General features: G+C 36.3%; 58 protein-coding genes, 2 pseudogenes and 2 riboswitches. Of the genes and pseudogenes, 41 read left to right on the top strand and 19 right to left on the bottom strand.

Annotated features, from left to right (window positions below; all coding sequences use genetic code 11):
• Nucleotides 1-22: 22 nt before the first annotated feature.
• Complete coding sequence (locus tag N178_RS20625) at nt 23-1,462, bottom strand: amino acid permease (RefSeq protein WP_029714962.1); 1,440 nt, start codon at nt 1,460-1,462, stop codon at nt 23-25.
• A 103-nt stretch (nt 1,463-1,565) separates the two neighbouring features.
• Nucleotides 1,566-1,750: riboswitch (Lysine riboswitch) on the bottom strand.
• 173 nt (nt 1,751-1,923) lie between these two features.
• A riboswitch (TPP riboswitch) is annotated at nt 1,924-2,024 on the top strand.
• A 32-nt stretch (nt 2,025-2,056) separates the two neighbouring features.
• On the opposite strand from N178_RS20625, the gene thiT reads away from it, so the two are divergent.
• From thiT to N178_RS20580, 9 genes are all read left to right on the top strand, one after another.
• The gene (gene thiT, locus N178_RS20620; protein ID WP_045294515.1) at nt 2,057-2,662 is read left to right on the top strand and encodes an energy-coupled thiamine transporter ThiT; all 606 of its coding nucleotides are present in this window, start codon (nt 2,057-2,059) and stop codon (nt 2,660-2,662) included.
• Nucleotides 2,663-2,819: 157 nt separating this feature from the next.
• Nucleotides 2,820-4,238, top strand: a complete 1,419-nt coding sequence (locus N178_RS20615; protein WP_045294511.1) for an ethanolamine ammonia-lyase reactivating factor EutA — start codon at nt 2,820-2,822, stop codon at nt 4,236-4,238.
• A gap of 26 nt (nt 4,239-4,264) precedes the next feature.
• Nucleotides 4,265-5,635, top strand: coding sequence for an ethanolamine ammonia-lyase subunit EutB (locus N178_RS20610; protein ID WP_045294510.1), 1,371 nt, complete (start codon nt 4,265-4,267; stop codon nt 5,633-5,635).
• A gap of 14 nt (nt 5,636-5,649) precedes the next feature.
• Nucleotides 5,650-6,363: an ethanolamine ammonia-lyase subunit EutC gene (eutC, locus tag N178_RS20605; RefSeq protein ID WP_045294508.1), complete on the top strand. Its 714-nt coding sequence runs from the start codon at nt 5,650-5,652 to the stop codon at nt 6,361-6,363.
• A 21-nt stretch (nt 6,364-6,384) separates the two neighbouring features.
• Entirely contained in the window at nt 6,385-7,734 is a 1,350-nt protein-coding gene (gene eat, locus N178_RS20600) for an ethanolamine permease (protein WP_045294506.1), read from the top strand.
• A gap of 139 nt (nt 7,735-7,873) precedes the next feature.
• Complete coding sequence (locus N178_RS20595; RefSeq protein ID WP_045294504.1) at nt 7,874-8,806, top strand: TcaA NTF2-like domain-containing protein; 933 nt, start codon at nt 7,874-7,876, stop codon at nt 8,804-8,806.
• Nucleotides 8,807-8,853: 47 nt separating this feature from the next.
• Nucleotides 8,854-10,044 (top strand): TcaA NTF2-like domain-containing protein, encoded by a 1,191-nt coding sequence (locus N178_RS20590; RefSeq protein ID WP_045294502.1) that lies wholly within the window; start codon nt 8,854-8,856, stop codon nt 10,042-10,044.
• 426 nt (nt 10,045-10,470) lie between these two features.
• Nucleotides 10,471-11,553, top strand: a complete 1,083-nt coding sequence (locus tag N178_RS20585) for a tyrosine-type recombinase/integrase (protein WP_045294501.1) — start codon at nt 10,471-10,473, stop codon at nt 11,551-11,553.
• Between the two features lie 142 nt (nt 11,554-11,695).
• Complete coding sequence (locus N178_RS20580; protein WP_013083346.1) at nt 11,696-12,130, top strand: hypothetical protein; 435 nt, start codon at nt 11,696-11,698, stop codon at nt 12,128-12,130.
• A gap of 36 nt (nt 12,131-12,166) precedes the next feature.
• On the opposite strand, the gene N178_RS20575 is transcribed toward N178_RS20580, so the two are convergent.
• Entirely contained in the window at nt 12,167-12,619 is a 453-nt protein-coding gene (locus N178_RS20575; protein ID WP_045294500.1) for a MarR family winged helix-turn-helix transcriptional regulator, read from the bottom strand.
• Between the two features lie 198 nt (nt 12,620-12,817).
• Here N178_RS20575 and N178_RS20570 point away from each other — a divergent pair, with 198 nt between their 5' ends.
• Together N178_RS20570 and N178_RS20565 are read left to right on the top strand one after the other, a co-directional pair.
• On the top strand, nt 12,818-13,606 hold the full coding sequence (locus N178_RS20570) for an HAD family hydrolase (protein WP_013057222.1): 789 nt from the start codon (nt 12,818-12,820) through the stop codon (nt 13,604-13,606).
• Nucleotides 13,607-14,032: 426 nt separating this feature from the next.
• Nucleotides 14,033-14,542 (top strand): hypothetical protein, encoded by a 510-nt coding sequence (locus N178_RS20565; protein ID WP_045294499.1) that lies wholly within the window; start codon nt 14,033-14,035, stop codon nt 14,540-14,542.
• 114 nt (nt 14,543-14,656) lie between these two features.
• Here N178_RS20565 and N178_RS20560 read toward each other — a convergent pair whose 3' ends face one another.
• The 3 genes from N178_RS20560 to N178_RS20550 form a co-directional block, all read right to left on the bottom strand.
• Nucleotides 14,657-15,937 carry an Nramp family divalent metal transporter gene (locus N178_RS20560; protein ID WP_045294498.1) on the bottom strand — a complete coding sequence of 427 codons (1,281 nt, stop codon included), beginning with the start codon at nt 15,935-15,937 and terminating at the stop codon, nt 14,657-14,659.
• A 156-nt stretch (nt 15,938-16,093) separates the two neighbouring features.
• Entirely contained in the window at nt 16,094-17,032 is a 939-nt protein-coding gene (locus tag N178_RS20555; protein WP_237758558.1) for a PD-(D/E)XK nuclease family protein, read from the bottom strand.
• A gap of 392 nt (nt 17,033-17,424) precedes the next feature.
• Complete coding sequence (locus N178_RS20550; RefSeq protein WP_045294495.1) at nt 17,425-17,919, bottom strand: hypothetical protein; 495 nt, start codon at nt 17,917-17,919, stop codon at nt 17,425-17,427.
• A 416-nt stretch (nt 17,920-18,335) separates the two neighbouring features.
• Here N178_RS20550 and N178_RS20545 point away from each other — a divergent pair, with 416 nt between their 5' ends.
• Nucleotides 18,336-18,836 carry a GNAT family N-acetyltransferase gene (locus N178_RS20545; protein ID WP_045294494.1) on the top strand — a complete coding sequence of 167 codons (501 nt, stop codon included), beginning with the start codon at nt 18,336-18,338 and terminating at the stop codon, nt 18,834-18,836.
• A 35-nt stretch (nt 18,837-18,871) separates the two neighbouring features.
• Here N178_RS20545 and uraH read toward each other — a convergent pair whose 3' ends face one another.
• The 3 genes from uraH to N178_RS20530 are packed head-to-tail and all read right to left on the bottom strand — an operon-like array spanning nt 18,872 to nt 21,091.
• Nucleotides 18,872-19,228 carry a hydroxyisourate hydrolase gene (gene uraH, locus N178_RS20540; protein WP_045294492.1) on the bottom strand — a complete coding sequence of 119 codons (357 nt, stop codon included), beginning with the start codon at nt 19,226-19,228 and terminating at the stop codon, nt 18,872-18,874.
• Complete coding sequence (gene uraD / locus N178_RS20535; RefSeq protein ID WP_045294490.1) at nt 19,225-19,752, bottom strand: 2-oxo-4-hydroxy-4-carboxy-5-ureidoimidazoline decarboxylase; 528 nt, start codon at nt 19,750-19,752, stop codon at nt 19,225-19,227. The genes uraH and uraD overlap by 4 nt, the downstream gene beginning before the upstream one ends.
• A gap of 16 nt (nt 19,753-19,768) precedes the next feature.
• On the bottom strand, nt 19,769-21,091 hold the full coding sequence (locus N178_RS20530) for a nucleobase:cation symporter-2 family protein (protein WP_028413186.1): 1,323 nt from the start codon (nt 21,089-21,091) through the stop codon (nt 19,769-19,771).
• Between the two features lie 271 nt (nt 21,092-21,362).
• Between N178_RS20530 and N178_RS20525 the strand changes: the two genes are divergently transcribed.
• The 6 genes and pseudogenes from N178_RS20525 (at nt 21,363) to N178_RS20500 (ending at nt 25,961) form a co-directional block, all read left to right on the top strand.
• Complete coding sequence (locus N178_RS20525) at nt 21,363-21,950, top strand: lysophospholipid acyltransferase family protein (RefSeq protein WP_045294487.1); 588 nt, start codon at nt 21,363-21,365, stop codon at nt 21,948-21,950.
• A 20-nt stretch (nt 21,951-21,970) separates the two neighbouring features.
• On the top strand, nt 21,971-22,456 hold the full coding sequence (locus N178_RS20520) for a hypothetical protein (RefSeq protein ID WP_028413188.1): 486 nt from the start codon (nt 21,971-21,973) through the stop codon (nt 22,454-22,456).
• Nucleotides 22,457-22,675: 219 nt separating this feature from the next.
• A pseudogene (locus tag N178_RS20515) lies at nt 22,676-23,750 on the top strand (branched-chain amino acid aminotransferase).
• Between the two features lie 224 nt (nt 23,751-23,974).
• Nucleotides 23,975-24,202: a hypothetical protein gene (locus tag N178_RS20510; protein WP_014459922.1), complete on the top strand. Its 228-nt coding sequence runs from the start codon at nt 23,975-23,977 to the stop codon at nt 24,200-24,202.
• Nucleotides 24,203-24,424: 222 nt separating this feature from the next.
• A complete protein-coding gene (locus tag N178_RS20505; RefSeq protein ID WP_237758555.1) occupies nt 24,425-24,622 on the top strand; it encodes a hypothetical protein in 198 nt (65 codons plus the stop codon).
• A 412-nt stretch (nt 24,623-25,034) separates the two neighbouring features.
• Nucleotides 25,035-25,961: a manganese-dependent inorganic pyrophosphatase gene (locus tag N178_RS20500; protein WP_013057209.1), complete on the top strand. Its 927-nt coding sequence runs from the start codon at nt 25,035-25,037 to the stop codon at nt 25,959-25,961.
• An 18-nt stretch (nt 25,962-25,979) separates the two neighbouring features.
• Here the strand turns inward: N178_RS20500 and N178_RS20495 are convergent, their stop codons facing one another.
• The gene (locus N178_RS20495; RefSeq protein WP_045294485.1) at nt 25,980-26,924 is read right to left on the bottom strand and encodes an alpha/beta hydrolase; all 945 of its coding nucleotides are present in this window, start codon (nt 26,922-26,924) and stop codon (nt 25,980-25,982) included.
• 236 nt (nt 26,925-27,160) lie between these two features.
• Here N178_RS20495 and ilvD point away from each other — a divergent pair, with 236 nt between their 5' ends.
• A complete protein-coding gene (gene ilvD / locus N178_RS20490) occupies nt 27,161-28,837 on the top strand; it encodes a dihydroxy-acid dehydratase (RefSeq protein ID WP_045294483.1) in 1,677 nt (558 codons plus the stop codon).
• A gap of 65 nt (nt 28,838-28,902) precedes the next feature.
• On the opposite strand, the gene N178_RS20485 is transcribed toward ilvD, so the two are convergent.
• Entirely contained in the window at nt 28,903-29,331 is a 429-nt protein-coding gene (locus N178_RS20485; RefSeq protein WP_045294481.1) for a GNAT family N-acetyltransferase, read from the bottom strand.
• A gap of 362 nt (nt 29,332-29,693) precedes the next feature.
• On the opposite strand from N178_RS20485, the gene N178_RS20480 reads away from it, so the two are divergent.
• Nucleotides 29,694-30,482 (top strand): DUF4240 domain-containing protein, encoded by a 789-nt coding sequence (locus N178_RS20480; RefSeq protein ID WP_045294480.1) that lies wholly within the window; start codon nt 29,694-29,696, stop codon nt 30,480-30,482.
• 45 nt (nt 30,483-30,527) lie between these two features.
• On the opposite strand, the gene N178_RS20475 is transcribed toward N178_RS20480, so the two are convergent.
• Complete coding sequence (locus tag N178_RS20475) at nt 30,528-31,505, bottom strand: DMT family transporter (RefSeq protein ID WP_045294479.1); 978 nt, start codon at nt 31,503-31,505, stop codon at nt 30,528-30,530.
• Nucleotides 31,506-31,590: 85 nt separating this feature from the next.
• Here N178_RS20475 and N178_RS20470 point away from each other — a divergent pair, with 85 nt between their 5' ends.
• Nucleotides 31,591-32,148, top strand: a complete 558-nt coding sequence (locus N178_RS20470; protein WP_045294477.1) for a helix-turn-helix domain-containing protein — start codon at nt 31,591-31,593, stop codon at nt 32,146-32,148.
• Nucleotides 32,149-32,192: 44 nt separating this feature from the next.
• Here N178_RS20470 and N178_RS20465 read toward each other — a convergent pair whose 3' ends face one another.
• Both N178_RS20465 and N178_RS20460 read right to left on the bottom strand, forming a co-directional pair.
• On the bottom strand, nt 32,193-32,477 hold the full coding sequence (locus N178_RS20465) for a hypothetical protein (RefSeq protein WP_028408390.1): 285 nt from the start codon (nt 32,475-32,477) through the stop codon (nt 32,193-32,195).
• A 95-nt stretch (nt 32,478-32,572) separates the two neighbouring features.
• Nucleotides 32,573-32,911 carry a hypothetical protein gene (locus N178_RS20460; RefSeq protein ID WP_045294475.1) on the bottom strand — a complete coding sequence of 113 codons (339 nt, stop codon included), beginning with the start codon at nt 32,909-32,911 and terminating at the stop codon, nt 32,573-32,575.
• Between the two features lie 336 nt (nt 32,912-33,247).
• On the opposite strand from N178_RS20460, the gene N178_RS20455 reads away from it, so the two are divergent.
• The 6 genes from N178_RS20455 (at nt 33,248) to N178_RS20430 (ending at nt 40,929) form a co-directional block, all read left to right on the top strand.
• Entirely contained in the window at nt 33,248-34,366 is a 1,119-nt protein-coding gene (locus tag N178_RS20455) for a GAF domain-containing sensor histidine kinase (RefSeq protein WP_045294473.1), read from the top strand.
• A 15-nt stretch (nt 34,367-34,381) separates the two neighbouring features.
• Nucleotides 34,382-35,020: a response regulator gene (locus tag N178_RS20450; RefSeq protein WP_045294471.1), complete on the top strand. Its 639-nt coding sequence runs from the start codon at nt 34,382-34,384 to the stop codon at nt 35,018-35,020.
• A 139-nt stretch (nt 35,021-35,159) separates the two neighbouring features.
• A complete protein-coding gene (locus N178_RS20445) occupies nt 35,160-35,699 on the top strand; it encodes an NADPH-dependent FMN reductase (RefSeq protein WP_045294469.1) in 540 nt (179 codons plus the stop codon).
• Nucleotides 35,699-36,916: an MFS transporter gene (locus N178_RS20440; protein WP_045294467.1), complete on the top strand. Its 1,218-nt coding sequence runs from the start codon at nt 35,699-35,701 to the stop codon at nt 36,914-36,916. Before N178_RS20445 ends, N178_RS20440 begins: the two co-directional genes overlap by 1 nt.
• 132 nt (nt 36,917-37,048) lie before the next feature.
• A complete protein-coding gene (locus N178_RS20435; RefSeq protein WP_045294465.1) occupies nt 37,049-40,255 on the top strand; it encodes a DEAD/DEAH box helicase in 3,207 nt (1,068 codons plus the stop codon).
• Nucleotides 40,256-40,272: 17 nt separating this feature from the next.
• Entirely contained in the window at nt 40,273-40,929 is a 657-nt protein-coding gene (locus N178_RS20430; protein ID WP_045294463.1) for an MtnX-like HAD-IB family phosphatase, read from the top strand.
• A gap of 11 nt (nt 40,930-40,940) precedes the next feature.
• Here the strand turns inward: N178_RS20430 and N178_RS20425 are convergent, their stop codons facing one another.
• Nucleotides 40,941-42,035: an acetyl-CoA C-acyltransferase gene (locus N178_RS20425; RefSeq protein ID WP_193377166.1), complete on the bottom strand. Its 1,095-nt coding sequence runs from the start codon at nt 42,033-42,035 to the stop codon at nt 40,941-40,943.
• Between the two features lie 13 nt (nt 42,036-42,048).
• Nucleotides 42,049-42,606 (bottom strand): biotin transporter BioY, encoded by a 558-nt coding sequence (locus N178_RS20420; protein ID WP_045294461.1) that lies wholly within the window; start codon nt 42,604-42,606, stop codon nt 42,049-42,051.
• Between the two features lie 154 nt (nt 42,607-42,760).
• Between N178_RS20420 and N178_RS20415 the strand changes: the two genes are divergently transcribed.
• The 3 genes from N178_RS20415 (at nt 42,761) to N178_RS20405 (ending at nt 45,299) form a co-directional block, all read left to right on the top strand.
• A complete protein-coding gene (locus tag N178_RS20415) occupies nt 42,761-44,194 on the top strand; it encodes a class I adenylate-forming enzyme family protein (protein WP_045294460.1) in 1,434 nt (477 codons plus the stop codon).
• Entirely contained in the window at nt 44,181-44,639 is a 459-nt protein-coding gene (locus N178_RS20410; RefSeq protein ID WP_045294458.1) for a GNAT family N-acetyltransferase, read from the top strand. The genes N178_RS20415 and N178_RS20410 overlap by 14 nt, the downstream gene beginning before the upstream one ends.
• 114 nt (nt 44,640-44,753) lie before the next feature.
• Nucleotides 44,754-45,299 (top strand): YxiF family protein, encoded by a 546-nt coding sequence (locus tag N178_RS20405; protein ID WP_045294456.1) that lies wholly within the window; start codon nt 44,754-44,756, stop codon nt 45,297-45,299.
• 481 nt (nt 45,300-45,780) lie between these two features.
• Here N178_RS20405 and N178_RS20400 read toward each other — a convergent pair whose 3' ends face one another.
• Nucleotides 45,781-46,206 (bottom strand): hypothetical protein, encoded by a 426-nt coding sequence (locus tag N178_RS20400; protein ID WP_045294453.1) that lies wholly within the window; start codon nt 46,204-46,206, stop codon nt 45,781-45,783.
• Between the two features lie 285 nt (nt 46,207-46,491).
• On the opposite strand from N178_RS20400, the gene N178_RS20395 reads away from it, so the two are divergent.
• From N178_RS20395 to N178_RS20360, 8 genes and pseudogenes are all read left to right on the top strand, one after another.
• On the top strand, nt 46,492-47,163 hold the full coding sequence (locus N178_RS20395; protein ID WP_045294451.1) for a DUF3885 domain-containing protein: 672 nt from the start codon (nt 46,492-46,494) through the stop codon (nt 47,161-47,163).
• Nucleotides 47,164-47,259: 96 nt separating this feature from the next.
• Nucleotides 47,260-47,565: a hypothetical protein gene (locus N178_RS20390; protein ID WP_045294449.1), complete on the top strand. Its 306-nt coding sequence runs from the start codon at nt 47,260-47,262 to the stop codon at nt 47,563-47,565.
• Nucleotides 47,566-47,587: 22 nt separating this feature from the next.
• The gene (locus tag N178_RS20385) at nt 47,588-48,145 is read left to right on the top strand and encodes a hypothetical protein (protein ID WP_045294447.1); all 558 of its coding nucleotides are present in this window, start codon (nt 47,588-47,590) and stop codon (nt 48,143-48,145) included.
• Between the two features lie 20 nt (nt 48,146-48,165).
• Nucleotides 48,166-48,762 carry a hypothetical protein gene (locus N178_RS20380; RefSeq protein WP_045294445.1) on the top strand — a complete coding sequence of 199 codons (597 nt, stop codon included), beginning with the start codon at nt 48,166-48,168 and terminating at the stop codon, nt 48,760-48,762.
• A 277-nt stretch (nt 48,763-49,039) separates the two neighbouring features.
• A pseudogene (locus N178_RS28060) lies at nt 49,040-49,312 on the top strand (DUF5412 family protein); the annotation flags it as partial.
• Nucleotides 49,313-49,484: 172 nt separating this feature from the next.
• Nucleotides 49,485-49,853, top strand: a complete 369-nt coding sequence (locus tag N178_RS20370; protein ID WP_045294444.1) for a hypothetical protein — start codon at nt 49,485-49,487, stop codon at nt 49,851-49,853.
• Between the two features lie 80 nt (nt 49,854-49,933).
• Nucleotides 49,934-50,416 (top strand): hypothetical protein, encoded by a 483-nt coding sequence (locus N178_RS20365; RefSeq protein ID WP_045294443.1) that lies wholly within the window; start codon nt 49,934-49,936, stop codon nt 50,414-50,416.
• A gap of 87 nt (nt 50,417-50,503) precedes the next feature.
• Nucleotides 50,504-50,908, top strand: a complete 405-nt coding sequence (locus N178_RS20360; protein ID WP_045294442.1) for a hypothetical protein — start codon at nt 50,504-50,506, stop codon at nt 50,906-50,908.
• Between the two features lie 150 nt (nt 50,909-51,058).
• Here N178_RS20360 and N178_RS20355 read toward each other — a convergent pair whose 3' ends face one another.
• From N178_RS20355 to N178_RS20345, 3 genes are all read right to left on the bottom strand, one after another.
• Nucleotides 51,059-51,277, bottom strand: coding sequence for a hypothetical protein (locus tag N178_RS20355; protein ID WP_045294441.1), 219 nt, complete (start codon nt 51,275-51,277; stop codon nt 51,059-51,061).
• A 259-nt stretch (nt 51,278-51,536) separates the two neighbouring features.
• Nucleotides 51,537-51,959 carry a hypothetical protein gene (locus tag N178_RS20350; protein WP_045294439.1) on the bottom strand — a complete coding sequence of 141 codons (423 nt, stop codon included), beginning with the start codon at nt 51,957-51,959 and terminating at the stop codon, nt 51,537-51,539.
• Nucleotides 51,952-52,395, bottom strand: coding sequence for a thiol-disulfide oxidoreductase DCC family protein (locus N178_RS20345; RefSeq protein ID WP_045294437.1), 444 nt, complete (start codon nt 52,393-52,395; stop codon nt 51,952-51,954). The genes N178_RS20350 and N178_RS20345 overlap by 8 nt, the downstream gene beginning before the upstream one ends.
• Nucleotides 52,396-52,671: 276 nt before the next feature.
• Here N178_RS20345 and N178_RS20340 point away from each other — a divergent pair, with 276 nt between their 5' ends.
• The 3 genes from N178_RS20340 (at nt 52,672) to N178_RS25540 (ending at nt 54,419) form a co-directional block, all read left to right on the top strand.
• Entirely contained in the window at nt 52,672-53,229 is a 558-nt protein-coding gene (locus N178_RS20340; RefSeq protein WP_045294436.1) for a hypothetical protein, read from the top strand.
• Between the two features lie 138 nt (nt 53,230-53,367).
• Nucleotides 53,368-53,508, top strand: a complete 141-nt coding sequence (locus N178_RS26790; protein ID WP_160297364.1) for a hypothetical protein — start codon at nt 53,368-53,370, stop codon at nt 53,506-53,508.
• A 230-nt stretch (nt 53,509-53,738) separates the two neighbouring features.
• Nucleotides 53,739-54,419: a hypothetical protein gene (locus tag N178_RS25540; RefSeq protein WP_052942417.1), complete on the top strand. Its 681-nt coding sequence runs from the start codon at nt 53,739-53,741 to the stop codon at nt 54,417-54,419.
• Nucleotides 54,420-54,679: the final 260 nt, after the last annotated feature.

Genomic DNA, 54,679 nt, shown 5'->3' with positions numbered 1-54,679 from the left:
TCAAAAGAATAGAGAGCTTTTTTTATTCGTATTTTTTCACTGTTACTTGACACTCTTTTAACGGGATAAGTTTTGACTTTTTCGTCCATTTGTATCCTAACCAAACAATTAAGAATAAAGGCAGTCCGATATAAGAAACAAGTACACCGTACCAGTCAATCGAGTCACCCATAAACGCCGAATAGTTTTGGCCTAAAATAACAACGGCACATAAAATAAAGGCAAAGATAGGGCCAAATGGGAAAAGTTTTGCATGATATGGAAGTTCACTCAAATCATGACCTTGAGCAACAAATGCTCTTCTAAAACGATAGTGGCTAATCGCGATTCCTAACCAAGCAATAAAACCAGACATACCAGAAGCGTTAAGTAACCATGTGTATACCGCACCATCTCCAAAGAATGAAGCACCAAATGCAAGTGTACCGACAAGCGCCGTTGCGATTAAGGCATTAACCGGAACGCCTCGTTTATTCACTTTTGCTAAGAACCTCGGTGCTTTTCCATCTTTCGCTAAGTTCCACAGCATACGTGTAGAAGCATACATACCTGAGTTACCAGCAGATAAAACAGCTGTTAAAATAACGGCATTGATAGCTGATGCAGCAAACGCTAGACCTGCTCGTTCGAATATTAAAGTAAAGGGACTTACTCGCACATCATCACTTGCTAAGGAATCCGCTGTGTATGGAATAAGCATCCCGATAACAAAAATAGCTAAAATATAAAATAACAAGATGCGCCAGAAGACTTGTTTAACTGCGCGAGGAACCGTTTTTTCTGGATCTTCACTTTCTCCAGCTGCGACTCCAAGCAACTCTGTTCCTTGGAATGAAAAACCTGCAGCCATAAAAATACCTAGGACAGTAAAGAATCCACCATGAATAGGTCCATCACCAAGCGTGAAATTTTTAAAACCTGGTGCTTCATTGTTAAAGATACCAAAAATCATCATAATACCAATAACTAAAAAGATGATAACCGTTATTACTTTAATTAACGAAAACCAAAATTCTGATTCACCAAATCCTTTTACAGAAAGGTAGTTAAGCCCAAACATAATTAATAAAAAGAGGGCACTCCATAAAATAGAAGAAGAGTTCGGGAACCAAAATTTCATAATAAGGGCTCCAGCGGATAATTCAGCTGCAATCGTAATAGCCCAGTTATACCAGTAGTTCCAGCCGAGAGCGAAACCAAAGGATGGATCTACAAACCGAGACGCATACGTACTAAACGAACCAGCTTCAGGCATATAAGCTGCGAGCTCCGCCAGGCTGGTCATCAAAAAGTAAACCATGACGCCAATGATCGCGTAAGCTAAAAGCGCTCCCCCGGGTCCTGCTGTGTGAATTGCTCCACCACTTGCTAGGAATAAGCCGGTTCCGATGGCTCCTCCTAATGAAATCATCGTTAAGTGGCGAGATTTCAACCCACGTTTTAATTCTTGCTGCTCTTGCATAGATAAATACTCCTTTCGAATGTACGGAAAGAGACGGGATAACATAAAAAAAGACCCGCAGTATATGTGCGCGCTTTTAAATCTGAAAACCGCGTCAACCTTCCGTGAAGATAGCTCTTCACATCATTCGCATGATGTGACAGTTCTGTTCCTGTTCGGAGACAGCCCCAGCTTAAATCAACCGAGAAATGATCTAAACTTCGGCAATTTTTCCTTTCAAGCAACATCATAAATGTTCTCTGCATTTCCGTTACTTTACTATTAAAAACTGCGACCTCTACCTCATCGATTAGGATGAGGGTTTTTTATATTCAATTGACATAAAAGAAGTATATCAAATACTAAAACGATTGTCATTATAAAAATAGATTCAGAAAATAGAAACATCTTTGAAATCTCTCGAATCTATTTTGTGACATATGGTATAATAAATATTGTCTTCATAATACATAAATATCCGAACGTACCACAGGGGGAGCCGCCGTGCTGAGAGTGAACAAATTGTTCAGACCCTTCGAACCTGTTAGTTAACGCTAGCGCAGGAATGTGGGAATAGTAGCATATATTTGCTTACTCCTGTGTAAACCGTTTGATATGAATGATTCAAAAACAGGAGTGAGAAACGTGAATAAAGCATTACCTTTACAGGCTAAAATTGAAATAGCTATTTTTGCAGCATTGGCACTTTTACTTGATCTTTTGCCTTCCATTAAGATTGCAACGGCTGTGAGTATTTCGTTCTCCATGGTGCCCATTTTTATTATGTGCTTTCGCTGGGGAGTAAAAGGCGGAGCTCTATCTGGTCTATTATGGGGGCTTTTGCAGTTAGCAACAGGAACGGCTTATATTTTAACAGCGCTGCAAACATTTATTGAATATATTGTGGCTTTTGCTTTTATAGGTTTTGGGGGTGTTTTTTCACAATCTATCAAAACAAATTTAGTTAACAATAACAGATCAAAAGCTTTTGTTTTAATTGTTCTATCCCTTATTATCGGCAGCTTCGCGCGCTATTTCTGGCACTTTATTGCTGGTATTATTTTTTGGGGATCATATGCGCCAAAGGGAATGTCCGCTTTGTGGTATTCTTTTTCAATGAACGGTATTTCAATGGTAGGGTCATTAATAGCCTGCTTAATCATTCTTTCACTATTAATTCCATCGGCATCAAGAATGATTGTAACTAAATCACACTCATAATAAAAAAGACTAAATCTACCAAGATTTAGTCTTTTTTTGTCATTTGTCACCTTTGTTTACACGAAAGTGTGTCAGGTTTGATAACATAGTTAATGAAATATTCAAAAAACTGTTTTATGATAATCACCATATTCAAACGAGATAAGGGATTGATAGCATGCTACAGAAATGGATCACGAGCATAGGGTTAGATATTGGAACAAGCACAACAAAACTGATTGTAAGCAAGCTGTTAATAGCAAATCAACAAAACCAGTTTACGCTGCCAGGCTGTCAAATTATTGATCGTCGCGTAACGTATGCAAGTTCCATCTATACAACACCTATGGTAAACGAAGTTGAAATCGATGTTCGAAGGTTAACACTATTACTAGAAAAAGAGTACAAAAAAGCAGGGGTCTCCTTAGATCAAGTGGAGGCAGGCGCTGTGATTATTACAGGAGAAACTGCTCGGAAGCAAAATGCAGAGAGTATCGTTCACTATCTAGCTGAACACGCTGGGGATTTTGTTGTTGCAACAGCTGGTGCTGACTTAGAAGGAATGTTAGCGGCAAAAGGATCGGGAGCAATCGAACGTTCTGTTGAAACAAATCGAGTAATTGCTAATATCGATGCAGGGGGAGGCACCGCTAACATCGCTTTATGTCAAAATGGCAAAGTGATAGAGACGTTCACATTGCATGTAGGCGGAAGATTAATTCGTCTGAATTCAGATGGTTTTGTTACCTACGTTTCGCCTTATTTAACTGAATTTTTAAAAAATAATTCTTTGATGCTGTATGAAGATGAAAAAGCAACATTTGAAAAACTCTCTTCTATCTGTCAATTGCTAGCTGAAGAAACCGTGAATTATGTAAGAGCACTGACTCAAACCTCTTCGCTGCTCGTTTCTCCTCATATAAGGTCTTCTATACAGCCGGAAACAATCATGGTTTCAGGAGGAATAGGAGCAATGATGAAGAAACAAAAGCCAAAAACAGTGAAGGAAGTGGCCGTACACGGAGATATCGGTCCGCTGCTAGCGTATCACTTTCAATCCATACAGGTATCTCAAGCCGCTGAAACAACGCGCGCTACTGTCATTGGAGCCGGCATGCAAAATACAGAAGTTAGCGGGTCAACCGTATACATTGGGTCTAAACGGCTGCCGCTGAAAAATATTCCGATTATAGAGATACCCGTACAGCAAGAAGAGGAGTGGAATCCGCAGCTGTTTCAAGAAAGAGCTCGAACGGCATGTATGCAGGCTTCAATTGTTTTCAGTGCAGAAGATCCTCCCGCTGCTATTGCTTTATCTCATTTTCCTTACTGCAGCTATAAGATGCTTCAAGAATTAGCAAAAGTAATAAGCGTTGAATTCATTGCTTGTTTTAAGGGAGCTAAGTGCCTCGTTGTTTTATGCGAGCAAGATATTGCAAAAGCTTTGGGACAAGCACTAGCCAAACAGAAGAAAGAATTAGAAATTATTTGTTTAGATCAAATAGATTTTACACACGGAGATTACATTGATCTTGGATTACCAGTAGCTGGAGAAGCAATCTCTGTTTCCGTTAAAACGCTCGCTTTTTCATCCTAACCCACTAAATATACAAGGAGGAAACGATGTTTAAAACTACACGATTATTAGGAGAAACATTTTCATTTTATAGCTTAAAAGAAATCATGGCCAAAGCAAACGAAGAACGTTCTGGAGATCAGCTAGCAGGAGTCAGCGCTGAGTCAATGAAAGAAAGAATGGCAGCCAAACAAGTTCTAGCTGATATAACACTTGCTGATATTCGAAATTACCCTCTGCTCAGCGCAGATGAAGACAATGTCTCGGCGTTAATCGAAAGTCAAATTGATTCATCGATTTACGACATTATAAAAAATTGGACGGTAGGGGAGTTAAGAGAATACATCTTATCTGATGAGTATACGGGAGAAGACCTTCTTGCGCTTAGCAAAGGATTAAGCAGCGAAATGATTGCGGCAGCTACTAAAATTATGTCCAATTTAGATTTAATTCAAGGAGCAGCCAAAATAGAAGTGCAAACCACTTGTCAAACGACTATCGGCCAAAAGGGCGTATTGGCTTCCAGAGCTCAGCCTAATCATCCTTCAGATAACTTAAAAGGAATGAGAGCATCTCTCTACGAAGCGTTAAGCTATGGAATTGGGGATGCGGTTATTGGAATTAACCCCGTTATTGACACAACGGATAATATCTACGCGCTTTTAAATGAAACAAAAAATATAATCAATGAATGGTCCATCCCTACTCAAAACTGTGTGTTATCACATGTAACAAGTCAGATGAGAGCAATCGAAAAAGGAGCACCGGCGGACTTGATTTTTCAAAGTTTAGCAGGAACAGAAGCCGGTAATGACTCATTTGGGATTTCACTGCCTATGCTCGATGAAGCAACAGCGTTAATTCATGAAAAAGGTACAGCAAAAGGTCCGAACCGCTGGTATTTTGAAACAGGACAAGGTTCTGAACTGTCAGCAGAAGCTCACTATAATATTGATCAAGTAACGCTCGAAGCTAGATGCTACGGCTTAGCTCGCCACTACAAGCCTTTCTTAGTTAACACGGTTGTTGGATTTATTGGACCTGAATATTTATATAACAGCAAACAAGTCCTACGAGCTGGGCTAGAAGATCATTTTATGGGCAAAATGCACGGATTGCCTATGGGAGTAGACGTATGTTACACCAACCACATGGATGCTGATCAAAACGATATGGATAATTTAAGTATGCTTCTAGGAACAGCTGGAGTGAACTTTGTAATAGGAGTGCCCATGGCTGATGACTGCATGCTAAACTATCAGTCTCTTAGTTATCATGATATCGCAACCGTGCGCCATGTACATGGCCGTACCCCAACGCCTTTATTTCAAAAATGGCTAGAAGATCAGCGTATTATGGAAAACGGACGCTTTACATCAAGAGCTGGAGACCCAACTATTTTTATGAATTTGATTTAAGGAAGGTGCTTACTATGATACCAAAGTCAAATCGCGATCCGCTTGAAACACTTAAACAATTTACCCCTGCCCGCATAGGTGTCGGTCGTACGGGAACAAGGCCGCTAACAAAAAACGTTTTATCTTTTCGTACGGATCACGCCGCAGCTGTAGACTCTGTATATGGAGTAGTTTCAGAAAATCTTCTATCTGAATTTAATCTTTTTTCTGTGAATACACGCGTGGAGTCAAAAGAACATTATTTAAAACGACCGGATCAAGGAAGATTATTAGCAGATGACGCTAAGAAAGAGATTTTAAAAAACTGCGTGCAGCAGCCTGATGTACAAGTAGTGGTATCAGATGGACTGAGCGCTAAGGCAATCGAAGAAAACATGAGCGACGTGTATCCTGCTTTAATTGATTCCCTGCAGTCATATGGACTTCGTGTCGGGACTTCATTTTTTGTAAAAGGAGGACGAGTTGCATGTATGGATGAAATTGGCGAGATTATAAAACCAAAAGCACTTGTACTATTGATTGGAGAGCGACCCGGACTGGTCAGTGCTGAATCAATGAGTGCTTACATGTGCTATGAACCTAGCAAAGGGAAAAAAGAGTCTGATCGTATGGTTATTTCTAATATTCATAGAAGAGGAACGCCTCCTATTGAGGCAGCCGCACATATCGGTACCATGATTAAAAAAATGATCAAGCAGCAAACAAGCGGTGTACATCTTATTGTCTAAACATCAAAAGGAGGAAAAGGTATGGCGTTACAAAAACAATTAAAACCTATTCATTTATGGGCTATTTCAGTCGGCATGGTTATTTCGGGGCAATACTTTGGGTGGAATTACGGGTTTGAACAAGGCGGGATTATCGGACTTGCAATTGCAACCTTGATTGTAACCGTGTTTTATACGACGTTTATGTTCAGCTATGCAGAGCTTTCAACATCTATCCCGCAAGCCGGTGGACCTTCAGCTTATGCAAGAAGAGCACTTGGACCTTTTGGCGGATATATCGCCGGAATTGCATGCTTGCTCGAATTTATTTTTGCTCCTCCTGCTATTGCGGTATCAACAGGAGCATACCTGCACTTTCTTATCCCAGCAGTTAACCCTGTATATGCAACGGTAGGTGCCTTTATTTTCTTTGTTTTACTAAATTTAATCGGGGTAAAAGAAGTAGCGGTGATTGAGCTTACAGCTACCATTGTTGCACTAATTGGTTTATCTATTTTTTATGTAGCTGGTCTGCCTCATGTACAAACATCAAATATCTTTAACGATCATTCATTTATTAATGGTCCAACAGGAGTACTGGCAGCTATTCCATTCGCTGTTTGGTTTTATCTAGCAATAGAAGGCGGAGCGATGGCTGCGGAAGAAGTGGAAAATCCTAAGAAAAACATCCCTAAAGGGTTTATTGGAGCAATTATTACTCTAGCAACCGCAACGTTGTTTACACTATTTGTAACAGCAGGACTTGGCGGAGGAAGCGGGAAGCTAGCCGATTATCCACTTCCACAGGCACTGTCTTCTGTATACGGAAACGGTATTTCAACGGTTGTTGCTATTATTGGATTATTCGGATTGATTGCTAGTTTAAATGGAATCATCATGGGGTTTTCAAGACAGACCTATGCACTTGCACGAGATGGTTACTTTCCTAAATTTCTTGCTAAAACGAATAAAAAAGGAGTTCCTGTCGGCGGTTTGTTGATTCCAGGAGCAATCGGTGTGATTTGTGCTGGATCTGCCACGTTTGCCAATGCCCTTATTATCTTATCTGTATTCGGAGCAATGATGATGTACTGCATCAGTTTAGTTTCTCTTTTTATTTTACGCAAAAAAGAACCTAACCTGTCTCGTCCTTTTAAAGTGAATTACCCGGTAGTGCCAAGCATTGCCTTAGTATTAGGGATTCTGTGCTTATACAGCATTATAAAATACAGTGTTCTTACAACAAATTTAATGCTGTTTGGTGTTTCTTTACCTTTAATGTATGTGATTCTTGGAATTTTCCTTCTTTCAATTATTTACTATGTTTTTTATGGTTCAAGACAGCTTAAAAAAGAGGCATCCAATTCATATCAAGAAGCATCTATTAAATAAGAAGAAAAACGGCTTGCTTTTACAGCAGCCGTTTTTCTTGTGAAATTAAAGGGTTGAGCGTTTTTTTGTAGAATGATATACTAGGTCTGTTTGTTGGAAGAATATACATACATTTATATTAGATAAAGAAGGGGCAATTATGATGAACAAACGTAATACAATCATTATCACGGTTGTTTCATCTATTCTGTTATCAGCCTGTCAACAAGAAGAAACAATAAAAGACGGAAATACAATGATAGTAGAAAAAGATGCAAAAAAAGTACTAAACGAACCAAAAACACAGGTAGAAAGCATTCAATCAATTGATTTGAATAAAGAAGCAATGAGCGGAAAATTTATCACAGCCTGGATGACTGATTACTTTTCAGCGTTCGGAAAAGCAATTGATGAAAACTCTTTTAATGATCTAAAAGCTTTTTTGAAAGCGGACAGTTCTTTTTATAAAGAGCAGAATCTTCTTGTTGAAAATTTCACACGACAAGGCATCGAGCAGAAGAAGCAAACGTTTCATATTGTCAATTGGTATGAAGAACCTAACCATGTATTTAAAATACAAACCCATGAGGAAAGCTTATTAAAACAGCCCGGTAAAGATCCTTACAGCAAAGTTTGTGACCGCCTTTATACAGCTGTTTACCAAAACGATACGTTAAAGTTATCGAGTGTAGAACCATTCGACTTTTCATCTAAACCAAATACAAACACTGAAAATCCCACTACACAAACAACAGATTTACACGACTACGATGGAAAATGGACCACTGGCAATGATAACGGATCTCCTATCATTCAATTTCTTGCTACATCAAACTCAGAAGCGACGATTAAAATAAATTCGTACCAGCCTCCTAGCAAAATCCGCGTGTCAACCGTTGAACAAAAAAATATTCGCTTTGAAAATAACCAAGCAGCCATTAAATATGAAAATGATGGACAAGGAAATAAAGGCACCATTGTCATTACGCTTAAAGAAAACTCCATTTCGTTACTTGCTAAAACAGATCAAAATAAAAAGGCAAAATGGGGAATTCCAAGCGGTGATTACGTGCTCGATACGTTTGAAAATTAAAGACCATTTTAAGAACAGACTAAATTCGGCGTTGAGGAGGACACCTTATGCATAAAAAATGGACGATTGCATTCGTTCTACTGCTGCTAATGGTTTTGGCGGCCTGTGAAGAAAAAGAAACAGTTAAGTTATCCAAACCAACCGAACCTTCCTCAGATGAAGTGATCCCAAAGGATCAAGCTAAGTCATCTATCAAGCCTGATCTTGTATCAGAAAAAAAAGCAGAAAAAACTGCAGTTGAGACGATGAATAAAATTTCAAGTACCTATAAAGAATTGGGCGAAGAGTATGAATGGGATAATGAATCTAACCCTGCTGATTATGAAACGCTAAAAAAAGCGCTAACGCCATATGCAACATCATCTTTAATTGCAACAAAGTTAAAAAGTATCTCCACTAACTACTACTGTAAAGAATGTAATATGAGCTTTTTCCCTGATGTTAATCATGTTATTCGATTTGAACTTATTAACAATCATGCTGGACAATTTTCGGTGTCAGCCATTGAGCCAATTAGTAAAGAAGGAAGCGGCGGGCTGACCATCTACATGAATTTCAAATACGTAAATAAGCAATGGAAGTTAAATGAATGGGATGAAGTTACCTATCACCAAAAATACCTCAACATTACGGCTGATGAATATAGGGAATACGTGAAGTCAATTAATCCTTCTAGCGACATTTCATACCAAGGTGAAACTACTCGCACAAATGAAAAAGGGGAAAAGGAAGAAATCTTGATTTTTAAAGAGAATAATAAAAAATATGCCATCAGCAAAATCAGTTCTCAGCGCATCGACGATTTTAAAGAAGATGAAAAAGAAAAAGAAGAGAAGGAAGAAAAAGAGTTTAATTTAAAAAATATCCAAAAGGTTGATCAAGAAACAGCAGATATTTTTATTGAACATTATTTACGAGATTTAACAAAGTCCATTAACACGAATAAATTTGAACACGTACAGCCTTATATCCAGCGAGACAGTGTTTTATGGAATGATCAAAAGCAGCTTGTGAAGATGCTTTATGAAAGAGACATCCGAGAAGAACTTGTTGACTATTCAGTATTAGACGTCGAAACCGCGAGTGAAGAAGAAGGTGAAACGGTCTATACAATCCGAACAAAAGAAGTCATTTCAATTACAACGAACGGTCAAAGTCAAGAAAAAGAGTACTATCGAACGTATACCGTTTCTTATAACGATAAACGGCTGCACTTGACTAAAATTGAATCCCTTTAAAAAACATCACGCTTTGCGTGATGTTTTTTATTTACAGATAGTATAAAAAGGTTTGAGGCTATTACGATAACTCTTTCCGATCATCTGCCTGGGGTAATTTTTCTATCCATCCTTTTTTAATCATTATTCGCCCAAAAGAAGAGATGGTTTTTAAATTCCTTATCCTTTACTTGACTAACGCAAGATAACTCTTCCTTATCAAGCGTTCATATGATAAAGTAGAGAAATAAGCGGAAAATAGAATTATTTTTACATATAATGGATATTTATATTAAAACCTTAAAAAAATAAGCTTTCTAAATTGAGTTTTGAGAGGTTTTTTGAAACTTTTAATGGTATTTATCCCGACCTTAAAAAAGTTCGTTATATTTAATTCTGGTTCATTTTAAAAGCATATCTTTATTTTCGATAATTAGGAGGGGTAAAATGGAAGAATTTGAATTGTCGCCTGTAAAAAATTCGTTTCGTCAGCTTAAAGAGCAGTGGGAAGAGGCAGAGCTGTTGGATGAAGATAACAACTTGAATTTAAAGCACGTTTCAGATGAAGAATTTATTCAGCTCTTTTTTTCGATGCGTATTATCAAAAAATCACTTTCTCCTCATACGATTAGATCTTACAATCAAGACATGAAAACAATTCTGTCTTTTTTCTATGAACGAGAGATTACATTAAAATCGATTGGGTTTATGGAAGTCAAATTATTTAATGAAGAAATGATGAATCAATATGCAAATCGCACCGCTGCAAGAAAACTAGAATTTTTTAGAAGAATGCTAGAGTTTGGACACGCTACTCATTTTTATCCTTCGCTGTATACGACGTGGATTGAAAAACCATCTATTGCAAAAGGACATTATAGCGACAAGGAAAAACAAAATCGCACTGAGTATCGAGAGCTAACTGATCGCGAAGCGCAGGTAATTGTAAATGCGTTAGAATCCGTCGTGCGCATTCGCCAGCATGAGAAGGAATTTAAAGCTCGCAACCGCTTAATGGGAATGCTTTTGTACATGAGTGGAATGCGTTCAAGTGAACTGCTGAGTTTAAATTGGGGAAGCTTCCGCGAAGAACGCCGGGGAAATTTGGTTGTAGATGTGATTGGTAAAGGAAAAAAAGAACGCACGATTCCCGTGTTTGATGATGTGAAAGAAACACTTTTCGCTTATCGGCACGCGTTAAATGAAAGCACTGAACTAAGTCCTTTTGATACCGAACCGCTTTTTTACTCCATTAAAGAATACTATCGTACCGGCGAAAAAAAACGATTATCCTATACAACTTTGTATCGAACGATTAAATCAGCTGTTTATAAAGTAAAAGGAAACGCATCTATTTCTCCTCATTGGTTTCGTCATACCTTTATTACAAACAGTTTAGCTAATGACGTTCCGCTTGCGGTTGTGAAGCAAGTAGTGGGGCATTCTTCTATTGCTACAACGAACGTTTATCTTGAAAAACTTCAAGAGGATACGGTATACGACGCTTTTCGGAAATCGGGCTATCGCTAATTACTTATAATATTTTTATGTAAACTAAAAGTAAATATATTTTCATTTTTACTGCTTATGCGTATGAAATAAGTTGGATAAATGAATAAGTTACTTTTCCTACAATATAATGGTAGAAAGTCGATAAAGGAGGGAGCTACCTATGACGGCTAAACATCCGCTTCACTACCATTTCGGAGAAGTAACGGAGCTTTTTCATTACATATATGAAGTTTGTGAAACAGCAGGTATTTATATTGACTGGAGCGGAACAGCCCAAACCGTTCAGCTATACCGAAGCAAAGAGTCTTTTTTATCGGGAGAACGCTATATCGGAGCGATTCAGTATGAAGGAAGCAATCAGTTTCAAAAAAGGTGGCCTTCTACTGTCAGCTTGAGATTTCGACGTGCGAACTTGTCGTTTATTTTAAAATATTGTTTAGAACAAATTGAAGACTACCGCAAAGATACGAACAAAGAACCCTTCATTAATCCAAACGCAGAATCCATCGCTTTTAAATTCACCTCTTTAACAGATGAAACCAAACAAGTGATTTCAAAAATTAAAGAAGTACTATGCATCGCCAACTACGTATAAAACCCCGCAGAATGTTAGCTGTGGGGTTTTGGGTGTTTAACGCAGGTCTTCTGCGTCTTGAAGCAATTGTTCGGCGCGGTATTCAAGTTTTTGTAAAGTGTCGGTATAAATCTTTACCTGCTGCTCGTTTAGCTGGGATGTTAATTCGGAAAATACCTGCTCTACAGCAGGCGTCACTTCTGTTTTTAAACGCAGGCCGTCTTCTGTTATTTGAATAAAAAACGAGCGGCGATCTTCTGGGTTTCTAACACGCTGAATCCAATTTTGTTTTTCTAGTAAATCTAAAATTTTAGTCAGCGTCGCTTGATCTTTATCTGCTCGCTCCGCTAATTGCTTCTGCGTACTATATTCAGCTTCTGATACGCGTTTTAAAACGGTCCACTGTTCTGGCGTAATTCCAAAAGGACGCAAGCGTGCGGCAACCACTCTGCTTAAGCGCTTACTTGTACGAACTGTGGGAATGCCGAATATTTCTTCTAACGATTCCATATAAAACCTCCTGCATACATACCTGCTGTGATTATATCAGCTCTTTTAATTTCTGTAAATTTGTTTGTAAAGGTGACGACTTATAAAAATAAATTTGTAGAATAAATTGCAAATACACTAGACTTATTGTGTGTATCCTTGTAATCTAGTGTAAGAATAGTTAAACTTTTTCAAAAACAGTAGGGGGTACACACATCCATGATTAAGGCGGTATTTTTCGACTTAGATGACACGCTGCTTTGGGATCAAAAAAGCGTAAAAGAAGCATTCGTTGCAACATGTACATATGCAAGTGAGAAATATAATCTGAAACCTGAAGAACTAGAAGAAGCGGTGCGTAAGGAAGCAAGAGAATTATATGCTTCGTATGAAACCTATGAATTTACGCAAATGATCGGCATTAATCCGTTTGAAGGATTATGGGGGAATTTTTTAGACGATCATGATGAATTCCGCAAAATGAAAGATATTGTTCCTACTTATCGCAAAGAAGCATGGACTCGAGGTCTTCGTGCCCTAGGAATTCACGATGATGCTTTTGGAGCGGAACTAGCCGAGCGTTTTCCGTTAGAGCGCCGCAAAACACCTTTTGTATACGAAGAAACGTTTGAAGTGCTTGATCAATTAAAAGGAAAGTACAAGCTGCTGCTGTTAACAAACGGTTCACCTGACTTACAAAATACCAAATTAGACATTACATCAGAACTGGTTCCATATTTTGATGAGATTGTGATTTCAGGGGCATTTGGTCGCGGTAAGCCGGATCCGTCTATTTTCGATCACGCTTTATCACTTATGGATTTAAAGAAAGATGAAGCAATTATGGTTGGAGATAATTTAATGACAGATATATTGGGTTCTTCTCGCGTTGGGATGAAATCTGTATGGATTAATCGTCACGATAAAGAGCGAAATGAAGTCATTCCTACTTACGAAATTACACATTTAAGTGAATTGCATTCAATTTTAGATGAACTAAATTCATAATACAAACAAACAAAAAAGAGGCGGAAATCGTCTCTTTTTTGTTATAAAAATAAGTACAGAAGTCTCTTCAGATTCTATATCCGTTCAAAATCCCCCTGACTTCAGTCAAGATTGTTAATTACATACAGAAAAAAACGCCTGTCTTTTGTTTTATAGAAAAAGAAGGCGTTTTTTTGTAAAACCATCTTGTTTGTCATAGAAAGAGCAAACCATACTACAATCCCTGAATAAAAAGAAGGAATATACAAGGGAAGCGGAGCAGACGATAGACATAAAAAGAAAAAGAGAATAGACATAAAGCGCGTTAGTGTAGTCAAGTTCAAAAAGAACGTGTATCATTGTAACTGCTGGTAACAAAAGATAGACATAGAATATAAATAAAAAGTTATGAGAAAGGAAAAGGTGCGTGCATCACGTTAAAGACATATGAACAATAAACATACAAAAACAACTACTGAATTTAGTAATAAAAAAATAAACATGCATTTAAATAGAAAGCTATCAGCCGCTATTATAGCTGCGTTTCTTTTTACTTTACTTTTTTGTTTTATGCCAGGTATAAAAGAGTCAATTCCTAATTTTTCTATTAAAAAAACCAGTCCGCATTTCATTAATTTATTTCCTTTATACCTTTTATTTTTTACACCCTTCTTTTTAATAATGGGGACGTTAGGCACGGTTATCGTTGATTTATTAGTCAGTGCTTTTGTTAAAGAACGCAGTAAAAAAATTGATTTTATCATGTCATTCATATTTCATGCTATTTTTGGATTTTTAATGTTTGAATTTGGAATGATGGGCGTCATTCTTATTTTTATTGTTGACCGTATTCTTTCAATCCGTAAAGAAAGCTACTCTTATTTATATCCACTGGGTTGCTTAGTGCTGTCGGCTATTATTGGAACTCTTATCTATTTCATTTCTACTATCGTTTAACAAAAGAATAATAAAAAAGAGACCTCAAAAGTTAGATATAGTCTAACAATCCGGGTCTCTTTTTTTGCTTCTTTCTTCTTCCAAAAACACTAATTGGGTAAGTTGTTTAGTTTGCTATGCTATCGTTTGATAAATCAAAAAGATATTTAAACAAATGACCAATGCAGCTATCACCCAAGCTACAGTAGTTGTTGCTTTATGATTAACCAACCCGCCCATGATTTTTTGATTACTTGTGAACATGATAAGAGGAACGAGCGCAAAGGCAATTCCGAACGATAAAATAACTTGACTGACAACTAGTGCACTTGTTGGATTTACGCCAAGTCCGATAATCAAAAGCGGCGGAATAATGGTAATGAAACGGCGAAGATATAAAGGAATTCTACGTTTAATAAATCCTTGCATGATGACATCTCCAGACATCGTTCCGACCGAAGAGCTTGAAAGTCCTGAAGATAATAATCCAACACCGAACGCAATAGCTGCAAAGGGACCAATTAAATGTTCAAATTGTGTAAAAGCCACGTCCAAATCTTGCACGTTTAGTCCGTTTTTAAAGAATAGAGCGGCTGCGACAATCAGCATGCTTGCATTAATTGCACCAGCAATAATCATGGCAATAACAATATCAATAAATTCAAAGCGGAAAATCGCTTTTTTCTCCGATTCTGTAGCTCCTACCACGCGGCGCTGCGTAAGAGCTGAGTGCAAATAAATCGCGTGTGGCATAACTGTAGCACCTAAAATTCCAGAAGCTAACAGCACGCTGTCCGTTCCATGAAATTGAGGGACAAATAAGCCGTGGACAACACTTGCGCCGTCTGGATGCGCAAGAAACATTTGAGTCCCAAAAGCTAATACCACAATAAAAACCATGGCCGCAATCGCTGCTTCTAGCAGTCGAACACCTCGTCTTTGTAACTCTAAAATAGCAAAAGAACCTACCGCTGCGATAAGTGCCGCTGGGAACAAAGGAATATGAAATAATAAATAAATTCCAAGAGCAGCCCCAATAAATTCTGCTAAATCCGTTGCCATAATGACCAATTCTCCTTGGATCCAAAGCCCAAAAGAAACGAAGGACGGGAAGTGTTCCTGTGCTATCTCGGGTAAATTCAAGCCCGTTGCAATCCCTAATTTAGCTGATAACGATTGAATTAAGACAGCCATTAAGTTAGAAATCAATACAACCCAAAGCAGCATGTATCCGTATTGAGAGCCCGCTGCAATATTAGTAGCAAAATTACCTGGGTCAATATAAGCAACCGCTGCGATAAAAGCAGGCCCTAAGAAAGGCAATAATCGCTTAATTCCTTTTGTTTTACCCGACAATACGTCTTGAGCACTTAGCTGCATAGCTGATAATGCTTTACTGCCGTTTTGATCTTTCATGTCTAGTGCTCCTTTCTTTGATGAACAATAAATAGCCCGAGCTAATTTTTTTATATGAAGTATAAAATGTTTCCTTAATGCAAATTATATGCTAGCAAAGGTTCTTTTGACAATAAAAAAGTTTAGCAAAAAATATAAAACATCTTCAGTTGTTTTTTATCCCGTTTGGCACAACTCTTTAAATGCGCAGCCGTGACAGGAGGAAGGCGTATCTGCTTGAGGGAAATGCTCAAGCGGAAGAGGCTGATTTACCTCTGAGTGTTCCAAAAAAGTTTTCATATAGTCAATGCTTGTATCAACTTGCCGAAGAACAGCTTCAATTTCGTGAAGAGTAAGTTGATACGTACGCGCACTGCCTGAAAGCAAGTATTCGTTTCGGACTTTTATTCGATCAACGGAAATATTATATTCAGCTAGCACGTAGAGGGCGTATATCGCGAGTTGAAACAAATCATCTTTTGTTTGTTTACTTGTTTTCCAATCAACAATCGTAAATTCGTCTGTGATAGGATTTTTAAAAAGAGAATGAAAAGGCGCATATACTTTATGATCATACACATTTATAGAACGAAACGACTGATGAGACTCTACTTCTAAAGAAGGTGAAGACAACACGTCGCAAAAAGATTTACTTTGTAAAAAGTTATGTACACAAATGTGTACCCGCTTTTGCATGTCTTTAAGATCTTTTTTAGAAATATAGCCATTTTCGTAGAATTCTAAAAGCATCTTATACTGAGCAGGTTTATGATACCAAAGCTCTCCATAGTCAGTAGAATCACGCAGTGCGTTATTTAGTAGCTGCTGCACTTTCTCGACTAAGTTTTGTTCACTCGGGACAAGCTGTGTAGATGTATAGTCAGAAATGGCCTCTGTAATTACTTGACGGACGGCTTGTCCTGCGTACATAGATAAAGTAGAAACCTTTTTTAAACGATAAGCGCTTTGAGACTGTGCAGAAGCGCTGTCAAGCCAACCGTTGTGTGAGACATAATAATGATATGCATACTTTCGGTTGCACTGTGTGATCATTTTATGTCTGGAGTACGACCATGAAAATTCAGGGAAATCAGTGATTTGAAACAAGCTATTCACATCCTTTTTCAAAAACTGCGCATAGGTTGGTCTATTAGTGTATTCGTACATGAGTTAAAATAGACTAAAAATGCAGAGAGTGAATAGGCTACCCATGCATATTATTTTGTGGATTCTCGCGAAATATGTATAAATAGAAAAAACTATTTAAAAATTGATTGCTTTTTTCTGTGACGGATGTTATATTAATAAAGCGATGAGCTAATTTGTGTAAGTCGAAGGACATGCTTTCGAGCTAAACGTGTGAATGTGGTCACACGGTCCCCGCCACAAACGCATCAAAGACGTCCTGCGTGGACGTCTTTTTCATGTTATAAAAAAAGAGAGCAATATGCTCTCTTTTTTTTGATCTCTTTTATCATTTCTGTCCCTTTTATTTACTGCAACCAAATTTACTGTATTTGCACATTTGCCGCATATTGCATGGTTCCTCTTGTAGAGTTAATCGCAATATCAACAACGTACAAACCTTGATTTTTAGGAACCTTAAATTCATTATTTTTGACAAACAGCTTGGTTTTTTCACCGTTATCTCTCCATATATGCACACTCACACTACGAATATAAGCACCGTCTAAGTTCGAAAAATTGAGCTTAACTGATTGTTGCTGCTTCAATGGGATACTTTTTTGCTGCGATATGTATGTATATAAATCATATACATTTATTTCTTTTTTTGTTGTTGAACGGCCGTTTGACCAGTTAATAGAACCTTTATGAAGGTGATAAGTATGTTCGTTGACCGCAAGCGCAGCTTCAGGTTTGTTTTGATCGTATTCTTCCTCTAGAAAAAAAGCACTGTTCTTAAGTAAAAGTAAGAAGAATACAATAACAGCTCCTAGACCGCTTAAGACATATACACCACATTTTGCGGATTGTACTTTCATAATAATTTCCTTTCACAGACCAATAATTAAGGAGGATAGGTACATAAAATTTCCACTTTTTCTATTCTAAACGATTACAAATAAAATTACATTTATTGCTTGCTTTCTTCACAAAAAACAGGATAATAGTCATGTATTTGCTATAAAATATCTCCTTAGATCCAATTCAAACCTATAGAAAAGGAAGGGAAATGGAAATTAAAAGAGGGAATCTAAAAAATTTACAGAAGTTGATAAGTGATTTAAAATTATACAGAGGAAAAAAGCATTTCAAAAAAAGGGAGATTAGTAGGTTTTTCGTTCTACTGCCGCTACTTAAAAAGTCGTATTTTTCGTAAGAAACTGTAAAGCTATATTTTATAAAGGTGAACCAATACATATATAAACAAAAGGGACACAGAAAAAGGGGGATCAGCATGCAAATTAGAGAACTAGAATTACATGATGCTGCAAACTTTGTAGATTTGCTTAAACAAATTGAAGAAGAAAGTAAGTTTATGCTGTTTGAAAGTGGAGAGCGAAAACTGAGCACAGATCAGCAGGAGAAAAACATCGAAATCTTTAAGCAACAGCTAAACTCTACGATTATTGTAGCAGAAGAAAACGAGATGCTTGTGGGATATATAGCTGCAACAGGGGGTGAAGCTAACCGAAACGCTCACATCGCTTCTTTGACATTAGGTATTCGAAAGACGTTTCAAAACCAAGGGATTGGGACGGCTTTAATCAGTGCACTTGAAGAATGGGCAAGAGAACACCATATTCATCGTCTTGAGCTCACAGTCGCTATACAGCATGAAAAGGCTCTTTCTTTATATGACAAAGTAGGATTCGAAATTGAAGGGACAAAAAAACATTCACTGCGAATTGGCGGTTTGTTTATTGATGAGTACTATATGTCTAAATTGCTCAACTAAAAAAGAAACGACGTTTAAAGACGCCGTTTCTTTTTTTAGCTTCCTCTATAAACTTGGTATCCCCACGGTGACACAAGCAAAGGAACGTGATAGTGTTCTTGTTCAGAAGACAATCCGACTCGAACAGAAACTTGATTTAAAAAGGGGGGATTTGTTGTTTGGACTTCTTGTTTTTTATAATACTCCCCAATATGAAACAGAAGTTCATAATCTCCTGATTCAAACGCTTCAGAAGAGAAAAGCGAAGTTACTAATCGCCCGTCTTCATTTGTAGTACCATGCGAAAGTTTTATTCGTTTACTTTCTGACTGAATGTGATAGAAATCAACTTTGACAAAAGCAGCCGGACATCCGTGAGTGAGGTCTAAAATATGCGTCGTAATTTTAGTCATGCTCGTTTCTTTGTCTCCTTATCTTCAGTAATTTTATCAGTTAAGCGAAAGAAAGCGATTTTATATACTTCTTCTAACGCTGTATCAAACTCCATTTGTTTGGTATTTTGTAAGCGACTTTGCATTGCCTCATAGATATCTTCTTTTTGTTTACCTCGTACTGCCAAAATAAAAGGAAAAGGAAACTTCTCCATATACGTTCCATTAAGAGAAGAAAACTGTTCATACTCATCTTGTGTTAAGTTTTGTAAGCCTGCTTTGGTTTGTTCTTCAGTAGAAGCAGATGTCATAGCGATATTTTCACCTAGATTTGGATGAGCCTGCAGCAACTTAAGCTGTTTTTCTACAGATGCTTGCGCTACAATTTCTTTCATCTTTCCGTGAAGTTGTTCAACGGACGAGAAAGGGCGCTTAGAATAAGCCTCTTCTGCAACCCAAGGTGAATGTTCAAATATATCACCAACTAATGAGACAAAATGCTGCTTGCTAAGCTGATTTACATACTGCACGGATACATTATTCATACTAAATAAACCACCTTTACTTTACTTCTGAATAATCTGTCTTCTCTAAAGAGACAGAAGGTACTTTTCGTTCAACCGATGCGTTAAAAAAGAGATTTAATAAAATGGCAGCTAAACTTCCAGTAATAACTCCATCGCTTACAATCACACGCAAAGCATTTGGGAGCTGGGCGAATAAATCGGGTACCACCGTTACACCAAGACCCAGTGAAAGAGAGCACGCAATAATCAGCAAATTTTCTTGTTTAGCCAAATCAACAGCGCTTAGCATTTTGATGCCTGATGAAATAACTAAACCAAACAACACGACCATTGCTCCTCCTAAAACAGGAGTAGGAATAATGGTTGTAAAAGCAGCTATTTTAGGAACAAGTCCCAATAATACGAGAATAAAGCCGGCTACTACCACTACATTTTTTGTTTTTACTTTCGATAATTGAACCAGTCCTACATTCTGAGCGAATGTATTGTAAGGAAAAGCATTAAATAGCCCTCCAAGAACAATGGCGATTCCTTCGGCACGGTAGCCTTTTGTAAAATCTTTTTCAGTTAATTCCCGATCACACAGTTTTCCTAACGCTAAAAATACGCCTGTAGACTCAATAATAATGACCAAGCATACGAGAATCATCGTTAAAATCGGTCCAATTTCAAAAGTGGGCATCCCAAAATAAAAAGGAGTGGGAATGTGCAGCCAAGAAGCTTCATTAAAGTTAGTGAAATTAACTTTTCCCATTAATACAGCGGCTATTGTTCCGGCTACAATTCCAATCAACACAGAAAGAGAACGAAGGAAACCGCTGAAAAATCGATTTAAAATTAAAATAAGCGCTAGAACACCAAAAGATAGAAGAAGATTAGAAAGAGAACCAAAATCTTTACTTCCTACTCCTCCTGCCATATTTCGGACAGCGGATGGTACAAGTGATAAACCAATCATCGTCACAACCGTTCCTGTGACAACTGGAGGAAAAAATTTAATAATTTTGCCTAAAAAACTTGCTGCCAGTACGATGAAAATACCACCGGCAATAATCGCTCCGTAAACAGCGCTAATTCCATATTGAGTTCCAATCGCAATCATAGGAGTCACCGCTACAAATGAACTTCCAAGTACAACAGGAAGACCAATCCCAAACCACCTGTTCGTCCAAGCCTGCAGCAGCGTAGCTAGTCCGCAGGTCAGTAAATCAATGGCTACGAGATAGGCTAAGTCATGTGCATTTAAATTTAATGCGCGTCCTACCATCAGCGGAACGAGAATGGCACCCGCATACATAGCGAGTACGTGCTGTAATCCCAATGAAGCTAGTCGAAACGGTCGATTTTGGTTATTCACCTAAAAACCTCCTTTAATTATATCACATGTAATGTTAATAAATATTACATTCAGGATGATACATTAATAGTAAAATGTTTTTTAAGGGATGTCATTAGTCAAGTTGACCAAAAACAGAGATTTCAATATCTCCTTTTTTACAATATATAGAGAAGTAGGTAAGCTGCCGTGTAAAAAGATGTTACATTCCCTTTTTTAGTACCAACTCTTAATATCAAGTGATATAATTTTTGTATATATTTTCAACTAATAGAGAGAAGAGGAAACATTTATGTATAATGTCGCGGCTTACACATGTAAATTTTTATTGAAAAGGAGAGGGAAGCTTCACGTAAAGAACAGAGAGTATCTGCCAATGGATACAGGCTTTGTGATCGCTTGTTCGCATAAAGGATGGGTAGACGTCGTAGCGCTTGGTACCGCAGTTTTGCCTCACCAAATTCATTTTATGGCAAAAAAGGAGCTATTTAATCATATACTTACTAGTAATGTATTAAAAAAACTTAACGCATTCCCAGTAGATCGTAACAATCCAGGACCCAGCAGCATTAAAACACCTATTAAATTGGCAAAACAAGGACATATAGTAGGGGTTTTCCCTAGCGGCACGCGAACAGAGGAAGACGTTCCTTTGAAAAGAGGAGCAGTCACTATAGCAAGTATGGCAAAGGTTCCTATTGTACCCGCAGTTTACAAAGGACCCGCAAATGTAAAAGAGCTATTTTCAAAGGATCCCATTGTCATTTCCTTTGGAAAGCCTATCTACCTTGCTGAAGGAAAACTGACAAAAGATCGGCTCGCCGACGTGTCAAATCACTTAACAGCTTCGATTCGTGCGTTAGAGGAAACAGAAAAATAACTTCATAGCGGAGGTGCATCATGAAGGATTGGGTACAGAGAAAGCTAAACGATGTGATTAGTGATGATGTGCAGGCAAAAATGAAAGAAAAGATGGCTGAAAGCGGTGTAACCGTTCCTATATCCGCTTCTATGCTCATGCGAATTTTTCAAAAGCAAATGACAAAGCAAGATCAAATTCAGCAATTCTCTATTTCATTTCAAGACTCCTATATTCACGTGAATGGAATTATTAAAAAATTTCTGGTGAGAATTCCATTTTCTATTGTGCTAGAACCTCTTGAAGCCAAAGAACGTACGCTTGTATTCAAAATCCATGAAATGAAACCTCTTAATCAAAATTGGATCAACTATCGAATTTTTCACAAGCCGCCTGTTACTACGTATGAAGAAAAACAAATTCATATCAACCTCAATGAAATTGATAAAGTGAAAGTCATTCCAGTAGGAAAAATCAAACAATTTTCAATACAAGATGAAAAGCTTCGAGTGAAAATTGGTTTATAAATGGTTGTAAATAAAATGTAGAAATAGTTTTTTTAGAAAGAAAACCTTTTCAATTCAGCACTTAATTCGATTAGGTGCTATTTCTTTATAATTTTTATAAAATTTTTAGAATTTTTCGTCTCTAACTATTGTGACACGCTTCCCTAAAGTTGTACAATGTAACTTATATAGAGGTTTAAGCGAAAAACCCGTAAATATAAAGAGCAAGGAGAAACAACTATGACAACTTATTCAATCGATGTAACACTAAGTCAAAACAAAAAAAGAAAAGCCGCAATCTGATCAATTGCAATTCGGGAAAATCTTCACGGACCATATGTTCATTATGGATTATACAGAAGGCCAAGGATGGCACGATGCTCGTATTGTACCTTATCAACCTATCACATTAGATCCGGCATCCATGATCTTTCATTACGGGCAGTCTGTTTTTGAAGGACTAAAAGCATATGTAACAAAAAAAGAGCAAGTATTATTATTTAGACCAGATGAGAATTTCAAACGTTTAAATAAATCAAACGATCGTCTTTGTATTCCTCATGTTGACGAAGACTTAGCATTAGAAGCGTTAAAACAGCTGATTAAAATTGACCGCGAATGGATTCCTACTGCTGAAGGTACATCACTATACATTCGTCCATTTGTCATCGCGACAGAGCCTTACTTAGGAGTAGCGCCATCTGACCGCTACCAATTTATCATTATTCTATCCCCAGTTGGCTCATATTATAAAGAAGGGATTGCTCCTGTAAAAATTGCGGTTGAAAGCGAATTTGTTCGTGCTGTAGCCGGAGGGACAGGGACTGCTAAAACAGGCGGAAACTATGCTTCAAGCTTAAAAGCTCAGCAGCTTTCTGACTCAAAAGGCTATTCACAAGTACTGTGGTTAGACGGAGTTGAACGCAAGTACATTGAAGAAGTAGGAAGCATGAATATTTTCTTCAAAATTGATGGAGAAGTAGTAACGCCATCTGTGAACGGAAGCATTTTAGAAGGAATTACGCGTAAATCCATCATTGAGCTGCTAAAACACTGGGATATGCCTGTAACTGAGCGCCGTATTTCTATGGAAGAAATTAAGCAAGCTTATTCGGAAGGCAAACTAGAAGAGGCATTTGGAACAGGTACAGCTGCAGTTATTTCTCCGATTGGCGAGCTATTTTGGAATAACGAGAAAATGGTCATCAACGGTGGAAACACAGGAGAAGTATCACAAAAACTGTATGACACTCTAACAGGTATTCAAAATGGTACAGTGGAAGATCCATTCGGCTGGGCAGTGGAAGTAGAGTAAATTTCGGTAATCGAATATCTTTTTACGTAAAAGAAGCGGGACAGCTCCCGCTTCTTTTTTTGTTGATTGTCGAGTAGTTCAAAAGAAACAAACTATATTTTGAATATTTAGAACTATTTATATACTTTTATTGTAAAATAAAATATAATTATCCTTATAAAAGCAATACGTTGTCTTTATTGAAATTCACAGCATTACTTATTCGTTATAAGGGGGAGAACAAAATGCTTTTTTTATCACATGATGAAAAAATTAAACAGCTGGCTTCACACTTAGCTGAACGACTCGAAAGAGAATTAAACCAAGAAACCTCAGATGAACAAATGCACGTGCTCATCGGCTACTTATTTGCTTCTCATTTAATCGAGCACCGTCCTACAGGTTATTACGTAAGGTCTCAATACCCTGAGCAGCTAAAAGATTTATATGAAACTTTACACGTCCACCAATAAATTATCTCTTCCTCTTTTGTCCTATATCGTGTAGAATTTTAGAAAATATATGATTTTCTAGTTGATGGCAGAGCTAGGATATAGCGTGGTGTGGCATTTACCTTTAAATGATTAAGTAATGGCTTTAGAGGTGAATAATGTTAGCGCAGATTAAAGAAATGAGTTTAGATAAAAATCGTCGTAATCCACATTACCGCGTGTTGTTGCAGTGTCCAGACGGGAGTGAACTATTCATTCACTTTAATTATACATACCGATCAAAAACATATTGGTCAAGAGATGTATATTACAACAATGTTCATAAAAAAATCTCAGCTTGCTTGGTATACCCAAAGCGTAGAGGAAATGACTGCTCAGCAGTTTCTTGAAGAGCTAGGAGCTAAAGTAAATGAACATTTCAACTTTACACTGCGACGATAACCAAAAAAGCACCCTTTAACAAGGGGGCTTTTTTGGTTGGTTATTTTATATAAATAAAGACAAAATAATACATTTTCTCTTTAATAATAGTCATTTTTTCCTTACTTTTTTTCATCAAAATTGGCGAGATACTCCGTTTAAGTTATCTATCTAGTGATGAAGAGACGGGTTGTGTTTTATCGCTAACTTTTATATAATGAACGTACAAAACCCTCTATTTATATCGGAAATAGAGGTGTTTTTACTATGAAAAAGATACAAAATGGCAAAATATCTGCGGATGAACATCATTTTTCGCAAAAAAATTAAAATAATGTAAAAGTTTATGTTAAAATGGCAATGTTGCGTGAACGAATTAACTAAATTTACGCAAGAATGCTATTTACATACGTAAGAAGGAGAGAGATTTAAGATGGCAAAGACGTTAATTTTTGGACATAAAAATCCTGACACAGATACAATCTGTTCTGCAATTGCATACGCTGATTTAAAGAATAAATTAGGTGTAGACGCTGAACCAGTTCGATTAGGCGATATTAACGGTGAAACGCAATTTGCTCTTGAAAAGTTCAACGCTGAACTACCACGTTTCGTTGATGAAGTATCTAAAGAAACAAATGAAGTTATTTTAGTGGACCACAACGAACGCCAACAAAGTGCAAACGATATTGATCAAGTTCGTGTACTTGAAGTAATTGATCATCACCGTATTGCTAACTTTGAAACAGCAGATCCTTTATACTATCGTGCAGAGCCAGTTGGATGTACGGCAACAATCTTAAACAAGATGTATAAAGAAAACGGCGTAGAAATCGAACCTAACATCGCAGGTCTTATGCTATCAGCTATCATTTCTGATTCTTTATTATTCAAATCACCAACTTGCACAGACCAAGACGTTGCAGCTGCTAAAGAATTAGCGGAAATTGCAGGCGTAGATGCAGAAGAGTACGGATTAGCAATGCTGAAAGCTGGAGCTGACTTAGGCGATAAAACAGCTTCACAATTAATTTCATTAGATGCTAAAGAATTCAGCATGGGTACAAGCAAAGTAGAAATCGCACAAGTGAATGCAATTGACGTAAATGACGTTTTAGTACGCAAAGTGGAACTAGAAGAAGCTATTACTAAAACAATCGAAGAAAAAGGATTACAATTATTCCTTTTAGTTGTTACAGATATTTTAAACAGCAACTCTACTGCATTAGCATTAGGTTCTGCTGCTTCAAAAGTAGAAGAAGCATACAACGTAACGCTTGAAAACAATACAGCTGTCTTAGAAGGTGTTGTATCACGTAAGAAACAAGTAGTACCTGTATTAACATCTGTATTTGCTTAATAAAAAAAACGGTCGTGTCTACACACGACCGTTTTTTTTGTCTATTTGCACGTTAAGCCAATTTAGTATATCTTCTATCACTTCATCTTTATTTAATTCATTCAGCAACTCATGACGGCACTCTTTAAAAAAGCGGTAGCTTATATCCTGCAATCCTGCTTTTTTAAAGTCGTTATATACTTTGAGTACACCTTTTGTATAGCTGCCTACTGGATCTTGTTCTCCAGATATCAAATAAATAGGCAGGTTTAATGGAACTAGCTTTATATTAGCTAAGTTAGAGATTTGTTTGATTCCTGTTAGTAAGTCATAGAAAAAACCTGTGGTGAAAACTCCTCCGCAATAAGGGTCATTTACATATAAATCTACAGCCTCATTATCTTGACTTAACCAATCAAAAGGCGTTCGAGCAGGATGAAAGAATTTGTTGTACTGTCCAAAAGAAAGTTTATCAAGCAATGGACTAGCAGATCGTAATCCTTTTCTTTTTTTCTCCATTTTCGCAGCTAATATGCCTCCCCGCAGTGAAAGGGAAGGAATGCTGCCAGTACCTGAGAGCATCGCACCATGAATGTGCTCTGTATCCAATTGAATATATCTTCTCGTCAGAAAAGACCCCATGCTGTGACCGAAAAGAAAGATTGGTAGGCGAGGGTGTTCCGTTGAAATGTGCTTAGTCAAAGCAATCATGTCATAAACTACGGTGTCAAAACCATTTTCTTCAGCAAAAAAACGCTTTTCTTCATCTTTCAAAGCTGTTTGACCGTGGCCGCGGTGATCATTTCCATATACGATGTAGCCATGTTGAGTTAATACATTAGCAAAGTATTCGTAGCGTCCAATATGTTCGGCCATTCCATGGGCTATTTGGACAACACCTTTTGCAGAATGGTTTTCAACTTCCCATTTTTGTGCAAATATTTCTTTTTCTTGATGACCTCTGTAATAAAAGGATTGTTTCATGCTCAGCATCCACCTTCTGTTTTTCTGTAAAATAAGGGATATATGTATATATTATACTAATTTATGCAGGTGATTTTACTATTTTAAAATAAAAAATGATTATTTTGTCATAAACCTTTACAAACCTTTGTGTGATTTGTTAAATTAGTATTTATATTAAAAATTATTAAACAATTTAAAAAGATTTATTTTTTAATTAGTTTTTAATAGGTTAGATGAATACGGAGGGAATTATTGTGGCAGAATTAAGAAGTAACATGATCAAAAAAGGATTCGACAGAGCACCGCACCGCAGCCTACTGCGCGCAGCTGGTGTAAAAGAAGAGGATTTCGGCAAACCGTTTATTGCGGTTGTCAATTCATATATTGATATTGTACCAGGTCATGTTCACTTACAGGAGTTTGGTAAAATCGTAAAAGATGCGATTCGCGAAGCTGGTGGCGTACCTTTTGAAATGAACACTATCGGGGTAGATGACGGTATTGCGATGGGACATATCGGTATGCGTTATTCATTACCAAGTCGTGAAATCATTGCTGACTCAGTTGAAACGGTAGTATCTGCTCACTGGTTTGACGGAATGGTATGTATTCCAAACTGTGATAAAATCACGCCTGGGATGTTAATGGCTTCATTACGTCTGAATATTCCGACAGTTTTTGTTAGCGGCGGACCAATGAAGGCTGGCGTAACGAGCGACGGTCGTAAGATTTCTCTTTCTTCAGTATTTGAAGGCGTAGGAGCTCATCAAGCGGGTAAACTTGATGATAAAGGATTGCTTGAATTAGAACAATTCGGCTGTCCGACATGCGGATCTTGTTCAGGAATGTTTACAGCGAACTCAATGAATTGCTTAGCTGAAGCTTTAGGACTTGCTTTACCTGGAAATGGTACAATCTTAGCAGTTGCTCCTGAACGTAGAGAATTTGTTAAAAAATCAGCTAAACAGCTTATGGAATTAATTAAATTAGATTTAAAACCACGTGATATCGTAACAGAAAAAGCAATCGACAACGCATTTGCTTTAGATATGGCGTTAGGTGGTTCTACAAATACAGTTCTTCATACGCTAGCTCTTGCGAATGAAGCTGAAATTGATTATCCGTTAGAGCGTATCAATGAAGTAGCGGAACGTGTGCCTCACTTGGCAAAACTCGCTCCGGCTTCGGATGTATTTATTGAAGACTTACATGAAGCAGGAGGCGTATCGGCTGCTCTAAACGAGCTATCTAAAAAAGAAGGAGCTCTTCATTTAGATACGATGACGGTTACTGGAAAAACGCTAGGCGAAAACATTGCAGGATGCGATGTAAAAGATTATAACGTTATTCATTCAATCGATAAGCCTTTCACAGAAAAAGGCGGACTTGCTGTATTGTTTGGTAACTTAGCTCCAGACGGCGCGATCATTAAAACAGGCGGTGTTCAAGATGGCATTACTCGCCACGAAGGACCAGCAATTGTATTTGAGTCTCAAGACGAGGCGCTGCACGGTATTGCTAACGGAAAAGTAAAAGAAGGACACGTCGTAGTCATTCGTTATGAAGGACCAAAAGGCGGACCGGGAATGCCTGAAATGTTAGCTCCAACTTCTCAAATTATGGGAATGGGACTAGGCGCAAAAGTAGCACTATTAACAGACGGACGCTTCTCTGGCGCTTCACGTGGATTATCAATTGGCCACGCATCTCCAGAAGCTGCTGAAGGCGGGCCACTGGCATTTGTAGAGGATGGCGACCACATCGTGATTGACATTGAAGATCGTTCAATGAATGTTCAAGTTTCTCCAGATGTTTGGGAAGAACGAAAAGCAAACTGGAAAGGCTTTGAGCCAAAAGTGAAAAAAGGCTATCTTGCAAGATATTCTAAACTTGTAACTTCTGCTAGCACAGGCGGAATTATGAAAATCTAATAGTACAAAAAAGGCTCTCTGCGGAGAGCCTTTTTCTTTACTAGAGCAACTGTGCAAAAGAGTTTTTAACACGTAAACTCTTTTTTCATAATAACGTGTGGAATACCGTCTTCCATAAAGACATCAGAAGCAGTCTTATACCCTAATTTATGATAAAAAGGTTCAGCCTGAACTTGACCGTGAAGCTTAGATTGAGTTAAGCCTTCTTTTTTCGCTGCTTCTTCTAAGCTGGTCACCACTTCTTTTCCAAGTCCATATTTTCTAAATTCTTTTAATACACATACCCGCTCTATTTTAGCGAAACCGTCTACTATGCGGAATCTTCCAGAAGCAGCTGGTTCGTTGTTATAATAAATCAACATATGTTTTGCCGTTTCTTCATGCTCATCAAATTCATCTTCTAACGGCACTCCTTGTTCTTCAACAAACACTGTTTTACGTATATGAAATACGTCTTCAAGCTGCTCTTTTGTTGTAACATGCTTAATTTTCATCGAAAACCCTTCCTTTACTGCGAATTTATGCTTCTTTTTTGTATAATAAAGATATCTGATATAAAAAAGTATAAAGGAAAAACGAAATGTTGTAAATGCAACAAAAATAAACAACTGAAATATTTCGTAAATCATGTTTAATTTCTCGCTGTTTGAACTGCATCATAGCATTAAAATTAAATGCTAAGCGGAGTATGATCAAAAATAGCCCTTCAGCTTTTAATAAACTTTAAAAAGAGTTAAAATCAACTGAAACATGTTAAAAAAGCAAAGAAAAGGGATTATGAAGCGTCGTGGCTCTACATAACTTGTAAAAAGAGAACTATTCACAATAGTAGTGGGATGAAAAAGGGGAATGTATCATGCAAATAACCTTAGTGTATAAAGATGAGCAATCGAATAAATTTTGGAAAGTTGAAAGAAGAGACAGCAAGTTAGTCATTCACTTTGGCAAAGTTGATACAGCTGGCCGCATGCAAGTGAAAGAGTTTGTTTCCGCAGAAGCTTGTGAAGCGGAAGCTGAAAAGCTGATTCGTGCAAAATTGAAGAAAGGATATAAGCCTTTAACTTGTTCGATGCAAGTAATGAAAGACAGCACGATGTCAGAGGCACTCTTTTGGGAACTGATAAAAAAGGCGAAGACAAAATTAGATGTCGATGAGCAAATGGAATGGCTTCGCTCCACGCTAGCAAAGCGTTCTGAAAAGGACATTTTCCGCTTTGATCAGCTATTAAATCAGCATTTTGATCGATCCTATACTTCTTCATTGTGGGCAGCAGCGTATATTGTAATGGGTGGTTGTTCAGATGATTGTTTTGATTATTTTAGAGCTTGGCTTTTATATCAAGGAAAAGACATATATTATAAAGCAATTGAATCTCCTGAGACGATGATTGCTGCGCTTAAACCACTGGAAGCAGAAGGCTATGCTCCTCAATTAGAAGAATTACTTTCTGTAGCGTGTGAAGCTTACGAAGAAAAGACAGGTTTAGATAACGACTATTATTATGATAAATATGACCAGTTTGATCCAGTTTGGTACGATGAGCAAGATTTGGATCTTGATTGGGATGAAGATGATGAGGATGGTTTACAGATGCGATTCCCTGTGCTTTGGAGTCGCTATTGGAACAATCATCTTGAATATTAAAAAGAGGAGATGAAAACCTTTAAACAGATTTTCATCTCCTCTTTTTTATTTTGATAGAGTACGTGCCGGGGCGGCCGAAGACAGTTTTGTTTTTTTGTTTAGCATACTGTTCATAATCATTCCAATTACGATTATCGTCATACCAGCTAACGCAATCCCTGTTGGCATACGTCCATTTAATAAAAACACTTCGCCAAGCACGGTAAAAATCATGCTGCCTGATTGAGTTGCTTCAACTGCTCCAAGCAAACCTAAATTTTCTTTTGCCAAGTCTGTTGCGTAAAAGAACGTCATCGTAGCAATTACACCTGAACTCATTGCTAAGATAAAGGCTTGAGAAAATTGTGGCCCACTCGGGATACCTGTAGTAAAGAAGCCGTATATAGCGTAAATAATACTTAACGGAATGCTTCCTAACGTCATTCCTAAAACACGTTGGAACGTATCAAGCTTCCCGCTGCATATTTCCATCATTTTACGGTTTCCAAGCGGGTATAAAAAAGCAGCGACAACAACAGGCAGAAATCCTAATATAAACTGCATAGCCGTAATATTTTCTGCTTCTTTTACCTGCATAAGAATCACGCCTACTAAAATAAACGCTGAAACGCTAAGCGTTTTTAGCGGGATTTTTCCTCTCACTTTTTTATATCCTTCTGCAGTTTGAACTTTTATAAAAAACAACGGAGAAAGTAGAGCTCCTGCTAGAATGGTCACTTGCCACGTTCCCGCCACCAGCCATGATGGTCCGAAAAGCGAGGAAAAACTTAAGAGAGAATAAAAACCTACTCCTGCAAGTGTACCCCAGCCCAGCCAAGACCACGGATGTTTTTTCATTTCCTTCCACAGAGGCATAAATTTCTTTTGCAGCAGTACTAAAATGAGTAAAATAGGAATAGCGAATAAAAAACGGAGGGATGCAGTCCATGCCCAACTCGTTCCAGATACATTCATTGCTCGGTTAACGATAAACGTAGCGGAAAAGAACATGGAAGATAATAGTCCCCATATTATTGCTTTCATTGTTTACCCTCCTTATTAAATATATTATAATATGTTAATTACTCAAAAAAGTTTATCATAATATATATCAGAAAGGAAGGAAGAAATGCATACGGAAGAGATGATTAAAAAAGTAGGCAGTGAATTACGAAAAATCAGGGTACAAAATCATTTGACACTGGATGAACTAGCTGAAAAGACAGGAGTCAGCAAACTCACGTTAGGGAAAATTGAAAGAGGAGAGACCAACCCTACTTTAGGGGTGATGTGGAAAATAACCACAGGTTTAAATATTCCTTTAACCAAATTAGTATCAGTGGAGCCTTCAGTATCCCTATCTAAGTGCGGAGAAGGATTTTCTCTCAAAGGACCAGATGAAGCGTGGAAAATCGAATTTATGTTTCAAAACCAAATGGATTCGACGATTGAAATGTACCGAGCCTTTCTTGCGCCTCTCGCTACATACCGTCCTGAACCGCATCACAAAGGATTAATTGAAGTAGCAACGGTAATGGAAGGAAGAGTTGAAATAAAAATTGAAGAAGAGGTATACGAGTTAAACCAATTTGATTCGGTCAAATTTGAAGGAAGTCACACGCACTCATACAAAAATCTCGAAGAACGTCCCGCTGTGCTGCATCTACTAGTAAAATATGAGCAATAAAGCGGCAGAGCCGCAGTAAAACGAACCATAAAAAATGATTCGTTTTACTGCGGCTCTAATAGCTGTTTATTCATCAGCTTGTTTTGATAGCTAATATATTTTTTTACTTTAATGATACTTAATGAATATTCTTCAATCAAACGGTGGATAGATTGAACCATACACTCTGGGTAATGATGTTTTTTCTGTAAATACACTTTATACTTTCGAATTTGTCTTTCGAAATATAAAATAACTTGTTCAGGCGTTTTTACCAGTAGCGATTGCATGTATTCATTTACTTGCGTTTCAAGAAACGAATAGCGATTTGTGATAAAAAATGTCTTCATCTTATTTTCCTCCCTATATGTTATTGGTACAAAAAAGAAACCCTTGTGCTAGGATTTCTTTTCTGCTTTTTATTTGAATCAGCTGTGCACAACTTTTAGGCACTGATACTTGAAATCGAAGACTGTCTATATTTTTTTATTTTGCATTTTATATATGTAGGCGTTTCGCCGAAAAGATTTGCTACATGTGCAATAGCTCCGTAATACGTTTTGGCATCCATCATTTCTGTATTCACAATATAGTCATACAGGGATGATTCAATATCATCAACAAAAGCTAAAATGTGACGCTTTTCGAATAGGAGTTGATAAAGTTCATTAATTAAGTATGGGCTTTGATCAAATTTGTCTTGAAGCTGCTCTACTCGGTACTTTGTCATAGGCACTTCACACAAGATAATGTATCGTAACTCTTCTAAAAATAATTTATTCATCTTTCTCACATCCCTATTCTGTTAATAATTATATAATAGCACTATGCCTTCATATTTGGAAGCGTTTTCAATGGATTAATTTTAATATTTTTTTCTTCTCATTTCCCTTCATTTTTTCTTTTCTTACGTGAATTATCTGTAGTATAGTTCGTTTTACATAAAGACTCTAGCTAATTGTTAAACTACCTGACATACTTTTTGAAATTTTCATTATTGATGTCAAAAATTCTTACATACCTAAGCAAAAACACCTTAAAAATAACGTCCTATTAGCCGGAATCACCTTTAATTGTGATAAAATAAAAAATGGAAAATACATCATATAGGAGAGAAGCTATGGAAAAAGATCATATTTCAGAGCTTAAGATTTTAAAAGACATTGCCGAGATTTTAAATGAAGGCACTAATTTACATACAATGCTTCACGATGCTCTTTTAAAACTGCTGCAAATAACAGATTTACAAACAGGATGGATCTTTTTTATTGATGAAAATGGAAAACATGAGATGGTTGCTACTCAGCATTTGCCGCCAGCTTTATTAAATAAAACCGCTCAGCCTATGTGTAACGGAAGCTGCTGGTGTGTTGATCGGTATATGGATGGCCGGCTTCAAAAAGCGTCTAATATTATGGAGTGCAAGAGACTTGAAGATTCCGTCATTTATGAGTGGGGAGATACACACGACGTTACCCATCACGCAACGGTTCCTTTACAAGCAGGAGATGAGCGCTTTGGATTATTAAATGTAGCTGCCCCTCATAAAATTCATTTTGAACAGCGAGAGCTTGATTTATTAGGATCCGTCGCTCTTCAAATTGGCACGGCTATCAAGCGAATTAAGCTGACGCAATCTCAGCAGGAAATAAAACTTATTGAAGAAAGAAACAGACTGGCCAAAGATCTTCACGATTCTGTTAATCAGCTGTTGTTTTCCATTAATGTCACAGCCAAAGCAGGAAGCAGCTTAGCAAAAGATGTGCAGTTAAAAGAGACTTTTTCCTTAATCCAAGAAACCGCTCAGCATGCTCAAGTGGAAATGAAAGCATTAATTTGGCAGCTTCGTCCTCAAGGATTAGAAAACGGCATTGTCAGTGCGTTAAAAAGCTATGGTCAAATGCTAGGGCTTAACGTAACAGAACAAATTAAAGGAGTGTCCGTTTTGCCTGCTGTGATTGAAGAGACACTGTGGAGAGTTGGGCAAGAAGCTTTTAATAATTGCCGAAAGCATGCGGGTACGGCAGAGGTACATCTAAACGTAAATATAAGTAAAGAACAAGTGATCATGAAAGTCCGAGATAGCGGCAATGGTTTTATGTATAGTGCTTCAGCAGAATTGCCGACGCTGGGGCTAAAAACTATGCATGAGCGAATAAAAAGATTAAATGGAAAACTATCTGTTACAAGCAGCATAGGAAACGGAACGGTTGTGGAGGTATCTATTCCTCTTTCATAACGGAAAGGAGCGCACATGAAAATAAAGATTTTAATCGCAGATGATCACCACGTCGTCCGAAAAGGACTTGTCTTTTTCTTACAAACACAGCCTGACCTAGAAATTGTAGGAGAAGCTTCTAATGGGGAAGAAGCTGTAAAGTTAGCGACATCTCTAGAACCTCATATTGTTTTAATGGATTTATCGATGCCGCTTCTCGACGGAATCGAAGCAACAAAAGAATTAAAAAAACAAGCACCGCATGTACAAGTCATGATTCTAACAAGCTTTTCAGATCAAGATCACGTGATACCGGCACTAGAAGCTGGAGCTTCAGGCTATCAGTTAAAAGAAAGTGATCCAGATGAACTTGTATCTGCTATTCGAAAGCTAATGAACGGAGAAAATCAGCTTCATCCAAAAGTCACCACACACTTGCTAACACGGTTAACCAAAAGCAGCGAAAAGAAAGTCAATTTTATTGATCACTTAACAAAACGAGAAAAAGACGTATTAAAAGAAATTGCAAAAGGAAAAAGCAACAAAGAAATTGGTGCTACCTTACATATTACAGAAAAAACAGTAAAAACACATGTGTCTAATATTTTATCGAAGCTTGGGGTTCAAGACCGCACTCAAGCTGCTCTATATGCTGTTCAGCACGGAATTTCCTAACCTACGACTTTAGTTGTAGGTTTTTCTCTGTTCACCTCAGTCCATATTGGTAGCTTTCTTTCTATCAATAGCAGGACGAAAAAAAGTTTGATCACCCATATACTATACATATAACCAAACGACAGAGGAGTAGATAAATATGAACATACTTATTATAAATGGAAGTCCTAGAGAAACAGGCCGAACAACACAAGTGACGAGAGAACTTTACAAAAGCTATCAAAGTTCTTTTCTAGATTTAAGCCAATTATCGCTTCCTATATTCACAGGTGAACCTCATCAGTATGAAACAGAAGAAGTACAAGAGCTAATTGAAAAAATAGAAAAAGCAGATGCTATTTTACTTGCAACGCCGGAATACCACGGAGCTATGAGCGGAGCATTAAAAAATGCGTTTGACTTTTTAAACAGCGCGTATTTTGCACATAAACCCGTGGCACTTTTAGCGGTAGCAGGAGGAGGAAAAGGAGGCATTAATGCTTTAAACAACCTTAGAACCGTTGCTCGCGCTTTGTATGCGAATGTTCTATCTAAGCAGCTGGTATTAGACCCTGCAGACATCGTAGAAAAAGGGACTTTACGAAAAAATGCAGCTGACGGAATTCATGAATTAGTTAACGAACTGATTCTTTATACACAAGTATCTAAGCAAATTTTAGAAGCTAAGCAAAATGTGTGATGAAGGCGCTTTATAAAGACCGTCGCTTTCAAGCCGTAGTAGCTGCTAATGTTTTATCCTCTATCGGTTCCGGTATTACAATGCTTGCCATTCCTTTACTGTTGGTTGCGTCCCCAAATGGGAATAAACTATTTGGCACAATTATGCTGATTATGACGGTAATTAGCTTTGCAGCTACTCCGTATATTGGCATTCTTATTGATCAAATGTCACGGAAAAAGCTATTGCTAACGGTAGAACTTATCGGTTTTACCACGGTCATGCTATTTGTTATCGTTGGTTTTGTTACAGACTATTCAACAATTCACTACGTCATTTTGTACGGAACCGGAAACCTTTACTACACGTTTTTTTATCCAACGATTTTTGCGTTAAATCAAGAAATTTTTTCAAAAGATGCGTTTCAATCATTAAACAGTATCATGGAAATACAAGGTCAGCTATCTAGTATGCTTGCAGGCGCTCTGGCCAGTCTAGTCATTACTCGTTGGTCGCTTCAATGGATTTTAATAGTCGATGCAGCTACGTATATAGCTGCATTCCTTTTTCTATTGAGTATTCCCTATAAACAAAGCAGGGAACGAAGCGACAAAAAACACACTGCGATGATAGAGGGATTAGCATTCATAAAAGAAAATCGCTCGGTATCTATTTTTTTACTGCTTTCTTTTATGCCTTTCGTTGCTGTGATGATGACGAACTATTTGTTTCCTATTTATCTGACTCAAAAATTAAAAGCAAGTCCAGCAGCGTATGGGATTGAGAGTGCCGTATATGGTTTCGGAGCATTAACCGCAGGGATATTCGTCGTATCTATTATGAAAAGAACAGGTACTGAGCTAACCATTATGCTTAATATAAGCCTTTTTGCACTCGGAATATCGATCATCTTCTTTATGAAGCTTCTGCCCATTTACTTTTCTATTGTGTTTCTTCTTGCTTTTGCAAATGCAGGTACAAGAGTAGCTCGAAATACGTTTATGATGCAGAAAATACCGAATATTATCGTGGGAAGAGTGGACAGCTGTTTTCGCTTTATTACGTTAGGGATTCGTATTTTATTGATTTTCTTTTTTACGTACGTTACGGCTAATGATCATATAGGACTTGCTTTTTTAGGACTTAGCCTGCTTTTATTATCATCCGCCGGAGCAGGCTGGATACTTTACAAAAGAAAACAGCGAAAACAGTCTGCACTGCTTAAGAGTGTTTTATAATGTCTGTTGCATGTTATAATAGAAGAATTGACAAATAATGTTCAACGTTTATGACGTTGGACATTATTTGTTCTGAATAGAAATTAAACAGCAGCAGCATTGACTGTTATGCGATTGGAAGATTGTGAAGCGATGATAAATAAAACATTAAACAAAGAACAATTAAAAGATTCGTACTCAAGCAGAACGTACTATAGAGGACACACGTATTACAAGCAGGGGCGTGTGCTTGATTTGGAATACAATGAACAGACCACTACGTGGACAGCATCCGTTCGAGGTGCGGAAATGTATACGGTAATGGTTGAACAAAAAGGAAATTCTTTTTATTCATTCTGCGATTGTCCTGCTTATCACGAGTTTTCAGAATGCAAACACGAAGTAGCTGTTTTATTAACCATTTGCGATGAGCGCGCAAAGCCGCAGCCAATTAAAACAAAGCCTTTTCGCCAAAGCAAAGAATACGAAAATGTAAATCATTTTATCGACTTATTTTCAAGCTATCAGCAAACCATAAGCGATCACAGAAAATATGCAGATAAAGATCCGTTGAAAGTAGAATTTATTTGTAAGTCTTACTCAGAAGAATTTTTACGTTCAGAAGGAATGTACGTAGCGCTTGAAATGAAAGTAGGCTTCGACCGGACGTACGTAGTAAAAAACATTCAAGAATTTTTAACAGACGCTAAAGAATTCCAAACTCATGAATTTACCAAGCGCTTCGAATATGACCCTGCGGAACATTTTTTTATAGAAGAAGATAAGAAAATCATTGAGCTGCTGATGGATATTATGACAAATGAATCATTTTATAAAAATTCCTATTCCATGTATCGTTCGTCCGCAAATAACAGAGAATTAATCATTCCATCCATCGTAGCCAAAGAGTTATTTCAATTGCTTAAAGGTCGAAACTTTACTTTTATTCATGAAGGGCATTCGTATGAAAATATTATCTTTGCTGAAAGCTCAGCTCCTTTTTCGTTTCAATTAAACAAGCACCCGGCAGCTGGGTTTGAGCTAGACTTTACGGAACTTCATCAAGCTTCATTTTTCGATCGATACGGCTGGCTATTTTTAAAAGGGACGTTTTATGAGCTATCTCAAGATCAGCGGATGCTTCTTGAAGGGCTTCGAAAAACGGCTCCTTTGAAGCCAGTCGTACCTATAGCAGAAGAGCAGATGGGCAATTTTTTATCTCACGTTGTTCCGGGACTAAAAAAAGTAGGGAAAGTGGATATCGCAAAAGAAGTCTCCCATCAAATTATTGCACCTGAACTAAAAGCAAAAGTATTTATTGACCGTGAGGATGAACAGCTGTTTGTGACGCTTCGGTACAACTACGGAGAGATTTCGATTAATCCATTTTCACCCCGGTCTGAAAAATACGATAAAATCTTAATACGAGATTTAGAAAAAGAAGACCGCGTTATGGACTTAATTGAAACGGCTCCTTTAAATATTTATAAAAATCAGCTGTACTTAAATCAAGACGAATCATCTTTATATGAATTTTTGTTTCATATTGTTCCAAAGCTTGATGAAATAGCGGATGTGTATATTACGGATGAGATGAAAGATTATGCTTATACGGATTTTTCTGCGCCAGTAACAACGGTTGACATTCAAAATAGCAATGGACTATTAGAAATTAATTTTGATTTAGGAGACATTAATCATCAGACTGTTCAAGATGTTTTAAAATCTGTTTTAGAAAAGAAAAGCTATCATCGTCTAGATAACGGTGCGTTTATCCCTCTTGAAAATGAAGGCTTTGAACATATTCAAAATCTGTTTCGTGAGCTGAACGTAACGGAAAAAGATTTAAAGGATAACTCATTGCAAGTACCTTTGTACAGAGGAATGCAAGTGGAAGAAATTATGAGTGCGGGTGATAAATCAGCTGCTAAGTTTGGCTCAGCATTTAAAACATTACTTACACAGCTCAAATCTCCGGAGGAAATGGATTGGGAAGTACCGGAATCCTTGCAGGCATCCCTGCGTGATTATCAGCGCAATGGGTTTAAGTGGTTTAAATCTCTGTCTCACTACTCTTTAGGAGGCGTACTGGCTGATGATATGGGGCTTGGAAAAACGCTTCAAAGCATTGCCTATATTTTATCTGAAAAAGATCATGACGAGGATAGCAGTGCCTTTTTAATTGTTGTGCCGGCTTCCTTGATTTATAACTGGCGCAACGAATTAGAGAAATTTGCACCGAATTTAACGGTTCAAACCATTACAGGAACGCCGAGTGAGCGTGAGGAGAAGCTAAAACGAACAGCTGACGTATGGATCACATCTTATCCAACGCTGCGTCAAGATATTGATTTGTATCAGCACCTTCATTTTCATGCTTTAATTCTAGATGAGGCTCAGAGTATTAAAAATCATACAACAAAAACAGCAGTAGCTGTTAGGACTATTTCAGCTAAAAAACGTTTTGCGCTGAGCGGTACGCCTATTGAAAACTCACTTGACGAGCTTTGGTCAATTTTCCAGACCATTCTTCCGGGTTTATTTCCAGGGCTCCGCCAATTTAAAAACATGTCATCGGAGCAGGTCAGTCGAATTGTAAGACCATTTTTACTGCGACGAGTAAAAAAGGATGTATTAAAAGAACTGCCTGATAAAATTGAAACAACTCATTTATCTGAGCTCACTAAAGAACAAAAAGAGTTATATGTAGGCTATTTAGAACAGTTAAAATCATCTTTAGCCGGTGAAGATTTTAATAAAAACCGAATGAAGATCCTGGCGGGATTAACAAGACTGCGCCAGATTTGCTGTCATCCGTCTTTATTCGTTGAAAATTACGAAGGGTATTCAAGCAAATTAGAGCAGCTGCTTGAGATTACAAGAAATGCGGTTGCCAACGGAAAACGTTTGTTAATCTTTTCGCAGTTTACAAGCATGCTTCATATTATTCGAGAAGAGCTTCAAAAAGAAAACCTTTCTTACTTTTACTTAGACGGTCAGACGCCATCAAAAGAACGAGTGGAAATGGCGGATCGATTTAATAATGGAGAACAAGACATTTTCTTAATCTCGTTAAAAGCCGGAGGCACAGGCTTAAATTTAACGGGAGCCGATACAGTTATTTTATATGACTTATGGTGGAACCCAGCTATTGAAGAACAAGCGGCAGGCCGTGCACACCGCATTGGGCAAAAAAATGTTGTGCAGGTCATCAAGCTTATTTCTCAAGGAACCATCGAAGAAAAAATTTACGACTTGCAGCAAAAGAAAAAAGAACTCATCGAACAGGTTATTCAGCCGGGAGAAACAATGCTTTCTAGTTTGACAGAAGAAGAACTTCGAGAACTGCTTAGTATGTAGCAAAGGATGTGTGAGGAATGAAAAAATGGGCGTTTGTATCAGATTTTGATGGAACCATTTCAAAAAAAGATTTTTACTGGATTGTGATTGAAAAGTATTTTCCAGAAGGTGAAGAACTTTTCCACCGATGGAAAGCAGGAGAAATGAAAGATATTGATTTTTTATCTACTGTTTTTCAATCCATTCACCAAGAAGAACCAAAAATTTTAGAAGAAGTAGTGAATATTCCAATTGATGAATACGTGCCCGCTTTTATTAAAGCTGTTCAGAAAAACGGCGGAGATTTTTATATTTTAAGCGCTGGAACAACGTACTATATTAAACCGATTTTAGATAAATACGGTGTTGAAAAAGTTGAAGTTTATTCGAATGAAGGATATTTCCATCAAAACAACGTTCACTTGCGTCTAGACCCTGCTCACAGATGGCATTCAGAACGCTACGGCATTGATAAATCGGCTGTTATTAAAGAACTAAAAGAGACATACGAAACGATTTATTTTGCCGGTGACAGCGAGCCGGATTCACATCCGGCAAAATATGCAGATGTTACATTTGCGAAAGATGCTCTGCAAGATTTACTGCGCGAACAAAACGTTTCATTTGTTCCAGTTGAGACATTTGAAGATATTGAGCAATATTTGATGAAACATAATGTAATAAAAAAGGCATAAAAACAGCGGTATTATTTGATTACTTCAAATAATACCGCTGTTCCTATTCCGCCTCCGCTTCCTAAAGCAGCTATGACATATCGCACGTCACAGCGCTTGCTTTCATAAAAAAGACGCGTAGCTAAAATAGCTCCTGACGCTCCGTAAGGGTGTCCTAGGGTCAATGCTCCTCCGCGAACATTCACTTTCTCTTGTAATATCCCCAGTTCTTGCATACAAGCGACAACTTTAACGGCAAAGGCTTCATTGATTTCAAATAAGTCAATATCATCTACCGTAAGAGAATTTCGCTTCAAGATATTTTTAATCGCAGAAACGGGCGCAATAGCAGGGTAAAGAGGTGACACTCCTGAAATATCGGCGTCGATAAAACGTAAAACGGGCTCAAAGCCTAAGGCACGTGCTTTTGTCTCTTCCATCACAAGTGTAATACAGGCTCCGTCATTAATTCCACAGCTGTTTGCTGCAGTGACGGTGCCTTCTTTTTTCAAAAAGACGGGGCTGGCTTTTTGCAGCAGCTTTGTTAGGTTTCGTTTTTTCATAAATGCTTCATCGTGCATCACGTTTGGAAGAGGAAGCGTTTCTTCTTCAAACAATCTTTTTTCAAAAGACTCCCAGCTTCTTTCATGACTTAAAAGAGCATATCTGTCCTGCTGATCTTTAGATATGTTGTATTGCTGGGCTACGTTTTCTGCTGCAATTCCCATGTCGGGGTCACCAATTTTATCAGGAGAAAAACGTGCTCTTTTTTCAAAAGGAGAAGTACTTGTACTTTCAACGCCTCCAGCTAAATAACACGTTCCAGCGCCTGCTTTTATCAAATAGCTGGCCATTCGAATCGCTTCTAAACCAGCTCCGCACTGACGATCAATAGTCATTCCCGGGATAGAAAAAGGGAGGTCTGCTTCTAAAACGGCAAGCCTAGCTACGTTTCCTCCTGGACCTACAACATTTCCTAAAATAACGTCATCAATTTCATGTTCAATTCCAGCGCTAAGATGTTTCAATAAAGGAGCCGCTAGCTCTTGAACGTGAAAATTCTTAAGTGCGCCGTTTTCTTTTCCAATCACTGTACGCTTCGCTTTTACAACTGCCGCCTGGTAGATAGTCATCACTTCCTTACATAGAAGCCGTATTGGAACGACCAGTTACGGTTACTACTTTTCGGACTTTTGTAATTAAATAAGCCGCTATGATTGCTTTTATGCAGTCACCGGGAATATAAACTAAACTTAATTGAAGAGATTTCCAGAACGGTATGTGAAGTAGCATCGCTTGTACAGGAATGCCAAAAGCGTAAACTAGCAAAATTCCAAACAGGACATTTGTTATGAATACCTTTGTAAACGTAAGGTTTTTCAACTTGGATAGTGTCCATCCTATAAAGAAAGCTGCAAATATATAGCTGATTAAATAGCCAGCACTTGGACTAAAAAATACGCTCATACCACCGCGCCCTCCAGAAAGCAAAGGGACTCCTACAGCTACTAAACATAAAAAAATAAATTGGCTTAATGCGCCTAATCTAGCCCCAAGAATACCTCCTGCCAGCATAACTCCCATCGTTTGAAGAGTAATAGGAACGGGAGTAAATGATAGGAAAATAGGAGGAACAAGCCCTAGCGCTCCCATTACAGCCGTAAATAAAGCAACGTATGTCATATCTTTTGTTTTCATCGTAAACCTCCTTTATGTATGATAAAACATGACTATCTTATCTTATTAAACTTAAATTAGTCAACTTTATATTTTTATAAGTTTACATTTTTCTTTTCTCAAATTTACATTTACGGTACACTAAGAGTAAAATAAAAAGGGAGTTTACGCAGTAATGAAACGAATTGAAGAACTAATTTTTTATCAGTGCCAACAAACGCCTGACAAACTGGCACTTTCGGATTCTATTAATGAGCTGAGCTACAGTCAAATGTGGGATCGTGTATGCAAAGCCGAAAAACAGCTGAAAGAAAAAGGGATGGAAAAAGGAGAGCTTGTTGCTTTAAGTATGGCAAACAATGCAGCAGCTGTGGTGTCATTTTTAGCGATTTTAAAAGCCGGTGGAATTGTAATGCTTTTACACAATGAGTCAACAGAGGCTGAAGTGGATACCTATTTTTCTATTCAATCCCCGAATTGGCTATGGCAAACATCTTCTCTAACTAAAATAAGAGAAGAGAAAGCTATGCTGCCCTTACGGCAAGTAAATGAACTATCCGACCTATTTTTATTTGGATTTACCTCTGGGTCAACAGGGAGACCAAAAGGATTTGTAAAATCGCATTATTCTTGGTCTTCATCATTTCAAGAGTGGTCGGATATATTTTCTTTAGAGCAACATGACAAAGTGCTTGTTCCTTTACATATCTCTTATTCCGCCCAGCTTTACCCGGTTTTGCATGCGCTTTGCAGCGGCATGCACGCTCTCATGCTAGAAGCATTTACACCTTCGTCTGTTTTTAACAAAGAAGCTAGCTGTATGTCTATTACACCCGCATTAATTTCTCCGTTACTTCGTTATGCACAAAGCAGATCAAAAGAAAAACAACTTCTGCCAAAGACCGTAATTTCAGTAGGAAATAAATTATCTCCTTCCGTTCGGAAGAAATTTTCACAAGCGTTTCCTGTTGCCTCTCTTTATGAATATTACGGATCTTCTGAAATGGGATTTGTTACGGTACTTTCACCACATACCGCTAAAACGCTGCCTCATACAGTAGGTTATCCTGTTGACAGTGTAGACGTTTTAATCCTGAACGAACGTGGAAAAGAAGTAGAAAAAGGAAACAAAGGAACGTTATTTGTAAAAACAACTCAAGCATTCGAAGGGTTTGTTAAGGACAGCGAAGAAACGGACCGCTCATTTTTTAACGGATATGTTACGTCACACGATATTGCGGTTCAGCTTCAAGACGGAAGCATTACCATCGTAGGGAGAGATAAAAATGTGATTAAAAGCAGCGGAAGCTTAGTATATGCTGAAGAAATTGAAGAGCTGCTTTTACAAATACCGGGCGTTAGCGAAGCAGCCGTTTTTAGTGTAGTAGATGCTGAACGTTCAGAAGTCGTAGGTGCAGCAATTGTTTTAGAGAACATTTCTCTTTCTGAAGTAAGACAAGCGCTGACAAAACAAGTATCTGCTTATAAAATCCCGCGCGTATGGAGAATTTTAACGTCCTTTCCGCGAATGAAAAATGGTAAAATTGACAAAGCAACGATATACAGCTACTTTACAGAGAAAGAAGGGAAGACATATGATCTCATTTGAACCCATTACAGCTGACACGATGTATATTGTGTCAGAGATTATCAATTCAAACGAAGCTTATAACGTGTTAGAAAACGGCAAAAAAGAGCGAAGGGAAGAAGAGCTTTTTAAAGAATACATGAACGAAAAAACAGACAGTTATTTTATAAAAGCCGACGATACATACGTAGGGGTTATTGATTACATGAAGCAAAATCCTAACGATGATCATCCGTGGATTGGAGCTTTTATTATTCATAGCGCCTATCACAATTTCAGTTTCGGAACGCAGGCGTATCTAGCGTTTGAAGACAAGCTAAAAGAAGAGGGAATTTCCGTTCTACGTCTTGGGGTTCTGTCTCAAAATCCTAGAGCCAAGCTGTTTTGGGAACGCCTTGGTTTTACCCAGTACGCCACTAAGCCGCTGCATCATAATCAAGTTAACTGCTTGGAAAAAGAGCTGTAAGAAAATCCGTGGGTTATACTATACCCACGGGTTTTTTACTGTACTGGAATGCAAATGGAAGAGGTCCGTATTTTCACGTGATAGATAGATTAAATCCTTATAAAAAAGGTAGATATGATTAAAGAAGCACCCATTACCCAGAAAATCGTTCAGGATACAAAAAGCGAGGGAAGAACAATAGATAACTATTTAAGAAAAGAAAAAATAGCTGAATTAAAGAGAAAAAACTACTTAAAAAGAGCTGAAGAAGATTTCAAAAAATGCATTCCAGATATTTCATCGTTTGAGATAAATAACGAAAAAGTTTACTTGGACAAACTAGAGTTTATTTATTCGTCAAAGCTTAAACTTAAGGCATTCTTCAAACATGATGAACAAAGAATAAAAGTTGAATTAGAAGAATTTCAAAACAAAATAAAGGGTTATCTTAATCAAAAAGTTGTAATTTACAATGGTAGAAAACATGAACAATTGCCTAATTTAATAATTGAATTAAAAGATTTTTATGAAAACTTAGAAAGTGTATTATATTATACAGAAGCTAATAATTCTGAAGCTTATTTCTGGTTCATACTCATAAATGTTGATGAGAAATTTGGCATTTTCATCAGTGAAGATGAGTATGGAATGGACTCAATTTTCTATTGGGGAATTGAATAAGGAAGATTAAATTACAATGTTTAATAAAAACTGCACCTTCGATTATTTTAAATCTAGGTCCAGTTTTTTTGCACTTATTGGTTTCCACATGATTAAGGGTGTAAAACACCGTATGTAAATAAAGCTCTTTCAATATAAAGAAATAATGAGAGAAGATCCTATTAATTAAATAAGGTGTGTTTTTTTAGATATGACTATAAGCAATTATTTTTCATCTCAAGCTGGCCACATTTCTTTTTCAAAACTTATATTAAAAGTTTGATGTGGAACCCTACTATTTTTAAGCTATTTGTTCTAACACACTATCAAGATTCGATTTGAATCCATCATTTTTTTCTAACAAGAACGTTCGCAAAGTTTTATGTGTTTTAGAGAACGTTCGTATATTATTTCAAAACTTAAACGAACGGTGAAAATGATACATTTTCTATATAAATCAAAAGTTCAAAAAAGTATACTTTTACGGACGACATATTCTCTATCATTTAAATGTAAAGACTTTTTCTACGCTCAAATTATTATCTCTATACAAAGAAAATTGGTACTTTCCCGCAGATAGTTTCCCTGGACTAATTTTAAATTCATAACCCGAAGTACCCTCATCATTAGGAATAGTTTTTTTTATTAAAACATTGCTCTTATCCTCGATATTAGCTAAGTTTAGTACAAACCTTTTATTTTGTTTTTCCTTTCCCGAATTGGCTTTGAAATGTGCAGATACAATTATTTCCTTGTTTCGATCCACCTTATTTCGTGGATTAATAATTTGTTGAGATTCATCATTTGTTTTATATCCTATTTCTATATTATCTCTTTTGATTTCTCCATCTTCTTTGAGTACAAAAAAGAAAAGAGCAATAGAAATCAATAGAACAAATAAAATCAAAAAACTTTTACCTTTCGACATATAAATTACCTACTTTGTTATATTATAGTAGATTTATACCATAATAACTTTTTATTCACAACAGTACATACAAAGGAGCTTTTTCAAGATATTAGAGCACATAAGTCCGGAAATTTATATTTTTACGGACTTTTTATGATAGATAATTTTAAACAATAATTATGTATCATATCTTCGATAAATTAATATGACAAAAACAACAGCATTTTCTATTATGCTAATGGGGTAGTTTAGTACAATGAGAATATTACTAAATAATGAGCGAAAGAATGGAGTTAGAGGCTTATGGAGTTAAAGGAATACCTTAATATCAATTTTCCAAGTCTTATTTTGAAGCCAAGCCTTTATTATCAATGGAATACAGGTATTCACTTTGAATTAGGAAATGAAATTTATCAATTCACAAGTGAAAAGGACCAGATAAACCTTAATCGATTTGAACAAGTATACAGTCAAGCATTATCTATTTTTAACGATTTATTTTCTTTACATGACGAAATAATTCTTGTTACAAATGTTTATCAGTACAAAACCTCTAAAAACAGAGGACAGCGAATAAAGGTCTATAATCGCTATATAAAGGATAAAGACTTAAAATTTAGTTTAAAACATAAAACTTTACCTTATGTATTTGGTGAGGAGGAAGATGCTGATGAGTATAGCACCTCCCAATTTTATTTACGCTGTCGTAAACAAGATATTAGATACACCTTATTAATTAAAGCTGCTTGTAATGAGGATTTTCCCTTGAAGCCTAAATTAGGTAAAATAGCAGGTTCGTACTATCCAGATTTATTTTTCGTGAATGTAACTAAAAATCTTATCTTTTTTATCTACGACGATAGAGGCTGTGAAGTCATTGCCAGGGACAAAGAGTCTATACGCTCAACTTATGAAAAGTACTATCACTTAGTCGATGAAAATTGTCGAACAGAGATTAATCAACTTTTTAAATAAAGGATTCTTGAGCTAAATGCGATTAATTAGAGGAAAAATATTCATAAAGCATAATTATTTTAGGTAGATAAATTAATTAGAAAGTGAGGGAAGTACATGGGACTTGATATGGAGATGTACGGCAAAGAAGATCAGTATCTTGATTTTAAAGAAATTGAGGAGTCACTACATGATGCTCTGTTTTACACAAATAATAACTGGAGAAGTTATTTGTATTTAAGAAAAATTAGAGATTATTATTTGACTAACGTAGAATTTGATCGAGACGAAATTGATAAATTTATAAAGGATTTAGAGAACATAAAAATATTTATCCCTAAAGATTATCATTCAGCATTAAGTGAATTAATAAAAATATTGAGTAATCACGAAATCCAAAAAATATCTATAGCAGGAGACTAAAAAGGCATATTGGAGGTAATTTATGAAAAATTGGGAGCTGAAAGATACTGATCAGTTGGAAAAAGAATCTGATTGGAATTCAGCAAGGGATAAGTTATATCATAATTGGAAAGAAAACCCCCATGACTTGAAGGTTTTTCTGAAACTTAGCTTTTTATGTTGGTATTTAGTTGTAGAATGGGACGTAGAAAACACGAGTAAAGTACAAGAAAGTGATCATGATGACTACAAAGAATTGCTGCAGGAACTTTATCAATATGGAATCATCCATTTTAAAGAAGATGCATTTTTTAATGCTGTTTTTGGTTTTATGATTGAGTTGTTTCCAGAATACTTTGGAGAAGATTACGATAAAACAAAAGAGTTCGGTGAATCACTGATTAATAAATCCTTCAATTTGAACAAGGAAGATCCATTTATAGAACTTATTTACCTTTCCGGACGAACTCCATCCAGAAATCCGGCTTATAGTAACGCAGTAGAAAAGCATTCTACCACTGTTAAGAATATGCTTAAAGGGACGGGTGTTTTTCAAGAATATTTTAGCTACATGCTGCTACCTAATGGAAATCAACTTTAGCATCTAATCGAGGAGAAATCATGAAACCAAAAGACTTACTTAATTTTTATATTAAAACTGATCTCCTTCCTCTCTTAGAGCCTTTAGGCTTTAAATATGCCAAAAGCACACCTAAATTATCTAGAAAGACAGGGCATTTCAATTTAAGTTTATCTTTTTGTATTAGTCAGTATAGCTCCCAAGATGAATGCATTTTTTGGACTATGTGGGATGTATCGTCAAATGAATATGGGAAATGGTATGAGCAAACTTGGGATACACAGTTAGCTAATAATGTAGTTGTTGCCAGCATAGATTGGAATATTCCTAACTGGTTAGAAGGTAATGAAGAACACTTTACACTTTACAATAAAAAGTCAGATAAAAAAGAGTTTAGTAAATTTGTTCAAAATGTAATAAATATAGGTATTCCTCATTATGAACAGATTATAGATTGGAATACAGCAGCTGAGATGGCCTTGAATGAAGAAGATGTATTTTATGAAAGAGTATGTGATTTTTATTTAATGGCTAATGAGAAAAAGAAAGCGAAAGATGTTCTTACATATGGTCTCAAACGAGCCACCGAGGAAAATTATGAAGATTTAAAGCAAAGAATGGATAAGTATTTTAAATGAAATTGAGATTAGAGAAAAGGAACGCCCATCACAGAGTGTTCCTTTTTTTGTATCAATAACGCACATTATGTTAACTACGGATGTATATTAAATTCATGATTTTTTAACTCAATTCTGATATATAATCAGATAGAAACAAAATTATAATTTAGTTCATCTGAATAGAGGTTAGAAATTGAAAAAACGTTATATAGTATGTTTGGCTGCATTAAGCGCTCTTCTAGTTATAGGATTTGTTTAGTGGTTTCTTTTTGCTCCTAGTTATCTACAATTTGCTCCAAAGGGAGAATATATTTCTCAAAGTACATCTCCTAACGGTGATTACATAGTAAAGATTTATCGTTCAAGTGGTGGAGCGACTACACCTTTTGCTATTAGAGGAGAAGTGACTTATACAAAGAAGGTTTTTAATAAAAGGAAAAATATCTATTGGAATTATCCTCAAGAAACCGCCAAAGTTAAATGGGTAAATAACAAAACAGTTAATATTAGTGGCCATATATTAACTGTTAAAAAAGATACATTTAATGCTAATGATGTAGATGATTAAATTCTGTTCATACTACCGATAACTGTGATTACGGTAACTAGCTTTATGGGGTATACATAAGGTAATTGAAGAGTATTAAAGTATATGGGAAAATAATTGAGGAATTTTTGTTTTTTTAATACTGTGCAAAAGGATCTATTTAAATAGATAGTTTCAACCAAGGAGGAAACAAATGCGAGAGTGTCCCGAAGAATTAGACTTTATTTCATTATTTGAATGTATTCCACTTAAAAAGGACCAAAATGAGAGCTTTTTGTACGATGAGTCCACTTTTATCTTTACGAACGAAATAAACAGGTTCGAAGTGAAAATCTCACCATTCTATAACTCTTTCTCGCTTTCAGTAACGGATTTAGAAGATGATGAAATCTTTTACTACAGACTCGAATCAGTTACAAAGATTGAGATCATGAATGACAATAAAGAAAGCAAAGCAATTCGATTATTTATAGATCAAGGAATTGACCGTTTTATAATGATTATGGATTTAGTATTTAGACCCAAATTTAAAGTTTTGCTAAAAGAAGTTTTAGATTCCTAGAACGCATATCATAGTAATTGTAAATATATGCACTCATACATGAAATAATAAGGATAAAAACTTTAAAAGGAGAAACGACTTTGAAGATAGACAATCAGAGATTAGCAGAAAAAGCTTTACAGTATTTACTTGTGGGTAGTCAAATGGATGGAATAAAGTTCACGTGTGAGGTTTCTACCATTTGCCTGACCTTTACTCACTACGATCGAAAGGAAGATGATGCATTCGTTTTAACGATTGAAACAGAGTGGACGGTATATGATGACGTTCCACTTGTCTACCCATCCTCAGAGAAAGAAGTCCCCGCACATACCGAAGAACAGCATTTTAAGCATATTTGGGATATTAAGAGACAAAAAGTAGTCAATGTTCAAATAGGTCATCGGTCGCCCCATCTCATTATTTCATTTGAATCAGGCAGCATTTTGTTTGTAAACGGTCACGATTCGAATTATGAGTGCTGGCAACTAGGGGATCATTTTGCAGGTGGTAATTGTGATTGGCTTTTAGTAGCAACTCCAGGCGATGATATAGCAGTTTGGTCTCCTGAAAGCTTTGAATAAACTTATAGAATGCTGATTATGGTAACTTTAATAGTTTATTGTATGTGTGAGCGATTGAGATATTTTATTAAAAAGGGGACCTTTAAAGTGTTAAATATTAAGAACTTTCATTTGTTAAATAGTCTTTCACCAGAATTTTCGTTATTAGATATGAAATACATCACAGAAATAAGGTATTTTATAGAATATAGCAACAGGTTTTTATTTGATGAAGAAAACAAAACTAATTTACATATAATTTTTCTTTTACAACCTAAAGGGACTCATAACTTTTATGAAGTCAGTATGAATTTTTATGGAGTAGAAAATTTCGAACTATTTGCGAATGGCGGAGCTATACAACTATCTATACTACAAATAATAAATATTAGTGATAGAAGTTGGGAAAACATTAGGTTCCAAGTACGAGACGTAGAAAATGAAGATATCGACTTTTATTGTAACAGTATTGAAATTTTAAATGTTAAGGAATCACAGATTATTGATGGCTAATACTCTAATATATATTTAGATAGCCTTTCTACCCATAACGCACATTATAGTAACTATGTTTGGATATAGCATACATTTATAAAATGGAAATTAAAAAGAGCTACATTAGCTCTTTTTAATAAATTTTCATAGTGAATAAATAAATTTCTTTTATTTAATAACCTCATTTAGGTTATCTTCTGCGTTCTTCATAGATTTATATACAAATACATGTAAATATAATCCTATAACTGCAGTAGTATTTAAAATAATACTCATAATTGGTAACGTCCATTCAAAAAAAGTAGGTAGATGTCCGTTCACACTTATTGTAGAAGTACTAACTCCAATTATTAAAATGGAAATTAGCAAGGGCAAATTTTTAATCAAAGTAAATCCTCCTATACATCATCACTTTTTATTTTACCATAAAAAGAAATAAATGTATTTTTAATAAGTGTGCCTATAATGCTGCTTATGTTAATTGAATCTGTATATGGTATTCATCTCAAGCTTCTTTTTTTAGAATGAAATAGTAAAAAGAAGAAATTCCTAAACTGACCAATATAATAGGTAGAACAATCATTGTATGTTCACCTTCTTTTTCATAAAGCCTGTTTGGATAGGCGTTTCAGCTGTTACTGGAGAGTCAAAAAATTACTTTTTTTAATTTTTTATATTCAAAGAAAAGTAAAGCAATACTCATACAGGTTAACAAGATGGTAACAGAACGAGCTGGTATCTCAAAACAAAGGTCAAGAATAGTAATGTTTACTGTGATAGGTAAGTAAATAATGTTTCCTAAAGTTGCTGTCTTTGGAATTACTAATAATAAGGCTGCTGTTATTTCTCCAAAAGCAATAAAAAGATTATATGTATCCGAATACCCAAAGAAGTGCCAAGCCAGTTGCATCGCTGAGTCCTTTGTCGAGTCATATATAAAGTCGCCTGTAGAAAACTGGCCTGGATAGATTTTGGCAATACCGTAAATCAAGAAAGTTAATGCTAAAGACCATCTAAATGTAGTGATAATTGTCATTCTAAGCTTTTTTCGAAATGTGCTTCTATTCATTGATTTTCCCACTTTCTATTTTCGTTTTAATAAACCTATTTTGTATTTCTTTGCTAGGGACGAGACAACTTTCTTTTTTCCCAAAGAATCGATATCGATTCTTTGCAATAAAACGGTACACTCTATCTCGAATTTTTTCAGGTATTACCCAAAAGAGAATGAAAAACCTTATAGGTCCGGTAAGCTTGTTTATAATATGTAAAATTGCTGTAGATTCCGTATATATCTGCCCTTTGTCAATTAAAATAATGGAATTCAATTGTGTATTATTCGGATTGTGATTTCTTATCAATAAATGTGCTAAATCTGATTGAAGAGATAAAAATTTAAATATGCCTTTAGGATCTCTTTTTATCACAAATTGGACCCAATGATTACATATGTTACATATACCATCAAACAGAATAATAGGTTGATTGTCTTTTTTTACCTTCAATATATTTCATCCCTTTAATTAATTGTAAATATTTTCTACAAATAATTATAATACGAGATTTAATAAAGCTCACCTAACAATAATGTAAGACGGGCTTACAATTTTGTTAGATGAGCTTCATTTTTTTATTAAAAGTGCCTAAAAACGACAGTGTGGTAACTAGCACTTTGCAATATATTCAACTTATAAAATGGATTTTATGATAAAATTAACATAGTTTTGTAATATATTACATATTTACAAAAGGAAATTCATTATAAGTATGAGGAGAAAATAATGAAGAAATTAAGATTGCTATTTGTATGTACAGTGGTAACAGGTTTGTTAATTTTCGGTGCTGTAAACATCTTCAATTTTATAGACAGTAAATCTAAGACTATGGAGACTAAAGCAACACAGGGGAATGAAAAGGTGGATACAGCAAACCGTGAAGATGATAATGTAAAGAAAGCTATCCGTACAGTTAATAACTCTCTGTCAAATATGATGAATAGTTATAAAGAAGAGCAAGTAAAACGTTTTGTAGAGGCTAATTGTTCACAGTTAATCAAAGACCAAAAGTTAATTGCAGATCAAACCTATAATATTCATAATGAAAAAATACGCAAAGATATACAAAATGTAGTAGGTCTGTATAGTATTTTTATCTATGAAGCTCCAGATGGTGAAAAACTATCTGATGCTCAGGGTATTCTACAGGATATAGAGGATATTATGAACGGCCATACACAACAGAAAGGGAAAAGTGGTTATTCACATTTTGCTGAAGGTAAGAACTCAAAAGATGTCGGCTATGCTGCTAACGCCTTTTATGGAGAATCTGAAAGTAATTAAAGATTCATATTTACTTTAAACAAGTAGACTCATTCGTTAATCGATTGAGTCCTTTTCGCTAATTATAATGAAGGTTATGCTAACTCTATTATAATTAAAAATAAATTAATACTCATTAGAAATGCGGTGAAATAAATAGTGGATGAAAAAACTATAGGGAAAATTACTCGTAATTTTGCAATAGCTGGTTGGATCTTTGTTTTTCTTTTTATTATCGGATACATATTTCCATTTTTCTTTATTTTAGGTTTTTTAGGCTGGGGAATAGGAGGTATTTGATTTTTCTTTAATTTCTTGTGCTTAATTTGATTAGTTATTTGTGTTTGCAAAAATTTAAAAGATAAATTTTACATCAGACATTTGATTTTAACTGTCTCATTTGTAATTGTCTATCCTATATTTTTTTATATTGTTCTTAAAAATGCTCACAGTATTTTAAATTAGATGTTAAGTTTTTATAAAATATTTGTTCCTTAGATTCCGGTATTTTACGTTAATGGAGTGAGAAAATGACAACTGCAAAATTGTTTACAGCTATTTATATACCATATACACCTTTTCAAGATGAAGTACTAAAACCAAAGAATGCTAGAAAATATAAATTTAAGTTGGAAGAAAGTGAACGTCTAACAACTACCCTTTACCGTTTTGTTTATAGCAAAAATGAAAAACAAATAAATTGTTTTTACATAGTCGATGATTGGGAAGATCCTTATCGTTATCTCTTTATAGAAAACAACGAATTATATGATGAATTTACATCTCAATTTGGAGTAGCAGGCGTTCAAGGCGGTTATTGGGAATTCGGAATGGATACATATTTAGATACCGATTCTCCTGAAATCATATTTAAAAAATTAAATAAGGCTATAAATCATGGTTATGATGAAGACACGCCTATGCCAATATGTCATATATACGGTCAAGATATGTGGCACGGAGATGCTTTTATCGTAGCTAATCGTACAGCACTAGAAGAAATGCGTAATGCTATTGATATTGCTTTAAAATATGGAGAAATAAGAACAACTTTATCACCTTCTGATAATGAGGGATATGACTTATTTATTTCTTGTGTAGAGGATAAATTTGATTGGGACTTGGTAGGAATGCCTTATCATGACCACGAATTTTTTGAAAAACCTAAAGTTCCTGTTAAAGCTTTTAGAAAATACAAAATTAAGAAGTAATCAGATATTTTTTCACTTCTATTTTTAAATTTACTGAAAGCATGCTATAAAAGCTAAAAATAAAAAGCTATCTCATGAAATAAGATAGCTTTTTCAGTAAGTGGTGATTAACTTACTAATCGACTTGTAAATTATTTTCGCTCTTCGGCATATGAATAAAAGCACTTTTTATACATTATTTTGGCAAATGTCCTTGGATAGAACGTTGATAAATCAATGATGTATAAAAAGCTGCATAACTCATAAATGAGACCTCTTTC

The organism is Priestia aryabhattai B8W22, from assembly GCF_000956595.1.
In the GTDB taxonomy this organism is placed as follows: Bacteria; Bacillota; Bacilli; order Bacillales; family Bacillaceae_H; genus Priestia; species Priestia aryabhattai.
This window is presented reverse-complemented; position numbering and strand designations above follow the sequence as displayed.

Bases quoted from the DNA above. Each gene is read 5' to 3' on its own strand.
- N178_RS20625 (WP_029714962.1), bottom strand. From the start codon at position 1,462: ATGCAAGAGCAGCAAGAATTAAAACGTGGGTTGAAATCTCGCCACTTA.
- thiT (WP_045294515.1), top strand. From the start codon at position 2,057: ATGAATGATTCAAAAACAGGAGTGAGAAACGTGAATAAAGCATTACCT.
- N178_RS20615 (WP_045294511.1), top strand. From the start codon at position 2,820: ATGCTACAGAAATGGATCACGAGCATAGGGTTAGATATTGGAACAAGC.
- N178_RS20610 (WP_045294510.1), top strand. From the start codon at position 4,265: ATGTTTAAAACTACACGATTATTAGGAGAAACATTTTCATTTTATAGC.
- eutC (WP_045294508.1), top strand. From the start codon at position 5,650: ATGATACCAAAGTCAAATCGCGATCCGCTTGAAACACTTAAACAATTT.
- eat (WP_045294506.1), top strand. From the start codon at position 6,385: ATGGCGTTACAAAAACAATTAAAACCTATTCATTTATGGGCTATTTCA.
- N178_RS20595 (WP_045294504.1), top strand. From the start codon at position 7,874: ATGATGAACAAACGTAATACAATCATTATCACGGTTGTTTCATCTATT.
- N178_RS20590 (WP_045294502.1), top strand. From the start codon at position 8,854: ATGCATAAAAAATGGACGATTGCATTCGTTCTACTGCTGCTAATGGTT.
- N178_RS20585 (WP_045294501.1), top strand. From the start codon at position 10,471: ATGGAAGAATTTGAATTGTCGCCTGTAAAAAATTCGTTTCGTCAGCTT.
- N178_RS20580 (WP_013083346.1), top strand. From the start codon at position 11,696: ATGACGGCTAAACATCCGCTTCACTACCATTTCGGAGAAGTAACGGAG.
- N178_RS20575 (WP_045294500.1), bottom strand. From the start codon at position 12,619: ATGGAATCGTTAGAAGAAATATTCGGCATTCCCACAGTTCGTACAAGT.
- N178_RS20570 (WP_013057222.1), top strand. From the start codon at position 12,818: ATGATTAAGGCGGTATTTTTCGACTTAGATGACACGCTGCTTTGGGAT.
- N178_RS20565 (WP_045294499.1), top strand. From the start codon at position 14,033: ATGAACAATAAACATACAAAAACAACTACTGAATTTAGTAATAAAAAA.
- N178_RS20560 (WP_045294498.1), bottom strand. From the start codon at position 15,937: ATGAAAGATCAAAACGGCAGTAAAGCATTATCAGCTATGCAGCTAAGT.
- N178_RS20550 (WP_045294495.1), bottom strand. From the start codon at position 17,919: ATGAAAGTACAATCCGCAAAATGTGGTGTATATGTCTTAAGCGGTCTA.
- N178_RS20545 (WP_045294494.1), top strand. From the start codon at position 18,336: ATGCAAATTAGAGAACTAGAATTACATGATGCTGCAAACTTTGTAGAT.
- uraH (WP_045294492.1), bottom strand. From the start codon at position 19,228: ATGACTAAAATTACGACGCATATTTTAGACCTCACTCACGGATGTCCG.
- uraD (WP_045294490.1), bottom strand. From the start codon at position 19,752: ATGAATAATGTATCCGTGCAGTATGTAAATCAGCTTAGCAAGCAGCAT.
- N178_RS20525 (WP_045294487.1), top strand. From the start codon at position 21,363: ATGTATAATGTCGCGGCTTACACATGTAAATTTTTATTGAAAAGGAGA.
- N178_RS20520 (WP_028413188.1), top strand. From the start codon at position 21,971: ATGAAGGATTGGGTACAGAGAAAGCTAAACGATGTGATTAGTGATGAT.
- N178_RS20510 (WP_014459922.1), top strand. From the start codon at position 23,975: ATGCTTTTTTTATCACATGATGAAAAAATTAAACAGCTGGCTTCACAC.
- N178_RS20500 (WP_013057209.1), top strand. From the start codon at position 25,035: ATGGCAAAGACGTTAATTTTTGGACATAAAAATCCTGACACAGATACA.
- N178_RS20495 (WP_045294485.1), bottom strand. From the start codon at position 26,924: ATGAAACAATCCTTTTATTACAGAGGTCATCAAGAAAAAGAAATATTT.
- N178_RS20485 (WP_045294481.1), bottom strand. From the start codon at position 29,331: ATGAAAATTAAGCATGTTACAACAAAAGAGCAGCTTGAAGACGTATTT.
- N178_RS20480 (WP_045294480.1), top strand. From the start codon at position 29,694: ATGCAAATAACCTTAGTGTATAAAGATGAGCAATCGAATAAATTTTGG.
- N178_RS20475 (WP_045294479.1), bottom strand. From the start codon at position 31,505: ATGAAAGCAATAATATGGGGACTATTATCTTCCATGTTCTTTTCCGCT.
- N178_RS20470 (WP_045294477.1), top strand. From the start codon at position 31,591: ATGCATACGGAAGAGATGATTAAAAAAGTAGGCAGTGAATTACGAAAA.
- N178_RS20465 (WP_028408390.1), bottom strand. From the start codon at position 32,477: ATGAAGACATTTTTTATCACAAATCGCTATTCGTTTCTTGAAACGCAA.
- N178_RS20460 (WP_045294475.1), bottom strand. From the start codon at position 32,911: ATGAATAAATTATTTTTAGAAGAGTTACGATACATTATCTTGTGTGAA.
- N178_RS20455 (WP_045294473.1), top strand. From the start codon at position 33,248: ATGGAAAAAGATCATATTTCAGAGCTTAAGATTTTAAAAGACATTGCC.
- N178_RS20450 (WP_045294471.1), top strand. From the start codon at position 34,382: ATGAAAATAAAGATTTTAATCGCAGATGATCACCACGTCGTCCGAAAA.
- N178_RS20445 (WP_045294469.1), top strand. From the start codon at position 35,160: ATGAACATACTTATTATAAATGGAAGTCCTAGAGAAACAGGCCGAACA.
- N178_RS20440 (WP_045294467.1), top strand. From the start codon at position 35,699: ATGAAGGCGCTTTATAAAGACCGTCGCTTTCAAGCCGTAGTAGCTGCT.
- N178_RS20435 (WP_045294465.1), top strand. From the start codon at position 37,049: ATGATAAATAAAACATTAAACAAAGAACAATTAAAAGATTCGTACTCA.
- N178_RS20430 (WP_045294463.1), top strand. From the start codon at position 40,273: ATGAAAAAATGGGCGTTTGTATCAGATTTTGATGGAACCATTTCAAAA.
- N178_RS20420 (WP_045294461.1), bottom strand. From the start codon at position 42,606: ATGAAAACAAAAGATATGACATACGTTGCTTTATTTACGGCTGTAATG.
- N178_RS20415 (WP_045294460.1), top strand. From the start codon at position 42,761: ATGAAACGAATTGAAGAACTAATTTTTTATCAGTGCCAACAAACGCCT.
- N178_RS20410 (WP_045294458.1), top strand. From the start codon at position 44,181: ATGATCTCATTTGAACCCATTACAGCTGACACGATGTATATTGTGTCA.
- N178_RS20405 (WP_045294456.1), top strand. From the start codon at position 44,754: ATGATTAAAGAAGCACCCATTACCCAGAAAATCGTTCAGGATACAAAA.
- N178_RS20400 (WP_045294453.1), bottom strand. From the start codon at position 46,206: ATGTCGAAAGGTAAAAGTTTTTTGATTTTATTTGTTCTATTGATTTCT.
- N178_RS20395 (WP_045294451.1), top strand. From the start codon at position 46,492: ATGGAGTTAAAGGAATACCTTAATATCAATTTTCCAAGTCTTATTTTG.
- N178_RS20390 (WP_045294449.1), top strand. From the start codon at position 47,260: ATGGGACTTGATATGGAGATGTACGGCAAAGAAGATCAGTATCTTGAT.
- N178_RS20385 (WP_045294447.1), top strand. From the start codon at position 47,588: ATGAAAAATTGGGAGCTGAAAGATACTGATCAGTTGGAAAAAGAATCT.
- N178_RS20380 (WP_045294445.1), top strand. From the start codon at position 48,166: ATGAAACCAAAAGACTTACTTAATTTTTATATTAAAACTGATCTCCTT.
- N178_RS20370 (WP_045294444.1), top strand. From the start codon at position 49,485: ATGCGAGAGTGTCCCGAAGAATTAGACTTTATTTCATTATTTGAATGT.
- N178_RS20350 (WP_045294439.1), bottom strand. From the start codon at position 51,959: ATGAATAGAAGCACATTTCGAAAAAAGCTTAGAATGACAATTATCACT.
- N178_RS20340 (WP_045294436.1), top strand. From the start codon at position 52,672: ATGAAGAAATTAAGATTGCTATTTGTATGTACAGTGGTAACAGGTTTG.
- N178_RS25540 (WP_052942417.1), top strand. From the start codon at position 53,739: ATGACAACTGCAAAATTGTTTACAGCTATTTATATACCATATACACCT.